This is a genomic window from Promicromonospora soli, from assembly GCF_014653785.1.
GTDB lineage: Bacteria > Actinomycetota > Actinomycetes > Actinomycetales > Cellulomonadaceae > Promicromonospora > Promicromonospora soli.
The window spans coordinates 76,118-132,298 of record NZ_BNAS01000004.1 but is presented as its reverse complement, the minus strand read 5'-3'; the positions used below and the strand labels follow the sequence as shown (position 1 = coordinate 132,298).

Sequence of the window (56,181 nt, the reverse complement as noted above, 5' to 3'; positions counted from 1 at the left end):
CGCCGCGTGGTAGACGGCCAGGCCGATCACCGCGTACCAGAAGAACGTGGCGTTGAGGTCGTCCGAGAGAGCGATCCCGAGCTGCGCGAACACCACCAGGTACGTGAACGTGAGGATGATCGTCAGCGGCGTGTTGCGGAAGATGGTCACGTAGGCGGTACCGGCCCACTGGAGCGACGCGATGGGTGAGATGCGCATCAGCGCGAGAACGGTGCCGAGGACCAGGGACAGAATTGCGGCCCAGAACGTGAGCTGGATGTTGACCCAGAACGCGGCCAGCACGTCGTACTGCGCGAAGAGCTCGGCGAACCCGGCGAGGAGGTCGTCCACGGTCACCTTTCAGGAGGGATGGTCAGGGGCGTTGCGGCAGGGCCGACGACGCCCGGCGTGCCCGACGCGGGACCGGCGGCCGCCCGGGGGCGGATGGTCCGGCGTCGGGCACGGTGGTCAGACGTCGGTCAGGAAGGTCACTCGCACTCGTCCGGCGTCGGCGGGTTCAGCTCGTCGTTCGGGACGTAGCCGGTGCCCTCGGTGTTAGCGGTCACCAGCTCCTCCCAGGTCCCGTCCTCGATCATCTCGGTGATCGCGGCGTTGACCTCCTCGCAGGTGTCCGTGCTGCCGTCGGGCAGCCCCACGCCGTAGCGCTCCTCGGAGAACGGGTTGCCGACGACCTTGAACTTGCCGGCGTTCTCCTCGGCCGCGGCCAGGCCGGCGAGGATGATGTCGTCAGTGGTGACGGCGTCGACCGCGCCGGAGGCGAGGGCAGTCGCGCAGTCGGCGTAGCCAGGGCGCTCCACGAGCTGCACGCCCTCGGCGTACTCGGCCTTGATGTTCTCCGCCGAGGTCGATCCGGTGACCGAGCAGAGGTTCTTGCCCTCCAGGTCCTCCGGGCCCGTGATGTCGGTGTTGTCGACCGAGACCAGCAGGTCCTGGCCGGCGACGAAGTACGGGCCGGCGAAATCGATGAGCTCCTTGCGCTCGTCGTTGATCGAGTAGGTGGCGAAGATCATGTCCACTTCGTCGTTCTGCAGCGCCGTCTCGCGGTTGGCGGAGATGGTCTCGACCCATTCGATCTGGTCCTCGGCGTAGCCGAGCTTGTCAGCCACGTAGCGGGCGACATCGGTGTCGAAGCCAGTGAACGTGTCACCTTCCTGCAGGCCCAGGCCAGGCTGGTCGTACTTGATACCGATGCGGATGGTCTCGCCGCCGCCTGCGGCGGCAGTGTCGTCGCCAGTCGGCTCGCCGGGCTCGGCGCCGCCACAAGCTGACAGGACGAGAGAAGACGCCGCCGCAATCGCCAGCAGCCCCATGGTGTGCTTACGCATGATTCCCCTTCGGTAGTTCGGGTCCCGGTACGGAAACCCCTTGGCTGGGATCAGTCAGTGAAAGATCAGTCAGTGAATGATCAGTGAGTCAGGATCTTGGAGAGGAAGTCGCGCGCCCGCTCGCTCTTGGGCGCCGTGAAGAACTCCTCGGGCGGAGCTTCTTCGACGATCTGGCCGTCCGCCATGAAGACCACGCGGTTCGCGGCCTTGCGGGCGAAGCCCATCTCGTGCGTGACGACGATCATGGTCATGCCCTCCTGGGCGAGCGCCACCATGGCGTCGAGGACCTCGTTGATCATCTCGGGGTCGAGCGCCGACGTCGGCTCGTCGAAGAGCATGACCTTGGGCTGCATCGCGAGGGCACGTGCGATCGCCACGCGCTGCTGCTGGCCGCCCGACAGCTGTGCGGGCATCTTGCCCGCCTGGTTGCCGACACCCACGCGGTCGAGCAGCTTGCGGGCATGCTCCTCGGCGGCCTTCTTGCTCATCCCGCGGACCTTGCGCGGTCCGAGCGTCACGTTGTCGAGCACGGTCTTGTGCGCGAACAGGTTGAACGACTGGAAGACCATGCCGACCTCGGCCCGCAGCTTCGCGAGGGCCTTGCCCTCTTCGGGCAGCTCCTTGCCGTCGATGGCGATGGTGCCGTCGTCGATGGTCTCGAGGCGGTTGATCGCCCGGCACAGCGTGGACTTGCCGGAGCCGGACGGGCCGATCACGACCAGCACCTCGCCCTTGCGGACGGTGAGGTCGATGTTCTGCAAGACGTGCAGCGCGCCGAAGTGCTTGTTTACACGCTTCAGCTCCACGAGGGGCGCCCCGAGGGCGCGATCCGACGTCGGAGCGTCCGTGATCTCGTCGGCCGTCGGTTGGCCGGCGGCCGAGGTGCTCTGGTCCATCCCTTGAACCTAACGATCCGATGTTTCAACGGCCAAGTCGACCGGTCATCACAGCACAACGTTTCGGTAACAGATGCCCGCTATGCGAGAGAACGACCCTGTTCAGCGCGACTCGACAGGGGTCGTAAAATCGACGGGATGTCCACGACCACCCTCCCCACAGCCATGCTCGACGCCGCTGCGACCGACCCCGGGACCGACAGCGCCGTCCGCGATGACGCGTCCGAGCAGCCGCCGCGCACCTACCTGGTGCGCACCCTCGGGTGTCAGATGAACGTGCACGACTCGGAGCACATGGCCGGCATGCTCGAACAAGCCGGCTACACGCGTGCGTCCAGCCAGGACGAGGCGGCGAACGCGGCCGACGTCGTCGTGATCAACACGTGCGCCGTGCGCGAGAACGCCGCCACCAAGCTGTACGGGAACCTGGGCCAGCTCGCGAGCATCAAGGCGGCGCGTCCGGGCATGCAGATCGCCGTGGGCGGATGCCTGGCCCAGAAGGACCGCGGCGACATCGTGGCGAAGGCGCCGTGGGTCGACGTCGTGTTCGGCACGCACAACCTCGACGCACTGCCGGTGCTGCTGGAGCGCGCCCGGCACAACGAGGCGGCGCAGGTGGAGATCGCCGAGTCCCTGCAGGTCTTCCCGTCCACGCTGCCGACCAGGCGCGAGTCCGTCTACGCCGGCTGGGTCAGCATCTCGGTGGGCTGCAACAACACCTGCACGTTCTGCATAGTGCCGCACCTGCGGGGCAAGGAGCGTGACCGCCGTCCGGGCGAGATCCTCGCCGAGGTGGAGGCGCTCGTGGCCGCGGGCGCGATCGAGGTGACTCTGCTGGGGCAGAACGTGAACAGCTACGGCGTCGAGTTCGGCGACCGGGGCGCGTTCGCCAAGCTGCTGCGCGCGTGCGGCCGGATCGAGGGCCTGGAGCGGGTGCGGTTCACGTCCCCGCACCCGGCCGCGTTCACGGACGACGTCATCGCCGCCATGGCCGAGACCTCGAACGTGATGCCGCAGCTGCACATGCCGCTGCAGTCCGGCTCCGACCGGATCCTGCGCGCGATGCGCCGCTCCTACCGTTCGGAGAAGTTCCTCGGCATCCTCGACCGGGTCCGCGCAGCGATGCCGGACGCCTCGATCACCACCGACATCATCGTCGGCTTCCCGGGCGAGACCGAGGAGGACTTCGCCGAGACCCTGCGCGTCGTCGAGGCGTCCCGTTTCAGCTCGGCGTTCAGCTTCCAGTATTCGCCGCGCCCCGGCACGCCGGCCGCGACGATGGCGGACCAGCTGCCCAAGGAGGTGGTGCAGGAGCGGTTCGAGCGCCTGCTCGCCCTCCAGGAGCGCATCGGGGCGGAAGAGGCCGACAAGCAGGTGGGGCGCACGCTCGAGGTCCTCGTCGCCGAGGGGTCCGGCAGGAAGGACGGCGCGATGCACCGCCTGTCGGGCCGTGCCGCGGACAACCGTCTGGTGCACTTCGGCCTGCCCACGCTGCCCGACCCGGGCGCGCACCTCGCCGACGTCGACCTCACGCAGGCACCGACGAACCTGGACGACCCGCGGCTGGCCGGCGTCGTGCCCGAAGGGCTGCCGCGTCCCGGCGACATGGTGACCGTGACCGTGACAAAGGCCGCCCCGCACCACCTGCTGGCGGACTCGCCGTTGACCGACGGCCTGCCGGTGCGCCGGACCCGCTCGGGCGACGCCTGGGCGGCGCGGGAGAAGGCGCGGCTCGGCGGCGGAGAGGACGAGCACTCGCACGGCGCGCCTGCGCGGTCGGGCCCGGTCTCGCTGGGGCTGCCGACCCTGCGTCGCTGACGCGGGGCAGTCCCCATCAGGACTGGTGCGGCGCGGCTACTTCTCGTCAGGCGACGGATCGTCCGGCAACGGCTCGTCCGGCGGCGGTGCCAGCGAGGCGACCGTGGAGAAGAACTGGCTGGCCGTGACCAGCCCGCACGACACGGTCTGGGCGAGCTGCTCCTCGGTGGCGCCGTGCTCGAAGTCGACCGACACCTCGGCGTACAGGGCGAGGCCCGCGCCCTCCTCGCGCGTGTAGACCTTGGGCCAGATGCGCTCGCGGTTCCAGTCGTTGGCCGCCTGCAGCACGGCCAGCCGTGCGGCGGCGGGCAGCGCGCCGGCCCAGCGGCCGCGCACCTGCAGGATCTCGTCGTGCTCGCCGAGCAGCAGGAACCAGAACCGGTTGCCGTCCCAGGTGCCGGTGACGTCGCCGTCGTCGTCGATGCGGAAGCGGTAGCCGCGGCGGGAGAGGTCGTCGCCGACCCGCTGCGTCGTCAGCGGGCGCGGCTTCTCGATCGGGATGCTCCCGAGCGTGCGGGTTTGTGTCCCCGAAGTGCGCCGCGCCGCCGGCGGCCGCGGGTTGAGCAGTCGTGCGAGCCAGCGGCCGGCGCCGCCCCCGCCCAGGGCGGGGCTCATGGGGCGGACCTCAGCGGGTCGGGGAACGTCTCGTCGAGGTGCTCGAAGAACATGGAGCCGGTGGTCAGCCCGCACTGCAGCAGCTGGTCCAGCTGGTCCTCCGTGACGCCGTGCTCCAGGTCGACCGTGACCTCGGTGTAGACGAGCACAGCGCCGTTGTCGCGCACGCGGACGTAGGTCTTGGGCCAGATGCGCTCGGCGTTCCACTCGTTGCAGAGCTCGAGGATCTCCTCGAGCCGCTCGATCGTAAGGTCCCGGTGCCACTGCCCGCGCACCTGGAGCACCTCGGAGCTCTCGCCGACCATCAGGAAGTAGAAGAGCCAGCCGTGCCACAGCCCGCCGACATCGCCTTCGGAGTCCACGAAATAGCTGAACCCGTTCTCGCCCAGCCACTCGACGACGCGATCGCGAGTCAGCGGTTCTGGGATGGAGGAGGGATCGTCGAGGCCGCCCGTCAGCTCTCTGAGCAGCACGCCTTCGACCTGTGCCCGTAGCTCGTCATCGTCGAGTTCCCTGGGCTCGGGCTGTTGCGGGCCGGTGGCCGCACGGTCGCCGTCGCCCGTCGTGTTCCGGCGTCGTGACCCGAAGAACCTCACCTGCCCACAGTACCCGCCAGACCCGTTCCTCCGCTGCGCCGAACGCGGCGAAAGGGGGTGGAATCGGCCAGGAACGGCTCGGGGCCGCGGCCGGTGCTACTTTCGTCAATTGTGCGCGCCGTGATCCTGCCTGCGACCCCGCTGCTCGTTCCGGGGCTCGTCCTTGGCCTGCGGCCCGACCCGCTCGCGGGCGTCCGCGAGGCCGTGGCCGCCGCCCTGGCAGGGGTCACCGCGGGCGGCCGCGTGCCGTTGGTCCTGGCGCACGGCCCGGCGCTCCGGCACGGGCGCATGCGCCCTTCGCTGGCCGGTTCCGGCATCGGCGACCGCTGGCTGCCCGACCCTTCGCCAGGCTCGGGGCACCGCCCTTCGACAGGCTCGGGGTACCGCGCCGGAGCGGGCCTGCCCTGGGCCGACAGCGACCGTCCCGCCGCCGGCACGGGCGCCTCCGTGGCGCTGCTTGCGCTCGCGGACGTGCTTGGCGCGCGGGCCTCGGACGTCGAGGCGCTGGAGGTGCCGCCGGACTGGGCGCGGCTGGACGCCGGGCCCGCCGACCTGCTGCGCCTCGCCGACTGCCTGGTTGTCGCCGGCGGCGGAGTCCCCGGCGGGCTGGACAGCGGCCCGGACGCACTGACGGACGGCGTCCGGTCGGCACTGCGGATTGCGGGCGCCGACGGGTGGGCCCCGGACGTGCAGGTCTTCGAGCAGGCGCACGACCACCTGCCGCCGGAGTACCGGGTGACGATCCTGTCCTGACTGTCGTGACGGCCCCTGGCGGCACACGGCGTCCGGCCGGCGGCCGGTGGCGGGCCACGGGCAACGCCCCGGCGTCGGCCCGTAAAGTGGCCGCGTGATCGTCGTCGCCGTCGTGGGGCCTACCGCCACCGGAAAGTCGGACCTCGCCCTCGACCTGGCCCAGGCGCTGGGCGCCGTTCCCGCCCCGGGGAACTTCGCCACCCCCGGGCGCCCAGACGTCCCGGTGGGTCCCACCGGGACGGTGAACGCCGAGATCGTCAACGCCGACGCGTATCAGCTCTACCACGGCATGGACGTCGGCACGGCCAAGGTGCCGCCGGCTGAGCGACGCGGGATCGTGCACCACCAGCTCGACGTGCTGGACCCTCTGCAGGACGCGTCGGTGGCGCGCTACCAGGAAGCGGCGCGCGCCGACCTCGACGCGATCGCCGGGCGGGGTGCGCGCGCCGTCGTCGTCGGCGGGTCGGGGCTGTACGTGCGGGCGCTGCTCGACGCCATGGACTTCCCGGGCACCGATCCGGAGATCCGCGCCCGGCTCGAGGCGCGGGCCGAGGCCGAGGGCCGGCGCGCCCTGCACGCCGAGCTGGCCGGACTGGACCCGCAGGCCGCGACAAGCATCGGCCCGCACAACACGCGCCGCATCGTGCGCGCGCTGGAGGTCATCGAGATCACCGGCCGCCCGTACACGGCCAACCTGCCGCGCCAGGAGTACGTGCGCCCGGCGGTGCAGATCGGGCTGGACTGCTCGCGCGAGGTGCTCGACGCGCGGGTCGCGGGGCGCGTGGACCGCATGTGGGAGGCGGGCCTCGTGGACGAGGTGCGCGTTCTCGCAAGCCCGGAGCAGGGCGGCACCGGCACCGGCCTGGGCGTCACCGCCGCGCGTGCCGTCGGCTACGCCGAGGTGCTCGCCTGGTGGCGCGGCGAGTCCACCGAGGCAGAGGCCCGGGAGGCCGTCACCGCCAACACACGGCGCCTGGCGCGCAAGCAGATGGGCTGGTTCGGGCGCGACCCACGCGTGCACTGGCTCGATGCCGCATCGCCCCACCTGCTCGACGACGCCCTCGCGATCGTGGCGGCAGCCGACGCCGGGACCCTGCCGATTGCCGGAGCCGAGCCGGTGCGCCGTAGCCTGGGATCATGACGCAGCCCGCGACCAGCCCCGTGCCCTCCGTCCCGACGCCCGGCACGCTCGCCTTCACGAAGGGGCACGGCACGAAGAACGACTTCGTGCTGATCGCGGACCCCGAGGGCGTGCTCGACCTCGGCCCGGACGACGTGCGCCGGCTGGCCGACCGTCGGGCCGGGATCGGTGGCGACGGCGTGATCCGGCTTGCGCCGACAGCCGTTCTCGCCCGCGCGGGCGAGCAGGCCGCCCAGGACGCCCTGGCACAGGACCCGACAGCCGAGTGGTTCATGGACTACCGCAACGCCGACGGCTCGGTCGCCGAGATGTGCGGCAACGGCGTGCGCGTCTTCGCCGCGTTCGCGGAGCGCGAGGGGCTCGCCGACCTGTCCGCCGGGCCGCTGAGCCTCGGCACGCGGGCCGGTGTCAAGCGTGTGACCAAGGAGCCGGGCGGCTGGTACGCCGTCGACATGGGCCCCTGGTTCCTGCCCGGTGGCGAGGCCGCTGCGGCCGACGGGTACGACTCCGCAGTGGCGGTCCGCGGCTGGACCGCGCCCCGCCCGGCCCTGAGCGTGGACCTCGGCAACCCGCACACCGTCGTCGCCCTCGCGAGCCCCGAAGAGCTGGAGTCGCTCGAGCTCTTCCACGCCCCGGAGGTGGCGCCCCTGCCGCCGCACGGCACCAACGTCGAGCTCGTGGTGCCGCTCGGCGAGGAGGAGGGGCCTGACGGCGTCGTCGGCCGCCTGCGCATGCGGGTGCACGAGCGCGGGGTGGGGGAGACGCCGTCGTGCGGCACCGGTGCCTGCGCCGCGGCGCTCGCGGTGCGGACCTGGCAGGGCGGGTCGTCCGGCAACGGCGCTCCCGACACGTGGATCGTCGAGGTGCCGGGCGGCGAGGTGCGGGTCCGCCTCCTGCCGAGCGGCAACGTCGAGCTGGCGGGTCCGGCGGAGCTCGTCTACTCCGGGCGGGTCGCCCGCTAGGTCCAGCTCAGGTCAGCCCGCGACCCGCAGGATGCGGAACCCCTTGGACGACGCCTCCCGGTCGACCTGGAGGCCGAGGGAGTCGGTGATCCAGCGCGCGAGCGAGTCGGAGCCCAGGTTCTTCTGCACCACGAGCCACGCGTCCGCGCCGTCGGCCAGCCGGGGCAGCCACCGCGTCAGCAGGTCGTGCAGCGCCTGCTTGCCGACGCGGATCGGCGGGTTGGACCAGCACGTGTCGAACATGAGGCCCTCCGGCACGTCGTCGGGGAGGGCGGCACGGACGTTGCCCAGGCCGAGCCGCTCGGCATTGCGGCGCACCAGGTCGAGGGCCCGCTCGTTGACGTCGACGGCCCACACCGTGGCGTGCGGCGCCTCCAGCGCCAGGCTGATCGTGATGGGCCCCCACCCGCACCCCAGGTCGAGCAGGTTGCCCGATGGCGGGGGCGCCGGTACCCGGTCCAGCAGCACCGCCGTGCCCTTGTCGACACCTCCGGGCGAGAAGACCCCGGCCGCCACCTCGACCTCCAGCTCCCGACCGGCGAGGTGGACGGTGCGGGTGCGGCGCTCGTCGTCGGAGGCGGGCTGGGCGGTGAAGTAGTGGTCGGTGGACACCGGACGATCCTAGGCGCTTGCCGGTGGCCCTGACCGGTGCCAGCCTGCGGGCATGGAGATCGTTCCGGCCACCGAGGACCGGTGGGACGACGTGCAGACCGTGTTCGGCACGCGCGGCGGCCCGCACCACTGCCAGTGCCAGCGCATCCGGCTGGGGGACCGCGCCTGGTGGTACATGCCAGTGGAGGAGCGCGCCCACCACCTGCGCGAGCAGCTCGACGCCGGTTCGAGCGACGGCGAGACCGGTGGCGTCGCGCCGACGTCGGGCGCCCTGATCGCCTACGTCGACTCCGAGCCGGCCGGGTGGGTGGCGGTGGCGCCCCGCACCGAGTTCGTCCGGTACCGCGGCAGCCAGGTCCCGTGGGCGGGCCGGCACGAGGACAAGGACGACGACGGCGTGTGGGCGGTCACGTGCTTCGCGGTGCGCGTCGGCTACCGCAAGCAGGGGCTGATGTACGAGCTGGCGGCGGCCGCCGTCGGGCACGCGCGCGAGCGAGGCGCGATCGCGGTCGAGGGTTACCCGATAGTGCCGGACCCGGGCCAGCAGATCACGTGGGGCGAGGTCAACGTGGGCACGCCTGGCCCGTTCGCGGCGGCGGGTCTGACGGAGGTCAGCCGGCCGACGAAGCGGCGCAGGGTGATGCGCCTCGACTTCTGACCAGGGCTGCGTGACTCGCTCCGGAAAGACATAGCCGTGGGACTTTCGGCCGTGGGATCCTTGTTGTGCTTACAAGACGAACCATCGAGAGTTAGGTAGTACATGACCCACACCCCGACAGAGCCCGAGCTCCCCGCAGAGGAGACGCCCGAACTCCGAGCCGCCCAGGCAGACGCCCAGGCGATCGCGAACGATGTCGTGGCACGGGTTCTCGCTCGGGCGGGGACCGCACGTGCCGACGGCGGCACGGTGCACACCGTGGCGGACGGCGACCAGCTGGAGCTCGAGGAGCGCACCGCGCTGCGCCGCGTGGCCGGCCTGTCGACCGAGCTCGAGGACGTCACCGAGGTCGAGTACCGTCAGCTGCGCCTGGAGAAGGTGGTGCTCGTCGGCCTGTTCACGGGTGGCGAGCACGCGGCCCGCGACGCGGAGATCTCGCTGCGCGAGCTCGCCGCGCTGGCCGAGACTGCCGGCTCCCAGGTGCTGGACGGCCTGCTGCAGCGCCGGCAGAAGCCCGACCCCGGCACGTACCTGGGCTCCGGCAAGGCCCTCGAGCTCGCGCAGGTGGTCCTGGCGTCGGGTGCCGACACCGTGATCGTCGACGGCGAGCTCGCCCCGTCCCAGCGCCGTTCGCTGGAGGACGTGGTGAAGGTCAAGGTCGTGGACCGTACGGCCCTGATCCTCGACATCTTCGCGCAGCACGCGAAGTCCCGTGAGGGCAAGGCCCAGGTCGAGCTCGCTCAGCTCGAATACCTCCTGCCGCGCCTGCGCGGCTGGGGTGACTCCATGTCCCGCCAGGCCGGTGGCCAGGTGGGCGGCGCGGGCGCCGGCATGGGCTCGCGTGGTCCCGGTGAGACCAAGATCGAGCTGGACCGACGCCGGATCCGTAACCGCATGGCCAAGCTGCGGCGCGAGATCGTCGCGATGAAGCCGGCGCGCGAGACCAAGCGGCTGAGCCGCAAGCGCAACGCGATCCCGGCGGTCGCGATCGCCGGCTACACCAACGCCGGCAAGTCGTCGCTGCTGAACGCGCTGACCGGCGCGGGCGTGCTCGTCGAGAACGCGCTGTTCGCGACGCTGGACCCGACGGTGCGGCGCACCAAGACCGAGGACGGCCGCATCTACACGCTGACGGACACTGTCGGGTTCGTGCGGCACCTGCCGCACCAGCTCGTCGAGGCGTTCCGGTCCACGCTGGAGGAGGTCGGCGACGCCGACATCCTGCTCCACGTGGTCGACGCGTCCCACCCGGACCCGGAGGGGCAGATCGCTGCGGTGCGCGAGGTGCTGTCCGATCTCCCTGGCTACGGGGACGTCCACGAGATCGTGGTGCTGAACAAGGCAGACATCGCCGACCCGACGGTCGTGGGCCGCATCCAGCGGCGAGAGCGGCACACCGCCGTCGTCTCGGCGCACTCCGGTGAGGGAATCGCCGAGCTGCGAGCCCGGATCGCTGCCGACCTGCCGCGCCCGGGTATCCAGATCGACCTCGTGGTCCCGTACGAGCGGGGCGACCTGGTGCACCGCGTGCACGAGCACGGCGACATCGAGCTGACCGAGCACGTCGCCGCGGGCACCCACCTGCGGGGTCGAGTGGACGAGCAGCTCGCGACCGAGCTGCGACAGGTGGCCGTCGGGTCCTGACCCGCGGTCGGCGCCCGCTGACGAGCGAAGAAGGGCCGGGGAGCTGTCGCTCCCCGGCCCTTCGTGCCTGTGGACGACGTGGGGTGGATGTCGGAGGTCGAGCCTAGGATCGAGCGTGTGACCAGCCTTCCCGACGCACCCACCACCAGTACCACCGCCGCGGCGATCCCCGACGTCGAGGAGCTCCTCGACCTTGCCGTCGAGGCGCTGGGCGGCGGGCGGCGGGACGGCCAGCACCGCATGGCCGTGGCGGTCGCCGACGCGATCGAGAAGGGCGAGCACCTGCTCGTCCAGGCCGGCACGGGCACGGGCAAGTCGCTCGGCTACCTGGTACCCGCCGTCCGGCACGCGGTAGCGGCCGGGAACAAGGTCATCATCTCGACGGCCACCCTCGCCCTGCAGCGCCAGGTCATCACACGCGACCTGCCGCTCGTCGCGAAGGCCGTCACGCCGCAGCTGCCGCGTGAGCCGCGCATCGCGCTGCTCAAGGGCTGGCACAACTACCTGTGCGTGCACAAGATCGGCGGCGGGTACCCAGCGGACGAGCCCGCGCTCTTCGACCTGCCCGGCGGCGAGGACCACCCGCGCGCGGAAGACGCCGGCGGTTCCGGCGGCGCTCGCGGCCGCCGCAAGGAAGAGGGAGCTTCGCTCGCCGACCACGTCCGTCGGCTGCACGAGTGGGCGGGCGAGACGGACACGGGGGACCGCGACGACCTGGTGCCGGGCGTGCCGGAGCGAGCGTGGCGCCAGGTGTCCGTGACGGCGATGGAGTGCCTGGGCGGCAAGTGCCCCATGCTCGCCGACTGCTTCCCGGACAAGGCCCGGACAGCTGCCCGTGACGCGGACGTGGTGGTCACCAACCACGCGATGCTCGGCATCGCGGCCACGGGCAGCCCGGGCGTGCTTCCGGAGCATGACGTCGTCGTGGTGGACGAGGCGCACGAGCTCACGGACCGCGTCACGTCGTCGGCCACCGTGGACCTGTCCATGGCGTCGGTGGAGAACGCCGCGCGGTTGGCCCGTCGGCACGCGGGCACCAACACCGACGCCCTCGACAAAGCGGCCCAGGACCTGGGGACGCTGCTGGTCACGGCGCCGGCCGAGCGGTTCCCGGACGGCCTGCCGGACAACCTGCGGACGGCGGTCGGCGCGGTGCGCGACGCAGCGCGCGAGGTGCTGAGCACGCTCAAGCCGGACGCCGGCGGCGCCAAGGGGCAGGCGGCCGGCCAGCCTGACTCGGGGCTGAAGATGGCGCAGGGCGCGATGCTGCAGCTGTTCGAGACGGCCGAGCGCATGGCGTCCCAGGACACGACCGCCGACGTCCTGTGGTGCTCCCGGCCGGACAACGGCTGGGGCGGCTTCGGCGACAACGTGACTCGGCTGCATGCGGCGCCGCTGCACGTGGCGGGCCTGATCCGCACCCATCTGCTGGGCGAGGCGACCGGCGTCTTCACGTCGGCCACGCTGGCGCTGGGCGGTACGTTCGACGCGGTTGCCGGCACGCTGGGCCTGAAGGGCGAGGACGCCCCGCCGTGGGAGGGCCTCGACGCCGGCAGCCCGTTCGACTACCCGCGCCAGGGCATCCTGTACATCGCGCGGCACCTGCCGGCCCCGGGCCGAGAACCCACCACGGAGGCGCAGCTCGACGAGATCGCGGAGCTGATCACCGCCGCCGGGGGCCGCACGCTCGGCCTGTTCTCGTCCCGGCGTGCGGCGAACGCGGCGGCGGAGGCCATGCGCGAGCGGCTGGACTTCCCGATCCTGGCGCAGGGTGACGACCAGCTGCCCACCCTCGTGCGCCAGTTCGCCGCGGACCCGGCCACGTGCCTGTTCGGCACCCTGTCCCTGTGGCAGGGCGTCGACGTGCCGGGGCCGTCTTGCCAGCTCGTGCTGATCGACCGCATCCCGTTCCCGCGCCCGGACGACCCGGTCAAGGCAGCGCGCGCCCGCGCCGTCGAGCAGGCGGGCGGCAACGGGTTCATGGCGGTGTCCGCGCAGCATGCGGCGCTGCTGCTCGCGCAGGGTGCCGGGCGCCTCGTGCGGAGCACGGACGACCGGGGCGTCGTGGCAGTCCTGGATCCCCGGCTCGCCACCGCGCGGTACGCGTCGTTCCTCACCCGATCGATGCCCGGGTTCTGGCCCACCAACGACCCGGCCCTGGTCCGCGCCGCGCTCGCCAGGCTCGACACCTAGTCCTGGCGCCATAGCCTGGGAGCATGGCAGCCCCCTCGGACGTCCAGACCGCGCAGTCCTCCGCCTCCCGCACCACCAAGCTGGCCGTGGTGGGCGCAGGAGCTGTGGGATCAACGCTCGCGTTCGCGGCGCTCACGCGTGGCTCCGCACGCACCATCGCCCTGCTGGACGTGAACAGGGCAAAGGTTGATGCCGAGGTGCTCGACCTGCAGCACGGGCTGATGTTCACGTCGCAGGCGCACGTGATCGGCTCGGACGACGTAGCGGTCTGCGAGGGGGCCGACGTCGTGGTGGTGACCGCGGGGGCGAAGCAGAAACCTGGCCAGAGCCGGACCGACCTCGCCGAGGCCACGATCGGGCTGATGCGCAAGATCCTGCCCGGCCTGGTCGACGCAGCGCCGGACGCGACTTACGTGATGGTGACCAACCCGGTCGACGTGGTGACCTACGCGGCACTCAAGATCTCGGGCCTGCCGCGCGAGCGGCTCTTCGGCAGCGGCACCGTGCTGGACTCCTCCAGGCTGCGCGTCGTGCTGGCCGAGCGCTGCGGGGTGGCGGTCGGGAACGTGCACGCGTATATCGCCGGGGAGCACGGCGACTCCGAGATAGCGCTGTGGAGCTCGGCCTCGATCGGCGGCGTCCCGCTGCTCGACTGGGAGCCGGTGGGCGGCGCCAAGCCGATCGACGCCGCGGTGCGCGCGGAGGTGCACCACGAGGTGGTCGACTCCGCCTACCGGATCATCGCGGGGAAGGGCGCCACCAACTACGCCGTCGGTCTGGCCGCGACCCGCATCATCGAGGCGGTCCTCCAGGACGAGCGCCGGATCATGCCAGTGTCCTCGCTGCTGGACGACTACTACGGCATCGGTGACGTGTGCCTGTCCGTGCCGTCTCTCGTTGACCGGCGCGGTGTGACGGACAACGTGCGCGTCCCGATGTCCGACGACGAGCTGGCCGGACTGCGCGCCTCCGCGGCGAGTGTGCAGGCGGTCCAGAGGCGCTTCGGCTTCTGAGCTAGCGTCCGGGGTCTCGACTGGCTCGACCATCGCTGGTCGAGCCCGTCGAGACCTAAACGCGCACCGGCGGTCGAGCCTGTCGAGACCTGTCAGAGGCTGCGCAGCACTGCGACCACGCGGCCCAGGATCTGCGCCTGGTCGCCCGGGATCGGCTCGTAGGCCGGGTTCTGCGGCAGCAGCAGCACGTGCCCGTCGGCCTGCTTGAACGTCTTGACGGTGGCCTCGCCGTCGATCATGGCGGCGACGATCTCGCCCTGCTCGGCCACGTTCTGGCGCCGCACCACCACCCAGTCGCCGTCGCAGATCGCTGCGTCGACCATCGAGTCACCGGCGACCCTGAGGAGGAACAGCTCGCCGTCGCCGACGAGCTGGCGTGGGAGCGGGAAGACGTCCTCGATGACCTGCTCGGCCAGGATCGGGCCGCCGGCCGCGATCCGGCCGACGAGCGGCACGTACGACGGCGCCGGGGTGCCGGCGTCGTCGGGCACCGAGCCACCCCAGTGGACCTGGCCGCTGCGCCGCGGCTCCGGCCAGTGGATCTCGCCGCGCGTCGGCTTGTCGACCTGGTCGGCCATGGGCTCCACGAGCTCCATCGCGCGCGGCCGGTTCGGGTCGCGGCGCAGGAAGCCCTTCTTCTCGAGCATCTGGAGCTGGTGCTTGACGCTCGACGGGCTGGCCAGCCCGACGGCCTCGCCGATCTCACGCATCGACGGCGGGTAGCCCCGCGTCTCGAACGACTGCCGGATCGTGTCCAGCACGAGGCGCTGCCGCTCGGTGAGGCGGTCTGCCGGCGAGATCGCGTGCACGTCGGCGACCGCCCCGTCGCCCGGCGCGTCCAGCGTGGCGACGCCCGAGAGTGCCGCGTCGACGGCTCTCGTTTCGCTGGTCCCGTCCCGTCCCGTCATGCCCGTGCCCCTCCCGTTCCGACAAATGTTCTCCTCTGCGATACCCACTCTAGATCACAAACGCGCGCGGCTCAAACGAATGTTCGAGCGTGTCTCGACATGGGCGAGTGTCCCGTGCTACACAATGGTACGGGCGTTCGACGAACGCATGTATGACGGACAACCGTTCGAGACTCTCCGAGGAGGGGCCATGGGGGACGTGATCCCGCTGCGGCAGTACACCCCGACGTACGGGCGGATCCACGCGCCGGCGTCCGGACCGGTCGCCGTCCGGGCGTACGTACCGCCGGAGGCGCGCACGTTCGCCGACCGGCTCGGTCTGGCCGGCCTGCGGCTCACGCGCCGCGGCCGTGTCGTGCTGGTGCTGCTGGCGATGCTCTTCATCGCGCCGATGGTGACATGGGGAGCGACGGCCGTCGCCAGCTCGCCGGGCGAGCCGACCGAGGTGCGGGTGCACGCGGTGCAGCCGGGGGAGACGCTCTGGGGCTTCGCCCAGCAGGTGGCAGGGCCGGGCGAGGACGTGCGGGACGCCGTCGGGCGGCTGCAGGAGCTGAACGAGATGTCGTCGGGCACTCTGCGTGTCGGTGAGCTGCTTCTGCTCCCCAAGGAGTGATAAGAGGCCACAATTCGCCGTCGAATGTTGCGGCGATGTTGCATGGGGGTGGTTTGCCCGCTTACGGTCGGGACGCGACCGGAGGCCTCCGGTCGGTGGTCGACCACGCAGGAGTAAGCATGCACTGCCCGTTCTGTCGCCACGCCGACTCGCGCGTGGTGGACTCGCGGACTGCCGACGACGGCCTGTCGATCCGGCGCCGACGGCAGTGCCCGAACTGCAACCGGCGGTTCACGACCGTCGAGACGGCGAGCCTCTCCGTGGTCAAGCGGTCGGGCGCCACCGAACCCTTCAGCCGCGACAAGGTCGCGGCGGGCGTACGCAAGGCCTGCCAGGGCCGGCCCGTGAGCGAGGACGACCTCGCGATCCTGGCCCAGCGCGTCGAGGAGACCCTGCGGAGCAACGGCAGCGCGGAGATCGACGCCTACGAGGTGGGCCTCGCGATCCTCGGCCCGCTGCGCGAGCTGGACGAGGTGGCCTACCTCCGGTTCGCGAGCGTCTACCAGTCTTTCGACTCCCTCGAGGACTTCGAGAGCGCCATCACCTCGCTGCGCGCCGAGCGCGCCGAGCGAGCGGCGGAGCGAGCCGCCGCACAGGCATAGACTCGGCGCCGGAGGAGTCCAAAAGCGTTGGCACCCCAGCGCGCCGTGGTGCAGGCTGGGGCGGACGACGGACCCGATCGAGGGACCCCCGAAACAGGAGGAGGTGATCGGTGTGACGGACAAGAAGCCCAATGCCGAGGAGTCGCAGGCTCAGAGCGCGGAGGAGCCCAAGGCCCCGACCGCGCCGACCAAGGACGCGAAGGCGCGCTTCAAGGAAGCGCTGGACCGCAAGAATGCGGCTCGGAGCCGGACCGCCGCGGGCGATGTGAACACGGGCGCGGTGCATGGTTCGGAGACGACCGGCCCCGTGCAGAAGATGTTCCGCCGCAAGTCCGGCTGATCCTCGGTAATTGAGGCCGTCGACCTGGTTAAAGACCAGGTCGGCGGCCTTTGTCGTGCCTCATGCGGCACCGAGAGAAGCAGGTCGGACCCGAGAGAAGCCGGTCGGGCCCGAGAGTGTGGCTGCACCCGGGGCTGGCCTCCCCAATTAGATGCCGTCTAATGTGATTACACATCATCTAATTGAGTAGCTGGCCTTGTCCATGACGACAGACCCGATCGCGCGTGTCGCGGTGATCAGTACCGGTTCGGTGGTCATCCGGCCGGAGCACGTCGGCCCGACCCGGAAGAACACCTACGTGTGGCTGTTCACCTCGACACGATGGACCGCGCCGCGGCCGATCAACGTCTACGTGATCGAGCACCGCGACGGCTTGGTGCTGTTCGACACCGGTCAGGACCGCGCATCGGTGACCGACCCCGGCTACTTTCCCGGCGGTCTCAACGGACTGATCTACTCCCGCTTGGCAAAGTTCGAGATCGGCCCCACCGAGACACTTGAGGCAGGGCTGTCCGGCTTGGGCTACGACGTCGACGACGTCGACATGGCCGTGATCTCGCACCTGCACCAGGACCACATCGGTGGGCTTCCGGTGCTGGGCGATGCCGAGATTCTCATCAGCGACCAGGAGTGGGACAGCCTGGGCGGACCGCTGCCCGAGGCTCGGGGGCTGCTGCGCTCCCACATCGACCTGCACGGACTGCGCTGGAACCGCGTCACTCCGGAGCCGCTGGGAGACCCGGGACTGGCACCGTTCACCCACGGGCACGACCTGTTCGGGGACGGCAGCCTGGTGCTGCTGCCCACGCCGGGGCACACGCCCGGGTCGCTGTCCATGCTGATCCGGCGGCCGGGCAAGGCGCCGCTCCTGCTCGTAGGCGACCTGACCTACGACGCTCGATTGCTGGCCGAGGGGAAGCTGCCTGGCGCCGGCGACAAGCGTCAGATGCGCGCCACGGTGAGCGAGGTCAACGCGCTGCGCGAAGCTCTGCCCGGTCTGGTGGTGCTGGCTGCGCACGATCCCAGGGCGGCCGGTCTCCTCGCGGAGGCGCTGGCGGAGACGACGGAGCTGCGATGAGGCCCGCCGAGGAGCTCCGGTACCTGATCCTGGCCATCCAGCGAGAGGGCAACCGGCTGCTCGCCGCGGAGCTGCGCCCGCTGGGCGTGACGCCGTCGCAGGCCGAGGTGGTGCGCGTCCTGGCCGACCATCAGCCTCTGACTCTGGCCGGGCTGGGCGAGCTGCTGGTCTGCGAGACGGGCGGCAGCCCGAGCCGGCTCGTCGACCGGCTCGTCACCATGGGGCTGGTCGACCGCGGTGAGGGCGCGCAGGATCGCCGGCGCGTCACCCTGGCTCTGACCGACGAGGGCGAGCGGCTGGCGACCAGGATCGGGGAGGCCGAGGAGCGGCTGTACACGACGATCGACGACCTCACGACCGGTACGCCGGTGGCGGAGGCCCTGACGCTCCTGCGGGCATTCGCCGGCGCCTTTCCGGCAGGACAGGCCGTCGTCCGCAGGGGCGGCGCACAGGCGGAGGTCACAGCATGACCCCGACCGGCACCGCCACGCTTCTGATCGATGCTCCGCGGGAGAGGGTGCGCGAGGTCCTGCTCGACCCGTTGTCCCTGCCCGTGTGGAACTCGGCCTTCCTCAGCCTGACCGGACCGGCCGCGGCGACCCTCGCAGCGGAATATCGGGTCACCGTCCGGCCGGGCCTGAAGGGCACGTTCGCCTACGAGGCCATGGACCCCGGCTTGGTCCGGATGGTCTGGCAGGTGCCCGGCTTCGCCGAGACCGGCGACTGGCAGCTCAGCGCGGAGGGCGAACGCACGCTCGTGCGGCACGACTTCACGCACTCCGGTCCGCTCGCCGCCATGCTGCGCCAGGCCTATCAGGGCGTCGCGGGGATCCGGCTCGGCCGGCTCCAAGAGGTGTTGCGCGGGCGCCGCGGACGTCCGCCGTTCCTGCCCGACCCGCCGCCCTGAGGAGTTCATCGGGGAAACTGATCGCGGCCCTCCTTCCCGCGTCGAACCATGCGCAGGGCGATGCCTGCGCAGCAGGAGCGCCAGGTGGGGGACACTGAGCCGTGCCGCTCACCGCATCGCCTGGCGTGATACGCCTGACAGAACGCTGGTTCGTCCGCCGAGGTGCACCCTCGATGATCAACGGGTACGGCTTCGTCACGCATGTTCTACCTCGGATGCTGCCCTCGCTGGCGTTCGTGACCGTGGCCAGCCTCGCCTGGCTCGTACCCCTGAAGTCAGCGGGTTCGGGACGCTGGGTCCTGCTCGGCGTGGTGATCGTCGTGACGCTCGCCGTGCGGGCCGCGATCGCCGCGGTCGTTCGGCGGATGCCGCGTTTCTCGCAAGCGACCGGCGTCGCCGTGGTCGCCGCCTATTCTGCGATGCCGGTCGCCGTGCCGCTGCTGCAGCTTGCCGTCGACGGGGCGGTCACGCCGCCCGGAGGCCGCGTGGTGGGATTCTTGGGTTTCGTCATCTTCTTCGCCGGTGCCTTCGCCGCTACCCAGCTGGCGACGACGTATGGTCTCGGCGCTCTGCTGGGCCAGGCGATCCGGCACACGGTCTACGACCTGCGCAACAGCGTGCGCCTGCTGGGCCGGGCGCTGCCCGCGCTCCTGTTCGTCACGCTCTTCCTGTTCTTCACCGGCGAGCTGTGGCAGGCGATGAACCGGCTCAGCTGGTGGCGGCTCGCGCTGGTCGTCGGGCTGTTCGCCGCGGTCACGATGTTCGCCACGGCCACGCGGCTGCGCGACGAGATCGGCCGGGTGGAGCAAGATCTCCGTCCGCCACGGCTGGCAGAGGCGTGCGTGGGCACACCTCTGGCCAGGGTGCCGATCGACGACGTGGCGCCCGACGGCCCGCTGCGCGCGGTGCCGCTGGACGGGCGTCAGAACCGGAATCTGTTGCTGATCCTCGCCACCCGGCAGCTCGTGCAGGCGACGGTGGTCGGCGCAGGGCTGTTCACGTTCTTCATCATCCTGGGCACGCTCGTGGTCACGCCCGAGACGGCCGAACAATGGATCGGCTCCGAGCCCGCCTACCTGGCCGCCGTACCGGGCATGCCTGTAGCGCTCCTTGGCAACGCCACGCTCTTCGCCGGCTTCGGCAGCATGTACTTCGCGGTCACCTCGATGAGCGACACCGACCACCGCCGGCAGTTCTTCGCCCCGATCCTCGACGAGGTCGAACGGCTGCTCGCGGTGCGCGCGGTCTACCTGGCGCTGCGTGACCACGCTCGGCCGGCGGCGCAGTCCGAGTCATCCAATGATGTCGAGGTCGGCGCGTAGGCCTCCTTGCAAACTTTAACGTACGTACGGTATAGATTGGATCATGAGATCAAGTTCCCGCACTCAGATCCTGGACGCGGCCATGCGCGTGGTCGACACCGTGGGCGGCGCCGACATCACCTACGAGTCCGTCGCCCGGGAAGCCGGCCTGACCAAGGCCGGACTGATGTACCACTTCCCCTCGAAGGACGCGCTGATGATCGGCGTCATCGAGCACGTCATCGCCCGCTGGCAGACCGAGCTGGGTGACGCCCTCGGTGTCCCGCTGGAGGAGTCGACCCTGGCCCAGCGGGTGCAGGCCTTCGTGGCGTTCGCCGGGGAGGGCGGGGTGACTCAGGGTGAGTTCGTGGTCTTCGCCGAGGCGGTCCGGCGGCCCCAGCTATCTGCCCCGTGGCTGGACTACCTGCGCACCTGGTTCGGCTTCGGCGCGGACGCCGACACCGCACCGCTGCTGCTGGCATGGCTGGCCGCGAACGGCCTGTGGATCGCGGAGTCGACCGGCATCCTGACCGTCACGCCGGCGCAGCGTCAGGCAGTGCTGGGCCGCCTGGCCGGCCTGATCGAAGAGGCGGCCGCATGACGAAGTGGCTCATCCTCGCCGGTGCGATCGTGCTGGAGGTCACCGCGACGCTCGCTCTGCGCGCCGCGATCGAGAACCCGTGGTGGTCGGCCCTGACGGTCATCGGGTACGCCGGTGCGTTCGTGGCCCTGTCGCTCCTGCTCCGGCTCGGCGCCCCGATCGGCGTCGTCTACGGAATCTGGGCCGCCGCGGGCGTGGCCCTGACCGCGGTCATTGCCTCCGTCGTCTTCGGCGAGCCGTTCACCCTCACCATCGGCATCGGGATCGCGCTGGTGATCGCTGGCGTCATCCTCGTCGAGACCGGGCACGGCACCCCCGCCGTCAAACCCTCCGAGTCGCTCGCCAATCCCGCCGAATCCACTGAACGGGCCGAAGCGGCCAACGTAGTCGAGGAGATCCGATGACCTGGCTCATCCTGACCGGCGCCATCCTCACCGAGGTCGCCGCGACCCTGTCCCTGCGGGCGTCGGAAGGCTTGCGCAAGAAGCGGTGGATCGCCCCGGTCGCCGTCTTCTACGTCACCGCGTTCTCGCTCCTCACTCTGGCCCTCGCGCACGGGATGCCGGTCGGCATCGCCTACGGGATCTGGGCCGCCAGCGGAGTGGCACTGACCGCGGTCGGTGCGCGTGTCTTCTTCCAGGAGCGCCTGACCTGGCGCATGACTGCCGGGATCGTCCTGATAGCGATCGGAGTCTTCGTGATCGAGCTCGGCTCCCAGGCCCACTGACAGCTGACCCCGGCAGGCCCGGGCTGGACGGTGCTCCAGCCCGGGCGCAACGTGAGCAGTTTGTAACGGGCCGCTACGACCGGTCTTGCCTGTCCACTAATCGTGTCCTGCGCCGTGGCGGACTTGCGCAGGGCTCGGAACTGGTACGCAATGTATTGCATGCCCATCCCGGAGAGCGTGCCGCTCGATCGTCGCCTTCTGCGTGACGATGTCTCTACGGCCGCCTCCGTTCTCTTCGCTGGGCGGCCGCGCGTCGTTCGCCCGGCACGACAAGCTGATCCGGTTGTGTGCCGCCGGAGACGCGGACGAGGCGGCGGCGGTCGCCTTCGATACCTGGCACACCCTGCCTTCCGACGAGGAGCAGTAACCATGGCCCTGTCCGACTTTCCACGCCATCAGCTGACCTTCGGGCCGAGCCCGGTCCATCCGTTGCCGCGACTGACCGCCCACCTCGGGGGTGCGTCGGTCTGGGCCAAGCGGGAGGACTGCAACGCGGGCCTCGCCTACGGCGGCAACAAGACCCGCAAGCTGGAGTACCTCGTGCCCGACGCGCTCGCGCAAGGCGCGGACACCCTGGTATCGATCGGCGGGTACCAGTCGAACCACACGCGCCAGGTCGCCGCGGTGGCCGCATCGCTGGGCCTCAAGGCGGTGCTGGTGCAGGAGAACTGGGTCGACTGGCCCGACTCCGTCGCCGACCGTGTCGGCAACATCATGCTGAGCCGGATCATGGGCGCCGAGGTCCGGCTCGACCCGGCCGGCTTCGGCATCGGGTTCAAGGACTCCTGGAACCGCGCGATCGACGAGGTGAAGGCACGGGGCGGCACGCCCTACGCGATCCCTGCGGGCGCTTCCGACCACCGGCTCGGCGGCCTCGGGTTCGCGCGCTGGGCGTACGAGGTAGAGCAGCAGGAGCGCGAGCTCGGCGTCTTCTTCGACACCGTCGTCGTGTGCGCGGTCACCGGCTCGACCCACGCGGGCATGATCGCCGGATTCGCAGCGCTAGAAGAGGCGGGCGGCCGTCCACGCCGGGTGATCGGGATCGACGCCAGCGCGAAGCTCGACGAGACGCGCGACCAGGTGGCCCGGATCGCGCGCGCCACGGCCGAGCTGATCGGCGTCGGGCGGCCGCTGCGCGACGACGAGATCACCGTCCTGCCCGGGTGGGCCGGGGACAAGTACGGGATCCCGGTGGAGTCGACGCTCGACGCGATCCGGCTCACTGGCCAGCTTGAGGGCGTCATCATCGACCCCGTCTACGAGGGCAAGTCGATGGCCGGCCTGATCGACCTCGTCACCAGCGGAGAGATCCCCGCGAGCTCCACGGTTCTGTACGCCCACCTGGGCGGCCAGCCCGCGCTGAACGCCTACAGCAGCCTCTTCACGCACACCCGTCCGCTCACCCTCTGACGACGGTCACCCTTGTTGTGGGCGTGATTTCTGCGATCAAACGCCCGTTTTAGGCGCAACGATCGCGCCCACAACAAGAAGGGCGGGGATCAGCGGGCGGCGGGGCCCGGGGGGAACTCGGGGCGCTCGAAGGCGTCGCGGATGCGCAGGCGGATCGTCGTGTCCAGGGCCTGGAGCTTCTTGGACGCGCCGCGCTCGGTCACATCCGAGATGTCGGTGACCACGTAGCCGATGTCGCCACGCGTGGCGAGCATCTGGCCCTCGATGTTGGCGCCGTGGTCGGCGAAGATCTGGTTCACGGTGGCCAGGACGCCAGGCACGTTGCGGTGCAGCAGCTTGATGCGGCCCACACCCGTGTGCTCGAGCTGGAGGTTCGGCAGGTTCACGCTGAGCATCGTCGAGCCGGTGGACACGTAGTCGCTGAGCTTCTTGGCCACGAACTGGCCGATCGACTCCTGCGCCTCCTCGGTGGACCCGCCCACGTGCGGCGTGAGGATCACGTTGGGCAGGCCGCGCAGCACCGACTCGAAGGCGTCGCCGCGCTTCTTGGGCTCTTCAGGGAAGACGTCCACCGCGGCGCCCGAAAGGTGCCCCGACTGGATGTGCTCGGCCAGCGAGTCGACGTCGACCACGAAGCCGCGGCACAGGTTGAGGAAGATCGCGTCCTGCTTCATGCGGGCGAACTGCTTGGCGCCGAACAGGCCGGCGTTGCCCGAGCGTCCATCCACGTGCAGCGTCACGATGTCGGCGGTCTCGAGGAGCTCGTCGAGGGTCTCGGCGCGGCGCGCGTTGCCGAGCGACAGCTTCTCCGCGGTGTCGAAGAAGATCACGGACATGCCGAGGTTCTCGGCGAGCACGGACAGCTGCGAGCCGATGTTGCCGTAGCCGACGATGCCGAGGGTGCGGCCGCGCACCTCGTGCGAGCCCTCCGCGGACTTGTCCCACACGCCGGAGTGCAGGGCGCGGTCGCGCTCCGTCATGCGGCGCGTGAGCGAGATGATCTCCGCGATCGCCAGCTCCACCACGGACCGGGTGTTGGAGAACGGCGCGTTGAACACGGCCACGCCGCGGTGGGCGGCGGCGGTCAGGTTGATCTGGTTGGTGCCGATGCTGAAGGCGCCCACGCCGACGAGGTCGGTCGCCTGGGACAGCACCCGCGCCGTCACCTCGGTCTTGGACCGGATGCCCAGGAGCTGGACGCCGTCGAGCGCGGCGATCAGCTCGTCCTCGTCGAGGGCACCCTTGCGGTAGTCGACCTCGTACCCGGCCGATTCCAGGATCGGGACGGAAGTGGGGTGGACGTTCTCGAGGAGAAGGGCTCTCTGCACGGACCCATGGTGCGCCACGTAACCCGGAAGCAACAAACGGATGGGGCCCACGTCCCGCCTGCTGGGACACCCCCTTTGTTGTGGGCGCGACCGTTGCGCCTGGAACGGGCGCGTAGACGCAACGGTCGCGCCCACAACAAGGCGGGTGGTCAGAAGCCTTCGGGCAGGTCACGCGTGTGCAGCACGACGAGGCGCTGCGTGGGGCGGGTCATCGCGACGTACAGGTCGCTCGTCCCGCCGGGACCCTCGGCGATCGTCGCCGGCTCCACCAGCACCACCGCGTCGAACTCCAGGCCCTTGGTCTGGCGCGGTGCGAGCACGGTCACCTGCGCGTCCTCCGGGCGCTGCGCCGAGAGGCGGGCGGCCTCCTCAGCTCCGACGGCGGAGGCCAGCGCCCCGCCGATCGCCTCGGCCAGCCGCGGCACGCTGCCCGACGGCGCGACGACGGCCACGCGGCCGGCGTCGGGCCCCACGAGCTCCTTGACGAGGCCGAGGGCCTCGGCGACCACCGCGCCGTCCTCGGGCAGGGTGTCCTGCCCCGGCGCGGTGCGGACGACGGTGAGGGAGCCCTCGACGTCGCGCGCGGCACGCAGGTCCGAGACGGGCAGCCCGGCTGCCCGCGCCACCTGCTGGGCCGTGTCGGCGACGGTGGACGGCGTGCGGTAGGAGACGGTGAGCTCGGCCAGCCGCCAACCGTCGCGCAGCAGCGGGGTGAGCATGCGGTCCCAGTTGCGCGCGCCCGCGGCGGACGACGTCTGGGCGACGTCGCCGACGATGGTCATCGACCGGGTCGGTACCCGGCGCACCAGTGCCCGCCAGGCCATCGGGGAGAGCTCCTGCGCCTCGTCGACCACCACGTGCCCGTAGGTCCACGCACGGTCGCCGGCGGCGCGCTCCGCCGTCGTCAGGGACGGGCCGCCCGCGGCGAAGCGGGAGGCGAGCGTCTCGGCGTCGACCAAGCCGCCGCCCGCGCCCGTCGAGGAGAGGACGCTGCGCGCGTACTCGACCTCGCGGGCCTGCTCGGCCTCCCGGTTGCGGGCCTCGGCCAGCGCCACGGAGTCGTCCTCGCCGAGCAGCTCGTACGCCTCGTCGAGGATGGGCACGTCGGACTCCGTCCACGGCGCACCCTTCTCCCGGAACAGGAGGCGCCGCTCGCGCGCGGTCAGCTCCGGCGCGGCCTCGGCCAGCCGGTGCGGCTTGGTGTACAGGTCCGCGACGAGCCGCTCGGGCGTGATCGGCAGCCACGCGAGGTTGAGCGCCACGCGGACGTCGCGGTCCGAGCGCAGGTCCTCGAAGACTGCCGAGCGGTCCTCGCCCGACAGCGGTGCGCCCGTGAAGTCGCGGTACTGGTCGGTCAGGCGGTCGAGCATGTCGCGCACGAACGCCCCGCGCGCCAGGTTGTGCGGCTTGTGGGTGCGGCGGGCGCGGGCGATCGCGTCGCTCACGTCGCGGGGGCGGATGACGAAGTCGTGCCCGTCGACCCGCACCGGGATCTCCTGCTCGGGCACGCGCTCCCGCGCGCGCACGGCCCGGCGCACCACCTTGCGCCACAGGAGCAGACCCTTGAGCCGGGCCACCTGTCCCTCGTCGACCGCCGTCGCCCGGATGCCGGGGATGAGGTCGCCGACCGTCGTCGACACGACGCCGGTCTCGCCGAGCGACGGGAGCACCTGGTCGATGTACCGCAGGAACGCGCTGGACGGGCCCACGACCAGCACGCCGGAGCGCTCCAGCAGGCGCCGGTGGGCATACAGGAGGTAGGCGGCGCGGTGCAGCGCCACCGCCGTCTTGCCGGTGCCCGGACCGCCCTGGACCACGAGGGCTCCCGACAGGTCGGAGCGGATGATGCGGTCCTGCTCCGCCTGGATGGTCGCGACGATGTCGGACATCCGGCCGGTGCGGCCCTGGGCCATCGCCGCCAGCAGCGCGCCCTCACCGGACAGTGCGTCGGCGTCGATCTCCGTGTCGAGGTCCAGGACCTCGTCCTCCAGGCCGGTGACGGAGCGGCCCTTGGTCACCAGGTGGCGCCGCCGCTGGACATCGCCCGGGTGCAGCGCCGTGGCCCGGTAGAACGCCTCGGCGGCCGGGGCGCGCCAGTCGGTCAGCATCGAGCGGTGCTCGGCGTCCGTCAGGCCGATGCGCCCGACGTACCGGGTCACGGTGCCGTCGGCAGACCCGTCCGAGAGGTCGAGGCGGCCGAAGACCAGCCGGTCCTCGACGGCGTCGAGCTGCGCGGCCCGGTCCTCGTACAGGGTGGCGAACGCGTCGCGCTCGCTGCGGTTCTGGTGCGTGCCCGAGGCGCCCGCCAGGCGGACGTCCCGCAGGCGGCCCGCAGTCGTGCCGCGCAGGGTGTCCAAGCGGGTGTACATGGTGTCGACGACTGCTTGCTCGTGGGCGAGCTCGCCCGCGATTCCCGTCACGCCCTACCTCCGTGTTCACCAGCGAAAAAACTCCGGTCGCAAAACAACCGGCCGACCATTATCGCGCACCAGAGGGCCTGTCCGCTGACACGGCGTCATCTCGCTGGATAGGATCGCCGCCATGGCACTGGGCGGGGCAGGAACTGCGGGGCCCGGAAGCGGGCCCGGATCCGGGGCGCGCCCGCCCTGGATCAGCGGCCCGATCTCGGTGCTTCTGGTCGAGGACGACGACGCCGACGCGTTCCTCGTGGGCGAGCTGCTCGCCGACGCAGACGTGGAGGCCGACCTCCGGGCCGACCTGCACCGGGCCCGGTCTGTCGACGAGGCCCTCGGAGTGCTGTCGATGGTGGCGGTGGACTGCCTCCTGCTCGACCTGGGCCTGCCCGACGCCGAGGGCCTGTGCGCCCTGCGCCGCGTCATCGACGGTATCGAGGTCCTGCCGGTGCAGCCCGCCGTCGTCGTGCTGACCGGGAACACCTCGCACGACCTGGGCACCGCCGCCGTCGCCAACGGGGCCGACGACTACCTGGTCAAGGGCGAGGTGGACGGCGACACGCTGGCCCGCTGCCTGCGGTACGCGACGCTGCGGCGGCGGTCGGCCGCCCAGCAGATCGCGCTGTACCGCAGCGAGGTGCGCGCGGCCGAGACCACGCGGCTGGAGCGCGCGCTGCTGCCCAAGGAGCTGGTCACCGACGAGCGGGTCTCCGTGATGGTGGGTTACCTGCCCGGCGGGAACGGCCTGCTCGGCGGCGACTTCTTCGACACGGTGGAGCGTCCGGACGGCACCCTCGTCACCGTCATCGGGGACGTCGCAGGGCACGGCCCGGACGAGGCCGCCCTGGGCGCCGCCATGCGGACGGCGTGGCGCACGCTCGTGCTCGCGGACACCCCCGCCGACGACGTCCTGCCGCTCCTGGAGCGCGTGCTCCTGGCCGAGCGGGGCCGGCCCGAGGTGTTCGTCACGATCTGCCAGGCGGTGATCTCGCCGGACCGCGCGCACATGGACGTCTACCTCGCCGGGCACCTGCCCCCGCTGCTCGTGGTATCCGAGGTCTCGAAGGAGTCGGCGGCGCTGGTCACCCACCACTGCGAGGAACTGTCCTCCGCGCTCCGCGGGCGTGCCCTGGGCATCCCGGTGGACGGGAGCTGGACCGCACACCGCGTCCGGCTGCCGGAGGTGTGGACCGCCGTGCTCTACACGGACGGGCTCGTGGAGGCGGCGGTCGGCGCCGACCCGAACGGCACGCCCATCCTCCCGCCCAGCGCGCACGGTCGCATGCCCCGCCTCGGCGCGCACGGCCTGCGCAGCGTCGTCGAGCACGAGATGGACAAGGGCACCGACGAGGTGGTGACCCGGGTGCTGCGCCGGGTGCGAGAGCTGCACGGCGGCCCCCTGGTCGACGACGCCGCATTGCTCTTCGTCGGCTGGGCCGGCGCGGGCGCCACCGGCCCGGCGGAACGGACCTCGACCCTGGCCGACTCGGTGGAGTGGTCGCGGGCATGACCCTGGTGCCCGACGAGCACCGGTTCACCGGTGTGTCCATGCGTCGCCGCCTCGCGCGGCTCCTCGGCGCGGTTGGGGCCATGCTGGTGATCGCGCTCGCGGTGGCGGTGCTCGCCCTGGTCCAGTCCCGCAGCCTGCACACTCAGGCCGACGGCCCGTACTACCGGGCGCTGGTCGACGGCGAGCGGGCTGTCCTGGCGCTCGGTGACGCCGAGGCGTCGCTGCGCGCGTACCGGGCGACCTGCGACGACGCAGCGCTCGAGCCCTGGACCCGGGCCATCGGGTCGAGCGGGAGCATCACGCTGCTGTCCGACGTCGAACGGCGCGAGCTCGCGTCGGACGCCGAGGTGACACTGGCCTCCGAGGAAGCGATGGAGCGCACCGAGGCCTGGTTGGCCGAGTACGCCGAACCCGTGGTGGCGGCGGTGGGGGCGGCGCCGTCCGGCCAGGTCGCCTGCCGGACGGAGCTGCTCCGCACCGCCCCCTCCTCAGCCGAGGGCGCAGCCCTGTTCGAGAGCGCGCACACCGCCGTCGTGCACTACCTGGCGGAGCTGAGCGCGCAGCGTGACGAGATAGTGGGCACCCTGGAGGTCTGGGAGCAGGTGCTGCTGGGCGCGGTGGCGACGCTCGTGCTGGTCGTCGTGCTGATGGGCACGATGATGTGGCTAGCCCTGGAGGGCTGGGTGATCCGGCCGCTCACGGAGCTGACCGCCGAAGTCCGGGTGGTGAGCAGCGGTGTGCTCGGGCGGGAGATCCGGCCCGCTGGCTCGGGCGAGGTGGCCCTGCTCGCCATGCACGTGGAGACGATGCGCCGCGAGCTGGTGCACCAGGTGGAGGAGATCCGGCTGTCGCACCAGGAGGTCGAGAACGCGCACGACCTGCTCAGCGACAAGACGCGCGAGCTCGAGCGGTCCAACCGCGACCTGGAGCAGTTCGCCTACGTGGCGTCGCACGACCTGCAGGAGCCGCTGCGCAAGGTCGCGAGCTTCACCCAGCTCCTGCAGAAGCGGTACGGCGGGTCGCTCGACGAGCGCGCCGACCAGTACATCGAGTTCGCCGTGGACGGCGCCAAGCGCATGCAGCGGCTCATCCAGGACCTGCTGAGCTTCTCCCGGGTGGGCCGCACCGGCGTGCCGCGCGAGGACGTCGAGCTGGAGGGCGTGCTGGCGTCGGCGCTCTCCGAGCTGTCCGAGCGGATCGAGGAGACCGGCGCCCAGATCGTGCACGACCCGATGCCCGGGGTGCACGGCGAGCGCGCGCTGCTGCAGCAGCTGTTCGTGAACCTGGTCGGCAACTCGCTGAAGTTCCGCGACCCCGACCGGGTGCCGGCCATCCGGATCGAGGTGCGGAGCATGCGCGCGCACTGGGAGATCTCAGTGGTGGACAACGGAATCGGTATCGACGCGCAGTACGCCGAGCGGGTGTTCGTCATCTTCCAGCGGCTGCACCCGCGCGAGCAGTACGCGGGCACCGGCATCGGCCTCTCGCTGGTGAAACGCATCGTGGAGTACCACAAGGGCCGCATCTGGATCGAGCCGGCGGCCGGCGGCGGCACCATCGTGAGGTTCACCCTGGCCCGGCGCCAGGGGCAGCCCAGCGGGGGACGCCTTTCGACCGAACGCGCGCAGTCGACTACGCTCGGATGAGACGGCCTGACCAGGGCCGACGGCGGGTCGCGACGACGGAGCCCGTTGCTGCTGACTCCATGGGACAGGTGCGGGCCGGGTGGTCAACTTGAGCGGTCAGAAGGTGATGGAGATCCTCCTGGTGGAGGACGATCCGGGCGACGTCCTGATGACACGGGAAGCGTTCGAGGACCACCGTGTCCCGAACAACGTGTCGGTGGTCGGTGACGGCGTGAGCGCGCTCGAGTTCCTGCGCAAGCAGGGGCAGTACGCGAAGGCGCCGACGCCGGACCTGGTGCTGCTCGACCTCAACCTGCCGAAGATGGACGGCATGGAGGTGCTCGCCGTGGCGAAGGGCGACCCCATGCTGCGGCACATCCCGGTGGTGGTGCTCACCACGTCGGATGCCCAGGAGGACGTGGTCGGCTCGTACTCGCTGCACGCGAACGCGTACGTGACCAAGCCGGTGGACTTCGACCGGTTCATCGAGGTGGTGCGGCAGATCGACGACTTCTTCGTGTCCGTGGTGCGCCTGCCCGGGCGGTGATCCGGACCGTCCGTGGCCTGCCCGTTCTGCTTGCGAAAGTGCCGGTCTGCGCGGCAGCGGTAAAGTGCGCGCGACGCTGAGGGCGTAACGGGAAGACACCCGGCCGTCGCGGCGTTGCACCTGAGCAGATAACTCAGCAGTGCTGGGTGATCGGGAACCACTCCGACGAGCGAGGGAGCGCACGTGCTTGACCCCCAGGGCATCTACGACGTCGACGAAGCAGCGGTCGAACGCACGCTGGGTCGCAGCGTGCCCGGAAGTGCCGATGGCCCCGTGCTGATGCACGCCGTCCGCGGGTTCGTGGACGCGGGCAGTGCGGGCGACATCGCCGTCGAGCACCTGGTCGACGAGTTTCGCGTGGAGCGGCTGGTGACGTTCGACGTCGACCAGCTGCTCGACTACCGCTCCAAACGAGCGACCATGACGTTCGACTCCGATCGCTGGGCGGACTACCAGGCGCCCTACCTTGCGATCGACCACCTGACCGACGCCGAGGGCACCGGCTTCCTGCTGCTGCACGGCTCCGAGCCGGACCTGCAATGGGAACGCGTGGTGGCCGGTGTGATCCAGCTTGTCGAACGGTTCGGCGTGAGCCTCGTCGTCGGCATCCAGGGCATCCCGATGGGGCTGCCCCACACTCGCCCGCTGTCGCTGACGGCGCACGCGACGCGGCCCGGACTCGTCGACGACTACACGTCGTGGTTCGGCAGCGTGAAGGTGCCGGGCTCCCTGGCCGCTCTCCTCGAGTACCGGCTGGGCGAGGCAGGCCATGACGCGCTCGGCTTCACCGTCCACGTGCCGCACTACCTGGCGCAGTCGCAGTACCCGCCGGCCACGGTGGTGGCGCTGAAGCACACGGAGCGGGCCACGGGTCTCGACCTGGCGATCCCCGCCCTGGAGGAGGCCGCCACCGACGCGAAGATCGAGGTGGAGAAGCAGGTGGCGGAGTCGGCAGAGATCGCCGCCGTCGTGAAGGCGCTGGAGGAGCAGTACGACGCGTTCGCGCGCTCCGTGGGGCGGCCGAGCCTGCTCGCGGACACCACGCCGATCCCCAGCGCGGACGAGCTCGGGGCGGAGTTCGAGCGGTTCCTCGCTCAGCAGAACGGCGACTGATAGCGACTGAGGTCCACATCTCCAGCCCGGTGTGTCATATCTGCGGCAGAAATGTGCGTGTTCCGTGGCGCATCTGAGTGGTCCATGCCACACTGGCGCTCGTTGCAGTGACGTACCAAGGCCACGTCCGCCGTGTCGTGAGCAAGCGGGGAAAGCATTGCGGCACGGGGGCGGGCAACGGGCCCGCCGCCGGATCCCGGACGGAAGGTCGAAGGACAGCATGGCGCAGGGTTCTGTGAAGTGGTTCAACGCGGAAAAGGGCTACGGGTTCATCGCCCAGGACGGCGGCGGTGCCGACGTCTTCGTGCACTACTCCGCGATCCAGTCCAACGGGTACCGGTCTCTCGAGGAGGCCCAGCGGGTCGAGTTCGAGATCACGCAGGGCCCGAAGGGTCCGCAGGCGGAAGCAGTAGTCCCGCTCTGACGTACACGTGAGAAGGGCCGCCTTCCCTCGGGAAGGCGGCCTTTCTCGTGCCCCCGCACACCTGGCGCCACAGTTCTACTTCGGCGTGGCGGCCGGGGTCTCCAGCGGCGCCGCCGTGCCGGCGAACGCGGCGACGTCGCCGCCCGCCATGAGCGTGGCGGGTACGGCGAGAGTCCGCAGGGCGCGTCCCAGGCGGGCTTCGCGCAGGTCCGGCTGCCCGAGGGCCGGGTCGGGCCGTACGGCGCCCTGTGCGGCGTCCTGAGGGCCTTTCCGCGGGAGCTGCGGCGGGTCCTCGGGCAGCTCGCGCACGGCCGCGAGCACCAGGTTGCCGTATCGGCGCCCCTTGAGGATCGCCGGCTCGGCGACGGCGGCGAGCCGGCCCTCCGCCGCGGCGTCGGGCCCGAAGGCCTCGGCGAGGCTGGCGACCTCGCGCCGTGCCGTGGTCAGCGGCGGCTTGTCGGCGCAGTTCACCAGAAGGATGCCGCCGGGGCGGAGCGCGCGGCGGGCTTCGGCGGCGAACCCCGTGCCCACGAGGTGCGCGGGGGTGCGGTCGCCCGCGAAGACGTCCCGGACGACCACGTCGTAGGACTCGTCCCGCGCCGAGGCGAGGGCGCGGCCCGCGTCGTCGGCGCGCAGGCGCAGCAGGGGCGATCGCGGGAGCGCGAACCACTCGCGGACGAGCTCCAGGAGGCGGGCGTCGAGATCGACGCCGAGCTGGCGGGAGCCGGGCCGCTCGTGCTCCACGTGCCGGGCGAAGGCGCTGCCGGCCGCGCCGAGGTGCAGCACACGCAGTGGTCCGGGCGGCAGGAGGGCCACGAAGGCGGCCATCTGCTGCATGTACTCGAAGTCGAGGAAACCGGGGTCGGCGAGGTCCAGGCTGGAGCTCGGCACGCCGTTGACGTGCAGCGTCACTCGCTGAGGGAAGTCCGGGTCGCGAATAACCTCGGCAAAGCCGGTGCTGATCGGCACGGGCCCGACGGGTAGCTCGGCGGGGAGTGTCAGTGGTGCGGAGGAGGATGGGCGGCGTCGGGCGGAGCGGCGGGCCATGAGGACAGTGTCCCTCGGACCGTGGAGCCGCTTGACAGGATAGAACGTATGTTCGATAGTGTCGCACAAGGGGTTCGATCGGAGGTTCGAGATGGGCACCATGCAGTCTCAGAGCGGCCGGGACGTGGTCTCGGCACGCATGCTCGTGCCGCACGCTGTTCCGCCGGGCGTCAGCGCGCTGCTGCGCAAGGCGGACGCGGAGCTGGCGGAGGCGGCGCGTTCGGCCGATCCGGGCGACCGGTTCGTGCACGCGCACCTTGCGGCGATCCGTTCGGCTGCCGCGGTGGTGGCGCTGCGCGGGCGTCCGTCGGCGCGCTCTGGCGCGCGGACCGTGTGGGACATGCTCGCGCACGCCGAGCCCGAGCTCGCGGCCTGGTCGGGCTACTTCGCGTCGGGCGCACCCCTGCGGGCGGCGGTGGACGCCGGTCGCCCGGAGCAGGTGGAGCCCGCGCGGGCGGACGAGCTGCTGGCGTGCGCCGAGGACTTCCGGGACGAGGTGGCGATGCTCGTGGACCCGAACGCAGGGTTCTCCGCGCAGCGCCTGACCCTGGTGCCCGAGGCCTCGTGACCTGGCGCCCGCGCGGCCAGAGGGTGATCTGTCCCAGCCGTGCGACTCCCACAGCACTGAGCAACAGCAAGAACGGAGCACGTTCGTGAGCAAGGGGCCGGGGTCAGCGGCGGCGAGACGTCACTGGGGGTCGGACGAGTCCGGCTGTTCGGTGCTGCACCTGGACATGGACGCATTCTTCGCCTCCTGTGAGCTGGCCCGGCGGCCGGAGCTGCGGGGCCTGCCGGTGATCGTCGGCGGGCAGGAGCGTGGGGTGGTGCTGGCGGCCACGTACGAGGCGCGGGCGTTCGGGGTCCGGTCCGCGATGCCGATGACACGGGCGCGCCTGCTGTGCCCGCAGGCCACGGTGATCAAGCCCGACCACAACCTGTACCGCGACGTCTCCCGCTCGGTCATGGGCATGCTCCAGGAGGTCACGCCGCTCGTGGAGCAGATCAGCGTGGACGAGGCCTTCCTGGACGTGAGCGGTGCCCGACGACGGCTCGGCCCGCCCACCGAGATCGGCGCCGAGCTGCGCCGCCGGATCGAGGCCGAGCACGGCGTGACGGCGTCGGTAGGCATCGCGCGGAACAAGTTCGTGGCGAAGCTGGCGTCGACGCACTCCAAGCCGGACGGGCTGATGCTGGTGCCGGTGGCGGCCACCGTGGACTTCCTGCACACGCTGCCCGTCGGCGCCCTGTGGGGAGTCGGGGAGAAGACGGAGAAGTCCCTCGCCGCGTGGGGAATCACCACGGTCGAGGAGCTGGCCCACACTGACCTGGCGAGCCTGCAGACCGCCGTCGGCCGGGTCAGCGGCGCGCACCTGCACGACCTCTCGTGGGGGCGCGACCCGCGTCCCGTGGTGCCCGAGCACCGCGAGCACAGCATCGGCGCCGAGACCACCTTCAGCACGGACCAGGACGACACGGTGGCGGTCAGCCGGCGCGTGCTGGAGCTGTCCGACCGGGTGGCGGCCCGGCTGCGGCACCAGGGCGTGATGGCGCGCACGGTGTCCGTGAAGGTGCGCTCCAGCGACTTCGCCACCTTCACCCGGTCACGCACGCTGGACGGGCCCACGGACGTCGCACGGGACATCTACCTCGTGGCGCGTGAGCTCGTCGCAGCCGTCGATCTGGGTGGTCTGCCGGTGCGGCTCGTTGGTGTGCGGGGTGAAAATCTTCTGCAAAGAGACGGTTCGGCGCAGCAGCCAACTCTTGAGGAAGCCGTTGATCCTCGCTCCGGAGCACAGCGGGAGGCGGAGGTCGCGCTCGACGCGGTGCGAGAGAAGTTCGGGAAAACTGCGATCGACCTGGGTGTACATCACAAGAACGGAACGCATCATTACTGATCTGCCCCTATAGTCGCTGTATGCCCGGGATGTCGACTACCACCGACGGCCGGGTCGTCCTATCCTGGAAGGGACACTGTTCCTTTGCGAGATCCGGGGGTCTCGATGCCTCTGTCCGAGTACGAGCAGCGGGTGCTGGAGCAGATGGAGCGTGCTCTGACGTCAGACGACCCGCGGCTCGCAAATACGCTTCAGTCCACTGGCCGCGGTAACGCGCTGCGCTACGTGCTGTCCGGGGCCGGCGTCGTCGTCGGTCTGCTTCTTCTTGTCGTTGGCGCGGCGACGTCGCGCACCTGGCTCGGGGCCATCGGCTTCGTGCTGATGTTCGCGGGCGTGGTCTTCGCGTTCCTCGGGCCACGCAAGAAGCAGCAGGAAGGCCCGGTCGGCGTCGTCGGCGAAGACGGCACGGTCCAAACGCCGCACGGGGCACGCAAGCCCCCCAAGCGGCAGGGTGGTGGTCGTTCCGGCGGCTTCCTCGCCCGTCTTGAGGAGCGCTGGGAGAACCGGCGCAACGAAGGCGGTCGCTAGCCGACGAAGGGGATCGGTGGTCCTGGCCGGACCTCCGGCACATGCGCGTGACAGGCGTGTGACTGACGCCGCTCATGACAGGAGCCGGGCCCATGGGCCCGGCTCCTGTCTGTCTCCTCACCGACGCGTCCGCCCGACCGTCCGCCCGACACACCGGGCCGACACGCCGGGCCCGACGATCAGACGCTCAGTTCACCCGGGTGATCTGAGCGCCTGGTACGCGCCCTCAGAACTAGCGCCTCACGCCTTGCGCGTCAGCACCTCGGTCAGCTCGGTGGACACCGCAGCGGTGAGCTCCTCGAGCTCGGCGGCCGTCGGCGGCGTCGAGTCGCGGGCGTAGCGCTCCTCCTCGGCGGCGTCGGCCAGGGCGGTGAGGCGCTCCGCGACGTCGTCGGGCAGGGGAGTGCCTGTGCGGGTGCGCACCTCCTCCGCGATGACGGCCGGCGCGCGGCGCAGGGTGACCGACGGACCGAGACGCACGTCCTGCTCGGCGAGCAGCGCCAGGATGCGGGACCACGCGCGCTCCGGGTCCAGCACCTCGGTCTCCGTACGGCGGCGCAGCAGCAGCCATGCGGCCCCGGCGAGCACGCCGAGGGCGATGATCACCGCGACCACCCAAGCCCAGCCGGGCAGGGTCTGGTCCGACACCTCGGTACCGGACGACGGGTTCTCCGTGGCGGCCGGCTCGGTCTGATCGGGCTGCCGGGTCGGCTGCTGCGTGGGCACCTCTCTGGCCTGTGTCGGTGTGGGCGAACTGCTGGGCGCGCTGCCCACGCTCGGGTTCGCGTACGCGGGGAGCGGACCGGTCTGCACCTGCGGCGTGGGCTCGAACCGGACCCACCCGACGGACGGGAAGTAGATCTCGGGCCAGGCGTGCGAGTCCTGGCCGGTGACCCGGAAGGCGCCGTTGCCGTCGGGCCGGCCGGGCAGCCAGCCGACGCCGATGCGGGCGGGGATGTCGAGGCTTCGGGCCATGACCATCATCGAGAGGGCGTACTGGGTGCAGTAGCCCTCCTTGTCCTGCAGGAAGTCCCAGACGGTGTCGGACGAGCCCCGGTAGTCGGCGTCCGGGTCGTACACGAAACCCTGGCCGGACCGCAGGTGGTTCTGCAGCGCGACCGCCGCGTCGAACCGGGTGGGCGCATCCCCGGCGATGTCCCGGGCGTAGGCCGCGATGTCGTCGCGGTGCTCCGTCTCGGGCACCTCCGTGTAGCCGGCGGAGCGGGGGTCCCCGGAGGCCGGCGTGGCCCGCAGCAGCTCGGGGGTGAGCCCGCGCTCGATGATCTCGACGCTGTACGAGGACCCAGGCTCGGTGCTGTCCCGGCCGCGCACCTCGTCCCGGAGCGCGTCGTAGGCCCAGTCGCCGCTGACGTCGACCGAGCGCGGCTCGAGCGGCAGCGGCAGCTCGCCGCCCTCCAGCTGCCCGATCCGGAGGTCCATCCGGCGTCCGTTGCCGGCGGCTCCCTCGCCGGGTGGCGCGAGGATCGTGGACGGGTCGAAGTCCATCAGGCCGCCGTCGGGCACCGCCCGGTGGGTCTGGACACCGTCGAACGCCGTGAGAGTCATCACGCGCAGGGGGCCGGTCGGCTCGCCGTCGGCCATCGTGTACGTCAGGACGGTGTTGGCGGAGCGGGCGCTCAGGGGCTGGCGCATGTCGAGCTCGGAGGACAGCTCGACCGTGTCGGACGGCGTGGAGATGAGCTGGCTCCAGGTCCCGGCCAGCGCCGGCAGGGCGGCCATGCCGGTCGCGACGCCGAGCGACGCCGTGGCGACCGCCACGGAGGTCAGCGCCGTGATCCCGGAACGGAACCGCTGCGCCCGGCGCACGGCCATGGAGTCGGACTCGCTGTGCCGGCCGGGTGTCACACCCACCGGATCGACAGTGAGCAGCAGGAGCATCGCCGTGACGCTGATGACGAAGACCTGCCACTGGACCTCGCCGATGAGGGTGAGCGGCGGCGTCCACAGGAGCAGCAGCGGCACACCGGCGAAGCCGGGCATCCGGGCGCCGGCGAGCGAATCCACGATGAGCAGCACCAGCAGCGTGCCACCGACGGCGACCATGCTGATGGCCGGGTCGGGACCCACCGGAGCCACCTGCGTGCTCATGGTCTCCGTGGCCTGGCGGAACCGCTCGAGGACCTGCTCCAGGGAGTCGGGCCCCACGAACGGCTCGAAGCGCTGTCCGGGCCCGCCGTAGCGGGCCAGGACGAACCAGAACGCGACCAGCAGGCCTGCCGCCGTCGCGGCGAACGAGGCGCCGCCTGCCGCGCGGTCGGCGGCGCGGTCCGCGCTCAGGCCCTGGCCCGCCGCCCGGCGGGTGGCCGCACGGTCGACGGCGGCGCGCAGCAGCAGGTACCGCACGACGCAGCTGGTGGCCGAGACGAGGACGACGCCCGTCGTGCCGACGGTGAGCCACGGCCCGGGGTCGATGACGAGCGTGAGCGCGTTCATGGACGCGATGACGGCGATCGCGACGAGAACGCCGGACGCGACGGTGCGGACCAGCGGACCGCGGTGGGCGGGGATCACGGGGCACGCTCCGCGAGCAGGGCCCAGGCGCGTTCCGGGTCGGTGCGGGCCTCGCAGGTGCTGACGTGCCAGCCGGACGCCCGCAGCTCGGAGGCCGTCTGGTCCAGCTCGTGCTGGAACCCGGCGCCCCGGGGAGTCACCAGGAGCGCCCAGCAGGTGCCCTCGGCGCCGAGGGCCGCGAGGTCGTGGCGGGCGTCGGGCGCGTGGGGACCGAGCACCGCGACGACGATCTCACCGGGCGTCCGGGCGAGCCGGAGGGCACGTGCGGTGGTGCTCGTCGCGTGCTGGCCCTCGGCGGCGCCGCGGTGTCCGCGGATGTCCACGCAGGCGTCGAGCAGGGCGGGCCGGCTGGCGCGCGTGGTCGCGAACCGCACGCCCTCGACGGTGGGGGCCACGCTCGTGGTCAGCAGGCGCGCCGGGTGCCCGGCGTCGAGGAACGAGGTGGCTATCGACGCGGCGAGCTCGACCGCCCACTCGCCGTCGTCCACGGCCGCGGGACGGCGCGGGCTGCCCGACTCCTGCCAGTGCGGCAGGAGGGAGCGGTCGAGCAGGACGGTCACGGGGCGCACGCCGGCGCTCTCGTCGGCCCGGACCATGAGCTGGCCCCGCCGTGCGGCGCTTGCCCAGTGCACGCGGCGCGGGTCGTCGCCCGCTACGTACTCGCGCAGCACGGAGTCGTCGGTCGACTGGAGCCGCGCGCCCGTTGCGGAGTGGTCGACGTCGCCCACGGCCCGCGTGCGTACGGCAAGCTCGACGGTGCGCGGCCACACGGGTACCTGCGTGGAGCCGCCGAGCGGCTGGGTGGCGCGGACCAGACCGAACACGTCGGTCCGGGTGGTCAGCAGCGGCCCCAGCGACCAGCGCCCGCGGCGGGTCGGGGTCAGCGAGTAGTGCACGGTGATCCGGTCGGCCCGCGCAGAGACCCGGGCGCGGATGCCCTGGTGCCCGGCGAGCTCGTGTGCCGCCTGCTCGGACAGGCGCAGCCGGGACAGCCGCTCGTACGCCGCGCCGGAGGCCTGGTGCGCGGCGACCAGGAGGCTCACCTCCGCCGTCCGGTCGCGCACCACCGGGTTCGGAGTCACGGCACGCGTCACGTGCAGAGCCCCGCGTCCGGACTCCAGCCGCTGGGTCCCGATGACCACCCAGGCCACCGCGACGGCGAGCAGCGCGGCCGCGCCCAGCCCGACGAGGTCGGGGAGGGTGAGCACCAGCCCCAGGGGGACCAGCACACCGCCTGTGCAGGCGGCTCCGATGCCACGGGGAGTCAGCCGTACCCGGCTGATCCGTGCGAGCGTGTCACGCCACCTCATGAGCTTCTCGCCTCGGCCGCTCAGAACCGCCGCCGGTCGGCGGGCTCGAGAGCCGGCACCGCCGTGCGCTGCACTATCTCGTCGACGACCGTCTCGGGTGTGACGCCGCTGAGCCGCGCCTCGGTCGTGACGATGAGGCGGTGGGCCAGGACGGGCCGGGCCAGCCGCTGGATGTCGTCGGGCAGCACGTGGTCGCGGCCCGCCATTGCGGCGATCGCCTTGGCAGCCCGCAGGAGCTGGAGCGACGCACGGGGCGAGGCGCCGAGCCGCAGACCGGGGTGCTCGCGCGTCGCCCCGACCAGCCCGACCACGTACCGCTTGACCGACGGTGATGCGTACAGCGACCGGGCAATCTGCGAGAACCGCAGCATCGAGTGGCCGTCGGTGACGGGACTCAGATGTTCCAGGGGTGTGCTGGCCTCCTGACGGTCGAGCATGAGCATCTCGGCGTCGGCGTCGGGATAGCCCACCGTGATGCGGGCCATGAAGCGGTCGCGCTGCGCCTCGGGCAGTGGGTACGTCCCCTCCATCTCGACCGGGTTCTGCGTGGCGACCACGAGGAACGGCCGGGGGAGCTGGTGGGTGGTGCCGTCCACGGTGGTCTGGCCCTCCTCCATGCACTCCAGCAGCGCGGACTGGGTCTTGGGGGAGGCGCGGTTGATCTCGTCGCCGATGACGATGTTGCTGAACACCGGCCCGGGCCGGAACTCGAACTCGTGGCTGCCGGTGCGGAAGATGTTGACGCCGGTGAGGTCGCTCGGCAGAAGGTCGGGCGTGAACTGGATGCGGCCCACGTGGCAGTCGATGCTGCGGGCGACCGCCTTGGCGAGCGTCGTCTTGCCGACGCCGGGCACGTCCTCGACGAGGAGGTGGCCCTCGGCGAGAAGGACGGCGAGCGTGATGTCGGCCAGCCCAGGGCGGCCCGTCACTACGGACTCGACGGCTGCGCGGACGGCGGCCATGGTCTCCACCAGCTCGTCGAGCGCGCCAGGCCCGGGCGCAGCCTGCGGGGCGGACAGGCCACCGCCGAACTGAGGTTCCACGAAGCCGGGAGTGGCGGGTTCCGTGTGCACAGGGGGAGACCTCCATCAGGCCGAGTTATCAGGCCGGGGTTCTGGCGCGCTGACGCGCTGTTCGGACGCCGCGCGACTCACGCTCGCCCGGCTGGTCCAGCCTAGTAGAGATGTAAAGCACTCTGTTGTGTGCATCACGCGGTCTCCACACATCCGAGCACTTGTTTTTTCCTGCCATTTTCGCCCGCAGCCAGGTCAGGACGCTTGCCGGAGCGCCGCCTGGGGCCGGGTAGTGCGACATTCCACGCCACGCGGGACACGAATTCCCTCCACCCGCTCTTTACCTCTTTGACCTGCGCATTGAGGGCCGGTGGGTAGTTCTCCCCATGCTTTTTCCGAGTGCGGTGGTGGAAAGTGGAGTAGCGTGGAGGATGCGGGAGCGAGAGGAGGTGTCGGCCCATGACTGAAGCTGCGGAAGGTTTCGCGGGTCTGGGTCTGCTCCTCGGCACGTACACCCCGAAGCTCGACGAGAAGGGCCGCCTGATCCTTCCCGCCAAGTTCCGGGGGCATCTGTCCAGCGGTCTGGTCATGACCAAGGGGCAGGAGCGGTGCCTCTTCCTTCTCCCGATGGACGAGTTCCACCAGATCTACACCCAGATCCGGCAGGCGCCGGTGACGAGCAAAGCCGCACGGGACTACACGCGAAACTTCCTGGCGGGAGCGAGCGACGAAGTACCGGACAAGCAGGGCCGGGTCTCCATCCCGACACACCTGCGCGAGTACGCCGGCCTGGACCGCGAAGTGGTCGTGATCGGGGTCGGTACCCGCGTGGAGGTGTGGGGCGTGCAGGCCTGGGCCGCCTACCAGGAACAGACCGAGCCCGACTACATCGACCAGGCCGAGGAGATCTTTCCGGGTCTGAGCTTCTAGGACAGGCGAGCAGGCGGCCGTACGGCCAGGCCTCCTCCCGCGGGATCCGGCGCACTTCCCCGCCGCCGGAACCATGCGGAGGGAGACCTGACCGGACGGCCCGGCCACGCAAGGGCCGGTTCCGGCAGGCAGCAGCAGGCAGTAGCAGCAGGGCACGACGCAGGAAGGGAGACACCGATGAACGCGACCGACAACCGTCCCGGCACCAGCAGCGACGCCGCCGATCGTCACCTTCCGGTGCTGCTCCAGCGCTGCGTCGACCTGCTCGCCCCGGCACTCACCGAGCCCGGCTCGGTCCTGGTGGACTGCACGCTCGGCATGGGCGGTCACACCGAGGCCGTCCTGGAGCAGATCCCGACTGCCCGCGTGATCGGCATCGACCGCGACCCGCAGGCCCTCGCTCTGGCGGGCGCCCGGCTGGCCCGGTTCGGCGACCGGTTCATGCCGGTGCACGCGGTGTACGACGAGATCGGCGACGTGGTCGGCGAGCACGCCGGCGGCGCGGTGCAGGGCGTGCTCATGGACCTCGGGGTGTCCTCGCTGCAGCTCGACGAGGCGGAGCGTGGCTTCGCGTACGCGCAGGACGCGCCCCTCGACATGCGCATGGACTCCACCCAGGACCTGACGGCGGCCGACGTGCTCAACACGTACGACGAGCGCGACCTCGCACGGATCCTGCGCGAGTACGGCGAGGAGCGGTTCGCGGGCAAGATCGCGCGGGCCGTCGTCCGGCGTCGGGCAGAGCGGGCGTGGGACCGCAGCGGCGAGCTCGTCGACCTGCTGCGGGCCGTCATTCCCGCTGCCACGCGCAAGACGGGCGGCCACCCCGCCAAGCGCACCTTCCAGGCGCTCCGGATCGAGGTGAACGGCGAGCTCGAGGTGCTCGAGCGTGCCGTGCCCGCCGCGATCGAGGCGCTCGCGGTGGGCGGCCGGATCGTCGTGGAGTCGTACCAGTCGCTGGAGGACCGGATCGTCAAGCGCGCGATAGCGCAGGGCACGACGTCGTCCGCGCCGTCCGGCCTGCCGGTCGAGCCGGAGACCCACCGGCCCTATCTCGAGGCGCTCACCCGGGGTGCGGAGGAGGCGGACGCCGAAGAGCTGGGGCGCAACCCACGCTCGGCGTCGGTCCGGCTCCGCGCCGCTCGGCGTCTGCGCCCCACACCCGAACACCTGCTGAACCGCACCACCAAGCAACACACAGCGAAGGAGGACCGCCGATGAGTGCCACCACTGCTGCGACGGCCCGCGCCGCCCGTCCAGCCGAGCTGCCCCGCACCCGCCGGGCGCCGCTGACTGCTATCTCCGGGGGTGCCGCCCAGCGCGGCCGCCGCCTGGACGTCGTGCGCGCGCCGCTGCACTCGAAGAGCCGGGTGCCGTTCCTCGTGCTGTGCGCCACCCTGATGATCGTGTCGCTCGTGACGGTGCTCGTGCTGAACACCACGCTCGCACGCGGCTCCTACGAGATGTCCAAGCTGCAGGGGCAGGTCGCGCAGACCGCCCAGGACGTGCAGGGTCTCCAGGAGGACCTGAGCGCCGCCGAGACGGACCTGGACGACAAGGCCCGCAGCCTCGGCATGGTGCCCGCGGAGAACCCGACCATGATCAGCGTCCGTACCGGCAAGGTGGTGAAGGGGACCGGTCAGTGACTCGGCCGACGTCGGGCTCGGGCCGGCAGCGCACTCCGTCGGGGCGCGCTGCCGGCTCGCGTTCCGCGCAGCCGCGTCAGGCCCAGCCAGCGCGGCGCCAGGGCACGTCCAAGCAGGCGGCGACTCCGCAGCGCAAGCAGGGCGGAGCCCAGCCGCGGAAGTCTCAGCCGGTCAAGGCAGAGCCCAAGGGCCGGGCCGCGTCAAAGGGCAGGGCCCAGCCCAAGGGCGGTGCGCAGCCGAAGGGCGGGGCCCAGCCGAAGGCCAGGGTTCCGAAGGGCAAGGCCCAGCCGAAGGCCAGGGTTCAGCCCAAGAAGACCCAGTCGCGTGCGACCAGCACGCGGCTGGGCTTTCAGGCGCCCGAGGGCGCCAGCAACCGCGCGGCCCAGTCCCGACCGGCTCCGTCCCGGGTGGCCCAGCCCCTGCCGCCCCGGCCGGGGCGGCCGGAGGTGCGGCAGCGCTGGCTCGTCGGCATGGCGGCCGTGGTGGTGCTGATCTTCTTGGTCCGGCTCGTGCACGTGCAGCTCATCGAGGGACCGAGCCTCGCCGAGGAGGCCGAGAAGGCCCGCACGGCCACCGCCGTGACGCCGGCCCACCGGGGCGACATCACGGACGCCAACGGGGTGGTGCTCGCCACTTCCGTGGACCGGTACACCGTGGTCGCGGACCCGTTCGCGATCAAGGACTTCCGGGGCGCGGGCCGCCCGGACGTCGACGGCAAGAAGGTGGAGGACGGCGCGCTGGGCATCGCCCAGCTGCTCGCGCCGATCCTCGACGTGCCCAAGAACGAGCTCGCGGCGCAGCTCGTGGGCGAGACGCGCTACCGGGTGCTCGCGAAGAACGTGGTGCCACAGGTGCAGCGCGCCATCGCCGACCTGGGGATCCGGGCGTACATCCGGACCGACCTCACCTCCCGGCGTACGTACCCGTCGGGCACGGTGGCCGGCTCGCTGGTTGGCTTCGTGAACGACGAGCAGACCGGGCAGGGCGGCATCGAGGCGGCGTACGACGACCTGCTGTCGGGCACCGCCGGCTCCGACACGTACGAGCGCAGCCTGGACGGCCTGCGCATCCCGGCCGCGGGCCAGGAGTCGGTCCCCGCCGTGCCCGGCGACGACGTCCAGCTCACGCTGGTGCACGACATCCAGTGGAAGTCGCAGGACGCGATCGACGACGCGGTCCGCAAGTCCGGCTCCGAGTACGGCATCGCCATCGTGCAGGACGTGCGCACAGGCGAGATCGTGGCGCTCGCGGACTCGGGCGCGACGGACCCGAACGACCGGTCGACGGCGGCCGTGGCGAGCGGGTCGCGCGCCGTCAAGGACGTCTTCGACCCGGGCTCGACGGGCAAGGTGATCACCATGGCCGCGGCGCTGGAGGGCGGCTACTGGACGCCGAACAGCCGGTTCACCGTGCCTGACACCTACACGACCCCGAACGGGCAGACGTTCCACGACTCGCACGACCACCCGGTGCAGCGGCTGACGCTGACGGGCGTGCTGGCGCAGTCCTCGAATACGGGGACGGTGCAGGTCGGGGAGAAGATCCCCATCCAGACGCGGCAGGACTACCTGGAGAAGTTCGGGTTCGGGCAGTCGACGGGCCTGGGCCTGCCGGGCGAGTCCGTGGGGCTCATGCCGCCCGACGACGTCTCGACCTGGGACGGACGCACGCAGTACACGGTGCTGTTCGGTCAGGGCCTGTCCGTCAACGCCATGCAGGCCACCAGCGTGTTCTCGACGGTCGCGAACGGCGGGGTGCGCATGACCCCGACCCTCTTCGAGGGCTCCACGACCCCGGACGGCGAGACGACGCGGGCCGCCCGCGAGCCAGGGGAGCGCGTGATCTCGGAGGAGACCGCCGACACCGTACTGAAGATGATGGAGACGGTGACCGAGGACGGCGGTACTGGCACCAACGCCGTCGTGCCGGGCTACCGAGTGGCCGGCAAGACCGGTACCGCGCAGATGCCGGCCGGGAACGGCTGGACCTACATGGCGTCGTTCATCGGCGTCGCGCCGGCCGACGACCCCCGGTACACCGTCGCCGTCTTCCTGAAGAGCCCGGGCAGCTCGATCTTCGGCGGCGAGGTCGCGGCCCCGGTGTTCAGCGACGTCATGGGGTTCACGCTGCAGAAGATGGACGTGCCGCCGAGCGAGAGCGCGAGCCGGCGGCTCAAGACCGAGTGGTAGCCGGCGGGAGCGGCGACAGGAAGCCGCAGGTCAACCCCACGATCGATGGTCCTAGCACTACTCTGGCGCCATGTCTGCACACGTCGCGGTCTGGCTGCTGATCCCGCTTTGCGCGCTGGTTGCGCTGATCGTCGGCGCCGTGCTCATCACGCGCCAGCAGAGGAAGTCCGGCCCGAGTGTCCCGGGGCCGGCGGGCCAGCAGGTCGTGAAGGGGTTCTATCAGGTGGCCGGGGAGACTCGCGAGGACTTTGTCCGTCGGCACCGCGACCGGCCCGGTGTGATCGCCAACGGCGCGACGCTCGTGGACCTGTACGACCGGATCCGGCAGCTCGAGGAACGTCTCGCCGAGGTCGAGAGCGAGCGTGAGCGAAGGGACCAGGCGACCCCCTGAGTCTCGGCCGCACGGAGGTAGCGCTGATGGAAGTAACGCGTACGAGGCATGTCTACCGAGTGCTCAAGTCGTCCTGGGGTATCAGGATTGCGATCACCGGGACTGTATCGATTGTTACGCCTGGTGTTGTGAGGACCAGTGCGAGCGGGTCGGCCATTGCCTTGAGTTTCAGCGGCGCAGCGTCATGTTTGCCCAGTTCGTATCTACATGAACTCGGTGAAGGTATTGCTGCAGTTACTTCTAGGGCCGCCGAGCACGCCGGAGATCGCCCTGTTGCTGTTGACATTGAAGACGTCCAGTTCAACGAGACGGATTTTCAGGTCGAGGGCTTGCCGGTGGCAATGTGCCGGTGGGCTGAGCAGGCGTTCGGGCTCCCGCCGCGAAAAATCATCGAGACGTTCGACCGTGATGCCAATCGCTACCGCTTTGAGTGGGCGTGAAATACCGGCGGTTCAAGGTTGAGTGAGTCGAAGCCAGACGCTGGAGTGGTCTGATCCGGCGGTTCGAGTGGCACTCTTACATCTGGTCGTGACGAGACTCTGGGGTGCTCGGGACGCCGGTCGTCCGCGCCTTTCTCGTGGTTTTCCAGGTTGCGGGAGCCAGTCCAGCTCCCCAATGCTTTGGACCGGAACGGTTCTCCAGCGCCACGTATCGCGCGGGGAGGGAACGCGATGGAACGAGTGTTCTTGGCGAATCAGGTTCGCCAATATGGACAGTTCACGGAGCGCTCCGGTGCTCGGGATGCATATGACATCCACGGCGCACCAGCGGAACTGTAGATCGGCATGGTGTAAGAGCGGATGGCGAACAACTCGATGATGCCCTATGGCCAAGTTTCTCTGCGTGTGCGGTGACACGATCCAGGTCAGTGGCGACATCCCGCATCCGTATCAGTGGAACCTCTTGTCGGACGTCGACTTCGATCGTCACTCGGGGACCGTCGATGCGGACGAGCTCTACCTGCAGACCACGTTGATGTTCCGGTGTCCCCAGAGCGACCACCTGTGGATCTACTGGCGCGGCCCGGAGCATCCGCCGTCGTTGTACTCGCCCGGTGATGATGGCCAGACCCAGAGTTGATGGGGACCTGGTCCGCGAGATGACCGGGACCGCCCCACAACCACCACCCAAGGCCCACAGACCGGACGGAACCCTCCTCCCGGAGACGGTAGGTTCTTCTCCGTGACATCCCCGTTCGACCGGATCCGCCCGGCCGCCACCACAGCGCGCCAGGTCTCGGACCTCGCCGTCGCGTTCGGCCTCACCATCGCCCCAGGTCATGCCGCCGACGCCGCGGTCACCTGCGTGGCCTCGGACAACCGGGTGGCGAGGCCGGGGGACCTGTTCGTGGCCCTGCCCGGCGCCCGCGCGCACGGCGCGCAGTTCGCCGCGGACGCCGTCGGGCGCGGGGCGACCGCAGTCCTCACCGACGCGCGCGGCGCCGAGCTGATCGGCAGCGACAGCACAACACCGGTCCTCATAGCCGACGACCCCCGCGCCATCCTCGGCCAGGTAGCAGCGTGGGTCCTGGGCAACCCCGCCGACGAGCTGATGACCTTCGGCGTCACCGGCACCAACGGCAAGACCACCACCACGTACCAGCTCGACCACCTGCTCCGGGCGCTCGGCTGGAGAGGCGGCCTGATCGGCACGGTCGAGACCCGCTCCGGGGACCGCGTCGTCCCCAGCATCCTGACCACGCCCGAGGCCGCGGACCTCCAGGCCCTGCTCGCCGCGATGCGCGAGGACCACGTGCGCACGCTCGCCATGGAGGTCTCCTCCCACGCGCTCGCGCAGCACCGCGTGGACGGCGTCGTGTTCGGCGTCGCCGGGTTCACCAACCTCACCCAGGACCACCTGGACTTCCACGGCGACTTCGAGTCCTACTTCGCCACCAAGGCAGACCTGTTCACGCCCGCCCGCGCCCGCCGCGGCGTCGTCACCGTCGACGACGCCTGGGGCGAGCGCATGGCGAGGGCCGCGCAGATCCCCGTCGCGACGCTCACCACGCTCCCGGACAAGCACGCCGACTGGACCGTGACCGACGTCGCGCCGTCGGGCACCGGGTCCGCCTTCACGCTGACGCACCGCGACGGCCGCACCCTGCGTACCTCCACCTCGCTGCCCGGTGGCTACAACGTGGCCAACGCGGCACTCGCGGTGGCGATGGTGCTGGAGGGCGGCTCGGACATCCGGGACGTGACCGAGGCGCTCACGGCCGCCGACGGCCTGAGCGCCACCGTCCCCGGCCGCATGGAGGTGCTCGCCACCGCGCCGCGCGTCGTCGTGGACTTCGCGCACAACACGGAGGCCCTCCAGCTCGCCCTGGCGGCCCTGCGGCCGACGACGACCGGCCGGCTCGCCGTCGTGTTCGGCGCCACGGGCGACCGCGACGCAGGCAAGCGGCCCTTCATGGGCGCCGCCGCCGTGCGTGGCGCGGACGTCGTCTACGTGACCGACGACGACCCCCACGACGAGGACCCCGCGAAGGTGCGCGCGGAGGTGCTCGCGGGCACCGGCACCGGCGGCACGCCGGGACGAACGGTTGAGGCCGCGGACGACAGCGGCTCGCGTACGGTTGAGGTCCACGAGGTCGCCCCGCGCGCGGACGCCATCCGCGCCGCGATCCTCGCGGCCGGCCAGGACGACACGGTGCTCGTGGCGGGCCGCGGCCACGAGACGATCCAGGAGATCGCCGGCGTGGACCACTTGCTCGACGACCGCGTCGAGGCGCGCGCCGCGCTGGCAGCACGGAACGCGATACCTCAGCAGGACGGGCAACGTCAGCAGGACCCCATGCAGGAGAGGACAACACAGGCATGATCGAGCTGACTGCGGCGCAGGTCGCCGCAGCCACCGGCGGGCGGCTGCATGCCGACCCGGACGTGACGGTCACTGGGGCGGTGACCATCGACTCGCGTGACGCGGGACCAGGCACGCTCTTCGTGGCGCTGCCGGGGGAGCGGGTGGACGGGCACGACTTCGCGGCCCGAGCCGTCGAGGCGGGTGCCGCGCTGGTGCTGGCGGCCCGCGAGCTCGATGGCCTGCCGACCGTCGTCGTGGACGACCCGCGGGCGGCCCTGGGCGAGCTCGCCCGGCACGTCCTGGCCACGGTGCGCAACACGTCGACCGGCGCGGAGGCGCCCAAGGTGGTTGCCGTGACCGGCTCGGTCGGCAAGACCACCACCAAGGACCTGCTCGGCCAGCTCCTCACCCCGGAGGCGGGCCACGAGAGCGCGATCATCGTCCCCAAGGGCTCCTTCAACAACGAGATCGGCCTGCCGCTGACGGTCCTGCGGGTCACCGCCGCCACGCGCTACCTCGTGCTGGAGATGGGCGCCGACCGCATCGGCAACATCGCCTACCTCACGCGCATCGCGCCGCCCGACGTCGGCGTCGTGCTCGCCGTCGGTGTCGCGCACGTGGGCCACTTCGGCAGCGTCGAGGCCATCGCGAAGACCAAGGCCGAGATGGTCTCCGGCGTCGTCGACGGCGGCTCGGTGGTGCTCAACGCCGACGACCTGCGGGTGGCGGCCATGGCGAGCCAGGTCGCCCCCGGCACCACCGTGCAGACGTTCGGCACCATCCCGTCCGCCGACGTCCGCGCCGAGGACATCTCCGTCGACGGCGCCGGCCGGGCGAGCTTCGCGCTCCGCGTCGCCCGCGCCGGCCAGGACGGCGAGCAGCGCGCGGACGTCGCGCTGCAGCTCGTCGGACCCCACCACGTGAGCAACGCGCTGGCCGCGGCGACGGTGGCGCTGCGCCTCGGGGTGCCCGTGGCCGACGTCGCAAAGCGGCTCTCGTCGGCAAAGGCCCTCAGCCCGCACCGGATGGCCGTCACGGAGCGGCCCGACGGCGTCACCGTGATCGACGACGCGTACAACGCGAACCCGGACTCGATGAAGGCCGCCCTGCGCGCGCTTGCGGTCATGTCCGGCCGGACCCGCCGCTCGGTCGCCGTGCTCGGCGCGATGCTCGAGCTCGGCGACGGCTCGCGCGCCGCACACGACGAGATCGGCCGCCTCGTCGTCCGGCTGAACATCAAGCAGCTGATCGTGGTGGGCGACGAGGCCTATCACATCCACGAGGGCGCGATGCAGGAGGGTTCCTGGGGGTCGGAGTCGATCTTCGTGCCCGACCTGGACGCCGCCCGCGCAATGCTGGACGAGTCGCTGGAGCCCGGCGACGTCGTGCTCGTGAAGTCGTCCCTCGGTGCCGGGCTGGCCGAGCTCGGGGACCACCTGTCGATGGTCAAGACCACAGAGGACAACAACAAGTGATCGCGATCCTGGTCAGCGCCGCAGTGGCGCTGCTCGTCGCCCTGCTGGGCACGCCGGTCTTCATCCGGTTCCTCGTCCACAAGAACTACGGCCAGTTCGTCCGCCAGGACGGCCCGACGGGGCACTTCACCAAGCGCGGTACGCCCCAGATGGGCGGCGTCGTCATCATCGCCGCGACCATCATCGGGGTCGCGGCCTCGATGCTGGTGTCCAACCGGCTGCCGAGCGTGTCGGCGCTGCTCGCGCTCTACCTCATGGCGGGCCTGGGCCTGGTCGGCTTCCTCGACGACTTCACCAAGATCCGCAAGCAGCGGTCCCTCGGCCTGACCCCGCGCGCCAAGCTGATCGGGCAGGGCGCCATCGGCATCTCCTTCGCCGTCCTCGCGCTGCAGTTCCCCAACGAGAATGCCCGTACCCCGGCGTCGACCAAGATCTCGTTCCTGCGCGACACGGAGCTCGACCTGGCGTTCTTCGGCGCCACCGTGGGGCTCATCCTCTTCATCATCTGGGCCAACCTGCTGGTGGCCGCCTGGTCCAACGCGGTCAACCTGACCGACGGCCTCGACGGCCTGGCCACCGGCGTCTCGATCATCACGTTCGGCGCGTACGTGCTGGTCGGGATCTGGCAGCTCAACCAGTCGTGCCAGTTCCTCGCCACGGCGGGACCGCGCTGCTACGAGGTGCGCGACCCGCAGGACCTGGCCATCGTCGCCGCCGCCGTCACGGGCGCCTGCGTCGGCTTCCTGTGGTGGAACGCCAACCCCGCCAAGATCTTCATGGGTGACACCGGCTCGCTCGCCCTCGGCGGCGCGCTGGCCGGCCTGTCCATCCTGTCCCGCACCGAGATCCTCGGTGCGCTCCTCGGCGGCCTCTTCGTCATCATCGTGATGTCCGGCGTGATCCAGATCGGCTTCTTCAAGATGACCGGCAAGCGCGTGTTCAAGATGGCGCCGCTGCACCACCACTTCGAGCTCTCCGGGTGGGGCGAGGTCACGATCGTGATCCGGTTCTGGCTGATCGCAGGCCTGTTCGCGGGGATCGGCATGGGCATCTTCTACGCGGAGTGGGTGGTGTCGTGACCGACGCGCCCGGCGCCGGCACTTACGGCGCCGTCGAGCCGCGGGTCCCGCTGGACGAGGCCCGGGTTGTCCTGGCGGGCCTCGGCGTCACGGGGCGGTCGCTGCAGCGCGTGCTGGCGCCGCGCGTGGCCTCACTGGTCACGGTGGACGACCGGGCGGACGACGCCGACCACAGCGGGCTCGACGCCGAAGCGGCGGCCGCCGTGGTGGCCCAGGCCGACCTGCTGGTCGCCTCGCCGGGCTTCGCGCCGCACCACCCCGTCGTCGCTGCGGCGCTCGCCGCCGGCGTGCCCGTGTGGAGCGAGGTCGAGCTCGCCTGGCGCCTGCGCGTCGACCGCCTGGGCAGCGACAAGCCCGCACCGTGGCTCGGCATCACCGGGTCCAACGGCAAGACGACCACAGTAGAGATGCTCGTGGCGATCCTGCGGGCGGCGGGCCTGCGCACGGCCGCCGTCGGGAACGTCGGCCGGTCGCTCGTGGAGGCGGCCCTCGACCCCATGCTCGACGTCGTGGCCGTGGAGCTGTCGAGCTTCCAGCTCCACTTCACGCACACGATGTCGCTCCAGGCGGGCGTCGTCCTGAACGTCTCGCCCGACCACCTCGACTGGCACGGCTCGATCGACGCGTACACCCGCGACAAGGGCCGCATCTACGAAAACGTCCAGGTGGCGTGCGTCTACAACGTCGCGGACCCGAAGACCGAGGAGCTGGTACGCGAGGCCGACGTCGTCGAGGGCGCGCGCGCCGTCGGCTTCGTGGTCGGCACGCCCGGCCCGGGCGACCTCGGCCTGGTCGACGACGTCCTGGTGGACCGCGCCTTCCACGCCGCCGCCGACGACCCGGACCGCCGCAAGAGCGCCGCGGAGCTCGGCACCCTCGCCGATCTGAAGCAGCTGGGCGACCTGGGCGGTGTCGTGCCAACGCATATCGTGGCGGACGCCCTGGCGGCCGCCGCCCTGGCACGCGCGCACGGCGTGCCCGCCGCGGCGGTCCGCGACGGCCTGCGGTCCTTCGGCCCCAGCGAGCACCGCATCCAGCGCATCGCTGAGGCGGACGGCGTCACGTACGTGAACGACTCGAAGGCCACCAACGCGCACTCGGCGGCCGCCTCGCTGGCGGGCTTCGCCCACGGCACCGTGGTCTGGATCGCGGGCGGACTGCCCAAGGGCGCCACGTTCGACGAGCTCGTGTCGTCCCGAGCGGACCGGATGCGGGCCGCCGTCGTCATCGGAGCCGACCCCAAGCCCCTGGCCGAGACGCTGGCCCGACACGCGCCGCAGGTCCCGGTCGTCCTGATCGATCCCGGTGACACTGAGACCGTGATGCGCCGGGCGGTAGCGGCGGCGCGGGACCTGGCGCAGCCAGGGGACACCGTGCTGCTGGCTCCGGCGGGTGCGTCGCAGGACCAGTTCGTCTCCTACGCCCAGCGCGGCGAGGAGTTCGCCAGGGTGGTCCGTGAGCTCGCAGCAACCACCCGCTGAGCCGCAGGAGGGGTAGGGGATGGCCACGACGGGAACGAGCCGCAGCGCCCCTGAGCGTTCGGGGCTCGGCCAGTGGAACTCCAACGTCTCCAGCTACTACCTCCTGGTCGGCACCACGGGCCTGCTGACAGTGATCGGCCTGATCATGGTGCTGTCCAGCTCGACGGTGACGTCGATCGCCGAGGGCGGGTCGCCTTACGCGGCGTTCCTGGTCCAGGCGCAGTACGCGCTGATGGGCCTGCCCGTGCTCCTGGTCGCGGCCCGGCTCCCGGTGCGCTGGTACAAACGGCTGGCGCTGCCGGGGCTGGCCGTAGCCATCGTGCTGCTGGTCGCGGTGATCTTCGTGGGCGACGTCAGAAACGGCCAGCAGAACTGGCTCCCGCTCGGACCGTTCTCCTTCCAGCCGTCCGAGCTCGCCAAGCTTGCCCTCGCCATCTGGCTCGGCACGGTGCTGGGCCGCAAGCAGGCGCTGCTGGGGAGCTGGTCGCACGCGATCATGCCGGCGGTCCCGGGCGCGGTCATGGTCGTCGGCCTGGTGCTCGCCGGGGGAGACCTGGGTACCGCGGTGGTGATCGGCCTGCTCGTGGCGGGCGCGTTCTTCGTGGCCGGCACCCCGCTGTCCCTGATGGGGCTCGGGGGCACGATCGCGGCGCTCGTCGTGGGGTACGTGTTCATCCTGCAGCAGGGTTCCGGGGACCGGCTGCAGCGCATCATCGCGACGTACGGCGCCGAGTGCGACGCGAGCTCGGAGTGCTACCAGTCTCTGCACGGCCTGTTCGGGCTGGGTACCGGCGGGCTGTGGGGCGTCGGCCTGGGCGGCAGCCGCGAGAAGTGGAACTACCTGCCCGAGGCGCACAACGACTTCATCTTCGCCGTGATCGGCGAGGAGCTGGGCCTGCTCGGCACGGTGCTGGTGCTGTCCCTGTTCGCCGTGCTGGGGCTCGCGATGAGCCGCGTGATCCGGCGGCACACCGACCCGTTCGTCAAGGTGGCCACGGCGGCCGTCGGCTGCTGGATCGTGGGCCAGGCGTTCGTGAACATCGGCGTGGTGATCGGGGTGCTCCCGGTGATCGGCGTGCCGCTGCCGCTGGTCTCTGCAGGCGGTTCGGCGCTGATCACCACGATGGCCGCGCTCGGGATGGTCATATCCTTCGCCCGGACGGAACCAGGGGCTGCCAAGGCACTGGCCGCACGCGGTAGCGTCGTCCGCAGGTCACTGGCCGTGCTGGGCGGCGCGGTCCGGAGACGGTAGAGATGTGCACGGCGGCCCCATCCTTGAGCGGATCCTGCACCGCAGGCCGCTTCGTGATTGATTCGCCCGGGCGCTATGTCCGGGCGGCGACGAGAAGGTGATGATGAGCTCAGCAGTTGTGTCGGTGGTGCTCGCCGGAGGCGGCACCGCGGGACACGTGAACCCCTTGCTCGCGGTGGCCGACGAGGTGCGGCGCCGGGAGCCCGGCGCGCGCGTGCTCGCGCTCGGCACCACTACCGGCCTGGAGGCCGAGCTGGTGCCGGCCCGCGGCTACGAGCTGCGGCCGATCCCCCGCGTCCCGATGCCGCGCCGCCCCAGCCCCGACCTGCTGCGGCTGCCCGGCAGGCTGGCCGCCGCGGTGAAGGCCGCCGAGGACGCGATCGACGAGATCGACGCGCAGGCCGTGATCGGGTTCGGCGGCTACGTCGCCACCCCGGCCTACCTCGCGGCCAGGCGCAGGGGCGTGCCGATCGTGATCCACGAGCAGAACGCCCGCCCAGGCCTGGCCAACCGGCTCGGCGCCCGGTGGGCGGCCCGCGTGGGCCTCACCTTCGCCGGTACGCCGCTGCGTGGCGGTGTCCTCACCGGCCTGCCGCTGCGGCAGGCCATCGCGGCCCTCGTCCAGGCGCGGGAGGCCGACGCCGCGGGCGTGCGTGCCCGGGCCGCCGCCGAGCTGGGCCTCGACCCGACGCTGCCGACTCTCGTGGTCACGGGCGGATCCCTCGGCGCGCTGAACCTGAACCGCGCCGTGTCGGGCGCCGCTGCTCAGGTCCTCGCCGCGGGCGCGCAGGTGCTGCACCTGACCGGAAAGGGAAAGGCCGACGAGGTGCGCGAGACGGTCGCCGCGGTTGACGGCCGGCGCTACCAGGTCCGCGAGTACCTCGAGCAGATGGAGCTCGCCTACGCGGTGGCCGACCTCGTCGTCTGCCGCTCGGGCGCGGGCTCGGTGGCCGAGCTCGCCGCGCTGGGCATCCCCGCCGTCTACGTCCCGCTGCCGATCGGCAACGGCGAGCAGCGGCTGAACGCGACCCCGCTGGTGCAGGCGGGCGGCGGTCTGCTGGTGGACGACGCCGACCTCACACCCGGCTGGGTGTCCCGAGAAGTTCCCACGCTGCTCGCGGACCGCGAGCGGCTCGGTGTCATGGCGAAGGCCGCACGCTCGGCCGGCACCAGCGACGGCGCCGCACGCGTCGTCGATCTCGTCGAGCAAGCCGTACGGTCAGCAGGTACCGACACCACGGAGGTCAGGTCATGAGCACCCCGGTCACGGATCAGATGGCGGACCAGGTCGTGAGGCTCGGACGCGTCCACATGATCGGCATAGGCGGGGCCGGCATGTCCGTGGTGGCCCGCCTGCTGGCCGGGCGCGGGGTGCCCGTACAGGGCTCCGACGCCGCGGAGTCGGAGACGCTCGAGGGCCTGCGGGCCGAGGGCGTGCAGGTGTGGGTTGGCCACGATCCGGCCCACCTCACCGGCGTGGACACCGTGGTGATCTCCAGCGCCGTGCACGAGGAGAACCCGGAGCTCGCCGCGGCCCGCGCCCGCCGCCTGAACGTGCTGCACCGCTCGCAGGCGCTGGCGGCGCTCATGGAGGGCTCGCGCGGCGTCGCCGTCGCGGGCGCGCACGGCAAGACGACGACGTCGGCGATGATCGCGACGATCCTGCGCGAGGCGGGCATGGACCCGTCGTACGCGATCGGCAGCACCGTGCGCACCGCCAGCGGGTCGACGCCGGGCGGCCACCTCGGCACGTCCGACGTGCTCGTGGCCGAGGCCGACGAGTCGGACGGCTCGTTCCTGAACTACGCGCCCACCATCGCGGTGGTGACGAACGTCGAGGCGGACCACCTGGACCACTACGGCACCCCGGAGGCGTTCAACGGGGCGTTCATCCGGTTCGCCCGTCGCGTGACGCCCGACGGCTGGCTCATCGCGTGCGCCGACGACGAGGGCTCGCTGTCGGTGGGCGCCACGATCTGCGCCACGGGCGGCCACGTCATCACCTACGGCACGAACGACACCGCGCGCGTGCGAGTCACGGACATCTCCACCACGGCGGAGGGCACCACGGCGGTGCTGCGCGGCGACATCCTGGGCACCAACGAGCAGGTGGCCGACGGCGCGGGCGTGTCCGGCAACGTCCCTGGCATCCCGATGCGGCTCTCGGTCCCGGGCAAGCACAACGTGCTCAACGCGACGGCGGCCGTCATCGCCGCGGTGAAGCTGGGCGTGCCGCCCGAGCAGGCCGTCGCCGGTGTCGAGGCGTTCGTCGGCACGGGCCGCCGGTTCGAGGAGAAGGGCGTGGCCGACGGCGTCCGCGTCATCGACGACTACGGGCACCACCCCACGGAGATCAAGGTCATCCTGACCGCGGCCCGCGAGATCGCCGACGGCGGAAGGGTGCTCGTCCTGTTCCAGCCGCATCTCTACTCGCGCACACGGATCTTCGCCGACCGGTTCGCCGAGGAGCTGTCCGCGGCGGACGAGGTGGTGGTCACGGGCATCTACGGGGCGCGCGAGGAGCTGGACCCGTCGGTCACGCCGAACACGATCGTCGACCTGATGACCGACCACGGGGCCGCTTACGCGGTGCCGGACCGCCTGGACGCCGCGCACGCGATCGCCGACCTCGCCCGGCCGGGCGACGTGGTGCTCACCGTGGGCGCGGGCGACGTGACCCAGCTCGGGCCCGCCGTGCTGGCGCGCCTGGCGGGCCGCGGTACGGGTCTCGTCGCGGGAAGTCCCGCCACCGATGCTCCTGCTTCGGGGCTGGGCGAGGACTGATGCGTCCGCCCGCGCGCCCTCGCGCCGCGGGCCCGGCACGGCCGCGCCCGGCAGGTCAGGGCTCGGCGCAGCAGGGAACGACACCTCGGGCGCCGGAGACCAAGGCTACGAAAGCCCGGGGTGCTGCCCGAGGTGCTGAGGCCCAGGGTC

Annotated in this window: 54 protein-coding genes (1 of these 54 running past the window's edge); 41 read left to right on the top strand and 13 right to left on the bottom strand. The window is 71.5% G+C overall.

From position 1 onward, the window contains the following. From IE250_RS13735 to IE250_RS13725, 3 genes are all read right to left on the bottom strand, one after another. Positions 1-330 carry the beginning of an amino acid ABC transporter permease gene (locus IE250_RS13735; RefSeq protein WP_189669858.1) on the bottom strand. 360 nt of this gene lie to the left of the window's left edge, so 330 of the gene's 690 nt are visible here — the first part of the coding sequence; it begins with the start codon at positions 328-330; the stop codon falls past the left edge of the window. A gap of 137 nt (positions 331-467) precedes the next feature. Next, positions 468-1,325: a glutamate ABC transporter substrate-binding protein gene (locus IE250_RS13730; protein WP_189669857.1), complete on the bottom strand. Its 858-nt coding sequence runs from the start codon at positions 1,323-1,325 to the stop codon at positions 468-470. Positions 1,326-1,405: 80 nt separating this feature from the next. Further along, positions 1,406-2,221 (bottom strand): amino acid ABC transporter ATP-binding protein, encoded by an 816-nt coding sequence (locus tag IE250_RS13725; RefSeq protein ID WP_229872450.1) that lies wholly within the window; start codon positions 2,219-2,221, stop codon positions 1,406-1,408. 138 nt (positions 2,222-2,359) lie between these two features. Here IE250_RS13725 and miaB point away from each other — a divergent pair, with 138 nt between their 5' ends. Then, positions 2,360-4,039 (top strand): tRNA (N6-isopentenyl adenosine(37)-C2)-methylthiotransferase MiaB, encoded by a 1,680-nt coding sequence (gene miaB, locus IE250_RS13720; protein WP_189669856.1) that lies wholly within the window; start codon positions 2,360-2,362, stop codon positions 4,037-4,039. Positions 4,040-4,075: 36 nt separating this feature from the next. On the opposite strand, the gene IE250_RS13715 is transcribed toward miaB, so the two are convergent. Continuing rightward, positions 4,076-4,654, bottom strand: a complete 579-nt coding sequence (locus tag IE250_RS13715; RefSeq protein ID WP_189669855.1) for a type III secretion system chaperone family protein — start codon at positions 4,652-4,654, stop codon at positions 4,076-4,078. Next, the gene (locus IE250_RS13710; RefSeq protein WP_229872449.1) at positions 4,651-5,250 is read right to left on the bottom strand and encodes a type III secretion system chaperone family protein; all 600 of its coding nucleotides are present in this window, start codon (positions 5,248-5,250) and stop codon (positions 4,651-4,653) included. Before IE250_RS13710 ends, IE250_RS13715 begins: the two co-directional genes overlap by 4 nt. Before the next feature lie 120 nt (positions 5,251-5,370). On the opposite strand from IE250_RS13710, the gene IE250_RS13705 reads away from it, so the two are divergent. The 3 genes from IE250_RS13705 (at position 5,371) to dapF (ending at position 8,106) form a co-directional block, all read left to right on the top strand. Further along, entirely contained in the window at positions 5,371-6,003 is a 633-nt protein-coding gene (locus IE250_RS13705) for a hypothetical protein (protein ID WP_189669854.1), read from the top strand. A gap of 94 nt (positions 6,004-6,097) precedes the next feature. Continuing rightward, positions 6,098-7,144, top strand: coding sequence for a tRNA (adenosine(37)-N6)-dimethylallyltransferase MiaA (miaA, locus tag IE250_RS13700; RefSeq protein ID WP_189669853.1), 1,047 nt, complete (start codon positions 6,098-6,100; stop codon positions 7,142-7,144). Beyond that, positions 7,141-8,106 carry a diaminopimelate epimerase gene (gene dapF, locus IE250_RS13695; protein WP_189669852.1) on the top strand — a complete coding sequence of 322 codons (966 nt, stop codon included), beginning with the start codon at positions 7,141-7,143 and terminating at the stop codon, positions 8,104-8,106. Before miaA ends, dapF begins: the two co-directional genes overlap by 4 nt. 12 nt (positions 8,107-8,118) lie before the next feature. On the opposite strand, the gene IE250_RS13690 is transcribed toward dapF, so the two are convergent. After that, positions 8,119-8,718 (bottom strand): class I SAM-dependent methyltransferase, encoded by a 600-nt coding sequence (locus tag IE250_RS13690; RefSeq protein ID WP_189669851.1) that lies wholly within the window; start codon positions 8,716-8,718, stop codon positions 8,119-8,121. Between the two features lie 52 nt (positions 8,719-8,770). On the opposite strand from IE250_RS13690, the gene IE250_RS13685 reads away from it, so the two are divergent. The 4 genes from IE250_RS13685 (at position 8,771) to IE250_RS13670 (ending at position 14,226) form a co-directional block, all read left to right on the top strand. Further along, the gene (locus IE250_RS13685) at positions 8,771-9,376 is read left to right on the top strand and encodes a GNAT family N-acetyltransferase (protein WP_189669850.1); all 606 of its coding nucleotides are present in this window, start codon (positions 8,771-8,773) and stop codon (positions 9,374-9,376) included. Positions 9,377-9,478: 102 nt separating this feature from the next. Beyond that, complete coding sequence (hflX, locus tag IE250_RS13680; protein ID WP_189669849.1) at positions 9,479-11,020, top strand: GTPase HflX; 1,542 nt, start codon at positions 9,479-9,481, stop codon at positions 11,018-11,020. A gap of 117 nt (positions 11,021-11,137) precedes the next feature. Continuing rightward, on the top strand, positions 11,138-13,213 hold the full coding sequence (locus tag IE250_RS13675; protein ID WP_229872448.1) for an ATP-dependent DNA helicase: 2,076 nt from the start codon (positions 11,138-11,140) through the stop codon (positions 13,211-13,213). Positions 13,214-13,236: 23 nt separating this feature from the next. Continuing rightward, the gene (locus tag IE250_RS13670) at positions 13,237-14,226 is read left to right on the top strand and encodes an L-lactate dehydrogenase (protein ID WP_189669848.1); all 990 of its coding nucleotides are present in this window, start codon (positions 13,237-13,239) and stop codon (positions 14,224-14,226) included. Between the two features lie 92 nt (positions 14,227-14,318). Here IE250_RS13670 and lexA read toward each other — a convergent pair whose 3' ends face one another. Then, positions 14,319-15,134 (bottom strand): transcriptional repressor LexA, encoded by an 816-nt coding sequence (lexA, locus tag IE250_RS13665; RefSeq protein ID WP_373301687.1) that lies wholly within the window; start codon positions 15,132-15,134, stop codon positions 14,319-14,321. A 190-nt stretch (positions 15,135-15,324) separates the two neighbouring features. Between lexA and IE250_RS13660 the strand changes: the two genes are divergently transcribed. The 11 genes from IE250_RS13660 (at position 15,325) to IE250_RS13605 (ending at position 22,713) form a co-directional block, all read left to right on the top strand. Next, positions 15,325-15,747, top strand: a complete 423-nt coding sequence (locus tag IE250_RS13660; RefSeq protein WP_189669847.1) for a LysM peptidoglycan-binding domain-containing protein — start codon at positions 15,325-15,327, stop codon at positions 15,745-15,747. A 119-nt stretch (positions 15,748-15,866) separates the two neighbouring features. Continuing rightward, a complete protein-coding gene (gene nrdR / locus IE250_RS13655; protein WP_189669846.1) occupies positions 15,867-16,349 on the top strand; it encodes a transcriptional regulator NrdR in 483 nt (160 codons plus the stop codon). 112 nt (positions 16,350-16,461) lie between these two features. Further along, positions 16,462-16,689 (top strand): DUF5302 domain-containing protein, encoded by a 228-nt coding sequence (locus tag IE250_RS13650; protein ID WP_229872447.1) that lies wholly within the window; start codon positions 16,462-16,464, stop codon positions 16,687-16,689. Positions 16,690-16,891: 202 nt separating this feature from the next. Next, positions 16,892-17,767, top strand: a complete 876-nt coding sequence (locus IE250_RS13645; RefSeq protein ID WP_189669844.1) for an N-acyl homoserine lactonase family protein — start codon at positions 16,892-16,894, stop codon at positions 17,765-17,767. Next, complete coding sequence (locus IE250_RS13640; RefSeq protein ID WP_189669843.1) at positions 17,764-18,237, top strand: MarR family winged helix-turn-helix transcriptional regulator; 474 nt, start codon at positions 17,764-17,766, stop codon at positions 18,235-18,237. Before IE250_RS13645 ends, IE250_RS13640 begins: the two co-directional genes overlap by 4 nt. Further along, complete coding sequence (locus tag IE250_RS13635) at positions 18,234-18,674, top strand: SRPBCC family protein (protein ID WP_229872446.1); 441 nt, start codon at positions 18,234-18,236, stop codon at positions 18,672-18,674. The genes IE250_RS13640 and IE250_RS13635 overlap by 4 nt, the downstream gene beginning before the upstream one ends. Before the next feature lie 173 nt (positions 18,675-18,847). Next, positions 18,848-19,996, top strand: a complete 1,149-nt coding sequence (locus IE250_RS13630) for a hypothetical protein (protein WP_229872445.1) — start codon at positions 18,848-18,850, stop codon at positions 19,994-19,996. A 43-nt stretch (positions 19,997-20,039) separates the two neighbouring features. Continuing rightward, entirely contained in the window at positions 20,040-20,576 is a 537-nt protein-coding gene (locus IE250_RS13625; protein ID WP_189669841.1) for a TetR/AcrR family transcriptional regulator, read from the top strand. Beyond that, positions 20,573-20,980 carry a DMT family transporter gene (locus tag IE250_RS13620; RefSeq protein WP_189669840.1) on the top strand — a complete coding sequence of 136 codons (408 nt, stop codon included), beginning with the start codon at positions 20,573-20,575 and terminating at the stop codon, positions 20,978-20,980. Before IE250_RS13625 ends, IE250_RS13620 begins: the two co-directional genes overlap by 4 nt. Continuing rightward, positions 20,977-21,303, top strand: coding sequence for a DMT family transporter (locus tag IE250_RS13615; RefSeq protein ID WP_189669839.1), 327 nt, complete (start codon positions 20,977-20,979; stop codon positions 21,301-21,303). Before IE250_RS13620 ends, IE250_RS13615 begins: the two co-directional genes overlap by 4 nt. Before the next feature lie 369 nt (positions 21,304-21,672). Beyond that, positions 21,673-22,713 carry a 1-aminocyclopropane-1-carboxylate deaminase gene (locus IE250_RS13605; protein WP_189669838.1) on the top strand — a complete coding sequence of 347 codons (1,041 nt, stop codon included), beginning with the start codon at positions 21,673-21,675 and terminating at the stop codon, positions 22,711-22,713. 89 nt (positions 22,714-22,802) lie between these two features. Here the strand turns inward: IE250_RS13605 and serA are convergent, their stop codons facing one another. Beyond that, a complete protein-coding gene (gene serA / locus IE250_RS13600; protein WP_189669837.1) occupies positions 22,803-24,041 on the bottom strand; it encodes a phosphoglycerate dehydrogenase in 1,239 nt (412 codons plus the stop codon). A gap of 149 nt (positions 24,042-24,190) precedes the next feature. Beyond that, positions 24,191-26,461, bottom strand: coding sequence for a HelD family protein (locus IE250_RS13595; RefSeq protein ID WP_189669836.1), 2,271 nt, complete (start codon positions 26,459-26,461; stop codon positions 24,191-24,193). Positions 26,462-26,582: 121 nt separating this feature from the next. Here IE250_RS13595 and IE250_RS13590 point away from each other — a divergent pair, with 121 nt between their 5' ends. The 5 genes from IE250_RS13590 to IE250_RS13570 all read left to right on the top strand — a co-directional run bounded on the left by IE250_RS13590 (position 26,583) and on the right by IE250_RS13570 (position 31,674). Then, positions 26,583-27,965, top strand: a complete 1,383-nt coding sequence (locus IE250_RS13590; RefSeq protein WP_229872444.1) for a PP2C family protein-serine/threonine phosphatase — start codon at positions 26,583-26,585, stop codon at positions 27,963-27,965. Beyond that, a complete protein-coding gene (locus IE250_RS13585; RefSeq protein WP_229872443.1) occupies positions 27,962-29,611 on the top strand; it encodes a sensor histidine kinase in 1,650 nt (549 codons plus the stop codon). Before IE250_RS13590 ends, IE250_RS13585 begins: the two co-directional genes overlap by 4 nt. Before the next feature lie 106 nt (positions 29,612-29,717). Continuing rightward, complete coding sequence (locus IE250_RS13580; protein ID WP_189670279.1) at positions 29,718-30,137, top strand: response regulator; 420 nt, start codon at positions 29,718-29,720, stop codon at positions 30,135-30,137. A 183-nt stretch (positions 30,138-30,320) separates the two neighbouring features. Next, positions 30,321-31,250 carry a proteasome assembly chaperone family protein gene (locus IE250_RS13575; protein WP_189669835.1) on the top strand — a complete coding sequence of 310 codons (930 nt, stop codon included), beginning with the start codon at positions 30,321-30,323 and terminating at the stop codon, positions 31,248-31,250. A gap of 220 nt (positions 31,251-31,470) precedes the next feature. Then, positions 31,471-31,674 carry a cold-shock protein gene (locus tag IE250_RS13570; protein WP_020016705.1) on the top strand — a complete coding sequence of 68 codons (204 nt, stop codon included), beginning with the start codon at positions 31,471-31,473 and terminating at the stop codon, positions 31,672-31,674. 75 nt (positions 31,675-31,749) lie between these two features. On the opposite strand, the gene IE250_RS13565 is transcribed toward IE250_RS13570, so the two are convergent. Then, positions 31,750-32,721: a spermidine synthase gene (locus IE250_RS13565; RefSeq protein WP_229872442.1), complete on the bottom strand. Its 972-nt coding sequence runs from the start codon at positions 32,719-32,721 to the stop codon at positions 31,750-31,752. Positions 32,722-32,821: 100 nt separating this feature from the next. On the opposite strand from IE250_RS13565, the gene IE250_RS13560 reads away from it, so the two are divergent. The 3 genes from IE250_RS13560 to IE250_RS13550 all read left to right on the top strand — a co-directional run bounded on the left by IE250_RS13560 (position 32,822) and on the right by IE250_RS13550 (position 35,144). Then, positions 32,822-33,289: an SAV_6107 family HEPN domain-containing protein gene (locus IE250_RS13560; RefSeq protein ID WP_229872441.1), complete on the top strand. Its 468-nt coding sequence runs from the start codon at positions 32,822-32,824 to the stop codon at positions 33,287-33,289. Between the two features lie 85 nt (positions 33,290-33,374). Further along, on the top strand, positions 33,375-34,616 hold the full coding sequence (locus IE250_RS13555) for a DNA polymerase IV (protein WP_189669833.1): 1,242 nt from the start codon (positions 33,375-33,377) through the stop codon (positions 34,614-34,616). Positions 34,617-34,721: 105 nt separating this feature from the next. Continuing rightward, positions 34,722-35,144: an SCO2097 family morphological protein gene (locus IE250_RS13550; protein WP_189669832.1), complete on the top strand. Its 423-nt coding sequence runs from the start codon at positions 34,722-34,724 to the stop codon at positions 35,142-35,144. A 240-nt stretch (positions 35,145-35,384) separates the two neighbouring features. Here IE250_RS13550 and IE250_RS13545 read toward each other — a convergent pair whose 3' ends face one another. From IE250_RS13545 to IE250_RS13535, 3 genes are read right to left on the bottom strand one after another with little or no spacing between them, the layout of a single operon-like run. Further along, positions 35,385-37,676 carry a transglutaminase TgpA family protein gene (locus tag IE250_RS13545; RefSeq protein ID WP_189669831.1) on the bottom strand — a complete coding sequence of 764 codons (2,292 nt, stop codon included), beginning with the start codon at positions 37,674-37,676 and terminating at the stop codon, positions 35,385-35,387. Beyond that, positions 37,673-38,986, bottom strand: a complete 1,314-nt coding sequence (locus IE250_RS13540) for a DUF58 domain-containing protein (RefSeq protein ID WP_189669830.1) — start codon at positions 38,984-38,986, stop codon at positions 37,673-37,675. Before IE250_RS13540 ends, IE250_RS13545 begins: the two co-directional genes overlap by 4 nt. Positions 38,987-39,006: 20 nt before the next feature. Beyond that, the gene (locus tag IE250_RS13535) at positions 39,007-40,059 is read right to left on the bottom strand and encodes an AAA family ATPase (RefSeq protein ID WP_189669829.1); all 1,053 of its coding nucleotides are present in this window, start codon (positions 40,057-40,059) and stop codon (positions 39,007-39,009) included. A 399-nt stretch (positions 40,060-40,458) separates the two neighbouring features. Between IE250_RS13535 and mraZ the strand changes: the two genes are divergently transcribed. The 14 genes from mraZ to murC all read left to right on the top strand — a co-directional run bounded on the left by mraZ (position 40,459) and on the right by murC (position 56,031). Further along, entirely contained in the window at positions 40,459-40,929 is a 471-nt protein-coding gene (mraZ, locus tag IE250_RS13530) for a division/cell wall cluster transcriptional repressor MraZ (RefSeq protein ID WP_189669828.1), read from the top strand. Positions 40,930-41,106: 177 nt separating this feature from the next. Next, positions 41,107-42,150 (top strand): 16S rRNA (cytosine(1402)-N(4))-methyltransferase RsmH, encoded by a 1,044-nt coding sequence (gene rsmH, locus IE250_RS13525; protein ID WP_189669827.1) that lies wholly within the window; start codon positions 41,107-41,109, stop codon positions 42,148-42,150. Then, the gene (ftsL, locus tag IE250_RS13520) at positions 42,147-42,575 is read left to right on the top strand and encodes a cell division protein FtsL (protein ID WP_189669826.1); all 429 of its coding nucleotides are present in this window, start codon (positions 42,147-42,149) and stop codon (positions 42,573-42,575) included. The genes rsmH and ftsL overlap by 4 nt, the downstream gene beginning before the upstream one ends. Next, positions 42,572-44,764: a peptidoglycan D,D-transpeptidase FtsI family protein gene (locus IE250_RS13515; protein ID WP_229872440.1), complete on the top strand. Its 2,193-nt coding sequence runs from the start codon at positions 42,572-42,574 to the stop codon at positions 44,762-44,764. Before ftsL ends, IE250_RS13515 begins: the two co-directional genes overlap by 4 nt. Before the next feature lie 70 nt (positions 44,765-44,834). Further along, entirely contained in the window at positions 44,835-45,155 is a 321-nt protein-coding gene (locus IE250_RS13510) for a hypothetical protein (RefSeq protein ID WP_189669825.1), read from the top strand. 128 nt (positions 45,156-45,283) lie between these two features. Further along, positions 45,284-45,595, top strand: a complete 312-nt coding sequence (locus tag IE250_RS13505) for a hypothetical protein (protein WP_229872439.1) — start codon at positions 45,284-45,286, stop codon at positions 45,593-45,595. Positions 45,596-45,980: 385 nt separating this feature from the next. After that, complete coding sequence (locus IE250_RS13500; RefSeq protein WP_189669823.1) at positions 45,981-46,235, top strand: DUF8617 domain-containing protein; 255 nt, start codon at positions 45,981-45,983, stop codon at positions 46,233-46,235. 102 nt (positions 46,236-46,337) lie between these two features. Next, positions 46,338-47,978 carry a UDP-N-acetylmuramoyl-L-alanyl-D-glutamate--2,6-diaminopimelate ligase gene (locus IE250_RS13495; RefSeq protein ID WP_229872438.1) on the top strand — a complete coding sequence of 547 codons (1,641 nt, stop codon included), beginning with the start codon at positions 46,338-46,340 and terminating at the stop codon, positions 47,976-47,978. Further along, on the top strand, positions 47,975-49,435 hold the full coding sequence (locus IE250_RS13490) for a UDP-N-acetylmuramoyl-tripeptide--D-alanyl-D-alanine ligase (RefSeq protein ID WP_189669822.1): 1,461 nt from the start codon (positions 47,975-47,977) through the stop codon (positions 49,433-49,435). The genes IE250_RS13495 and IE250_RS13490 overlap by 4 nt, the downstream gene beginning before the upstream one ends. Then, positions 49,432-50,514, top strand: a complete 1,083-nt coding sequence (gene mraY / locus IE250_RS13485; protein ID WP_189669821.1) for a phospho-N-acetylmuramoyl-pentapeptide-transferase — start codon at positions 49,432-49,434, stop codon at positions 50,512-50,514. The genes IE250_RS13490 and mraY overlap by 4 nt, the downstream gene beginning before the upstream one ends. Then, positions 50,511-51,995, top strand: coding sequence for a UDP-N-acetylmuramoyl-L-alanine--D-glutamate ligase (gene murD, locus IE250_RS13480; RefSeq protein ID WP_189669820.1), 1,485 nt, complete (start codon positions 50,511-50,513; stop codon positions 51,993-51,995). The genes mraY and murD overlap by 4 nt, the downstream gene beginning before the upstream one ends. A 19-nt stretch (positions 51,996-52,014) precedes the next feature. Beyond that, positions 52,015-53,247, top strand: coding sequence for a putative lipid II flippase FtsW (gene ftsW / locus IE250_RS13475; protein ID WP_189669819.1), 1,233 nt, complete (start codon positions 52,015-52,017; stop codon positions 53,245-53,247). A 100-nt stretch (positions 53,248-53,347) separates the two neighbouring features. After that, a complete protein-coding gene (gene murG, locus IE250_RS13470; RefSeq protein WP_373301686.1) occupies positions 53,348-54,502 on the top strand; it encodes an undecaprenyldiphospho-muramoylpentapeptide beta-N-acetylglucosaminyltransferase in 1,155 nt (384 codons plus the stop codon). After that, positions 54,499-56,031 (top strand): UDP-N-acetylmuramate--L-alanine ligase, encoded by a 1,533-nt coding sequence (murC, locus tag IE250_RS13465; RefSeq protein WP_229872437.1) that lies wholly within the window; start codon positions 54,499-54,501, stop codon positions 56,029-56,031. The genes murG and murC overlap by 4 nt, the downstream gene beginning before the upstream one ends. Positions 56,032-56,181: the final 150 nt, after the last annotated feature.

Bases quoted from the DNA above. Each gene is read 5' to 3' on its own strand.
- IE250_RS13730 (WP_189669857.1), bottom strand. From the start codon at position 1,325: ATGCGTAAGCACACCATGGGGCTGCTGGCGATTGCGGCGGCGTCTTCT.
- IE250_RS13725 (WP_229872450.1), bottom strand. From the start codon at position 2,221: ATGGACCAGAGCACCTCGGCCGCCGGCCAACCGACGGCCGACGAGATC.
- miaB (WP_189669856.1), top strand. From the start codon at position 2,360: ATGTCCACGACCACCCTCCCCACAGCCATGCTCGACGCCGCTGCGACC.
- IE250_RS13715 (WP_189669855.1), bottom strand. From the start codon at position 4,654: ATGAGCCCCGCCCTGGGCGGGGGCGGCGCCGGCCGCTGGCTCGCACGA.
- dapF (WP_189669852.1), top strand. From the start codon at position 7,141: ATGACGCAGCCCGCGACCAGCCCCGTGCCCTCCGTCCCGACGCCCGGC.
- IE250_RS13685 (WP_189669850.1), top strand. From the start codon at position 8,771: ATGGAGATCGTTCCGGCCACCGAGGACCGGTGGGACGACGTGCAGACC.
- hflX (WP_189669849.1), top strand. From the start codon at position 9,479: ATGACCCACACCCCGACAGAGCCCGAGCTCCCCGCAGAGGAGACGCCC.
- IE250_RS13670 (WP_189669848.1), top strand. From the start codon at position 13,237: ATGGCAGCCCCCTCGGACGTCCAGACCGCGCAGTCCTCCGCCTCCCGC.
- lexA (WP_373301687.1), bottom strand. From the start codon at position 15,134: ATGACGGGACGGGACGGGACCAGCGAAACGAGAGCCGTCGACGCGGCA.
- IE250_RS13660 (WP_189669847.1), top strand. From the start codon at position 15,325: ATGGGGGACGTGATCCCGCTGCGGCAGTACACCCCGACGTACGGGCGG.
- nrdR (WP_189669846.1), top strand. From the start codon at position 15,867: ATGCACTGCCCGTTCTGTCGCCACGCCGACTCGCGCGTGGTGGACTCG.
- IE250_RS13645 (WP_189669844.1), top strand. From the start codon at position 16,892: ATGACGACAGACCCGATCGCGCGTGTCGCGGTGATCAGTACCGGTTCG.
- IE250_RS13640 (WP_189669843.1), top strand. From the start codon at position 17,764: ATGAGGCCCGCCGAGGAGCTCCGGTACCTGATCCTGGCCATCCAGCGA.
- IE250_RS13635 (WP_229872446.1), top strand. From the start codon at position 18,234: ATGACCCCGACCGGCACCGCCACGCTTCTGATCGATGCTCCGCGGGAG.
- IE250_RS13630 (WP_229872445.1), top strand. From the start codon at position 18,848: ATGATCAACGGGTACGGCTTCGTCACGCATGTTCTACCTCGGATGCTG.
- IE250_RS13625 (WP_189669841.1), top strand. From the start codon at position 20,040: ATGAGATCAAGTTCCCGCACTCAGATCCTGGACGCGGCCATGCGCGTG.
- IE250_RS13620 (WP_189669840.1), top strand. From the start codon at position 20,573: ATGACGAAGTGGCTCATCCTCGCCGGTGCGATCGTGCTGGAGGTCACC.
- IE250_RS13615 (WP_189669839.1), top strand. From the start codon at position 20,977: ATGACCTGGCTCATCCTGACCGGCGCCATCCTCACCGAGGTCGCCGCG.
- IE250_RS13605 (WP_189669838.1), top strand. From the start codon at position 21,673: ATGGCCCTGTCCGACTTTCCACGCCATCAGCTGACCTTCGGGCCGAGC.
- IE250_RS13590 (WP_229872444.1), top strand. From the start codon at position 26,583: ATGGCACTGGGCGGGGCAGGAACTGCGGGGCCCGGAAGCGGGCCCGGA.
- IE250_RS13585 (WP_229872443.1), top strand. From the start codon at position 27,962: ATGACCCTGGTGCCCGACGAGCACCGGTTCACCGGTGTGTCCATGCGT.
- IE250_RS13580 (WP_189670279.1), top strand. From the start codon at position 29,718: ATGGAGATCCTCCTGGTGGAGGACGATCCGGGCGACGTCCTGATGACA.
- IE250_RS13570 (WP_020016705.1), top strand. From the start codon at position 31,471: ATGGCGCAGGGTTCTGTGAAGTGGTTCAACGCGGAAAAGGGCTACGGG.
- IE250_RS13565 (WP_229872442.1), bottom strand. From the start codon at position 32,721: ATGGCCCGCCGCTCCGCCCGACGCCGCCCATCCTCCTCCGCACCACTG.
- IE250_RS13560 (WP_229872441.1), top strand. From the start codon at position 32,822: ATGCAGTCTCAGAGCGGCCGGGACGTGGTCTCGGCACGCATGCTCGTG.
- IE250_RS13550 (WP_189669832.1), top strand. From the start codon at position 34,722: ATGCCTCTGTCCGAGTACGAGCAGCGGGTGCTGGAGCAGATGGAGCGT.
- IE250_RS13540 (WP_189669830.1), bottom strand. From the start codon at position 38,986: ATGAGGTGGCGTGACACGCTCGCACGGATCAGCCGGGTACGGCTGACT.
- mraZ (WP_189669828.1), top strand. From the start codon at position 40,459: ATGACTGAAGCTGCGGAAGGTTTCGCGGGTCTGGGTCTGCTCCTCGGC.
- rsmH (WP_189669827.1), top strand. From the start codon at position 41,107: ATGAACGCGACCGACAACCGTCCCGGCACCAGCAGCGACGCCGCCGAT.
- ftsL (WP_189669826.1), top strand. From the start codon at position 42,147: ATGAGTGCCACCACTGCTGCGACGGCCCGCGCCGCCCGTCCAGCCGAG.
- IE250_RS13510 (WP_189669825.1), top strand. From the start codon at position 44,835: ATGTCTGCACACGTCGCGGTCTGGCTGCTGATCCCGCTTTGCGCGCTG.
- IE250_RS13500 (WP_189669823.1), top strand. From the start codon at position 45,981: ATGGCCAAGTTTCTCTGCGTGTGCGGTGACACGATCCAGGTCAGTGGC.
- IE250_RS13490 (WP_189669822.1), top strand. From the start codon at position 47,975: ATGATCGAGCTGACTGCGGCGCAGGTCGCCGCAGCCACCGGCGGGCGG.
- ftsW (WP_189669819.1), top strand. From the start codon at position 52,015: ATGGCCACGACGGGAACGAGCCGCAGCGCCCCTGAGCGTTCGGGGCTC.
- murG (WP_373301686.1), top strand. From the start codon at position 53,348: ATGATGAGCTCAGCAGTTGTGTCGGTGGTGCTCGCCGGAGGCGGCACC.
- murC (WP_229872437.1), top strand. From the start codon at position 54,499: ATGAGCACCCCGGTCACGGATCAGATGGCGGACCAGGTCGTGAGGCTC.